This is a genomic window from Arthrobacter caoxuetaonis (assembly GCF_023921125.1).
Taxonomy (GTDB): Bacteria; Actinomycetota; Actinomycetes; order Actinomycetales; family Micrococcaceae; genus Arthrobacter_B; species Arthrobacter_B caoxuetaonis.
On the sequence record NZ_CP099466.1, the window covers coordinates 453,844 to 509,678 of the forward strand.

Annotated in this window: 61 protein-coding genes and 2 tRNA genes (2 of these 63 only partly in view); 45 read left to right on the forward strand and 18 right to left on the reverse strand. The window is 65.5% G+C overall.

Annotated elements, in window-relative coordinates; translation table 11 throughout:
- The 3 genes from NF551_RS02120 to NF551_RS02130 all read right to left on the reverse strand — a co-directional run.
- Positions 1-1,946 carry the start of an ExeM/NucH family extracellular endonuclease gene (locus NF551_RS02120; protein ID WP_227896173.1) on the reverse strand. It extends 2,539 nt beyond the left edge of the window, so only the first 1,946 of its 4,485 coding nucleotides appear in the window; the start codon lies at positions 1,944-1,946; the stop codon falls past the left edge of the window.
- Positions 1,947-2,165: 219 nt separating this feature from the next.
- Positions 2,166-2,738, reverse strand: a complete 573-nt coding sequence (locus tag NF551_RS02125) for a septum formation family protein (RefSeq protein WP_227896172.1) — start codon at positions 2,736-2,738, stop codon at positions 2,166-2,168.
- 230 nt (positions 2,739-2,968) lie between these two features.
- Positions 2,969-3,056, reverse strand: a tRNA-Ser gene (locus NF551_RS02130).
- Positions 3,057-3,122: 66 nt separating this feature from the next.
- Here NF551_RS02130 and NF551_RS02135 point away from each other — a divergent pair.
- From NF551_RS02135 to NF551_RS02160, 6 genes are all read left to right on the forward strand, one after another.
- Positions 3,123-4,100, forward strand: coding sequence for an NAD(P)H-quinone oxidoreductase (locus NF551_RS02135; RefSeq protein WP_227896171.1), 978 nt, complete (start codon positions 3,123-3,125; stop codon positions 4,098-4,100).
- Positions 4,101-4,223: 123 nt separating this feature from the next.
- Positions 4,224-6,527, forward strand: coding sequence for a carbon starvation CstA family protein (locus NF551_RS02140; protein ID WP_227896170.1), 2,304 nt, complete (start codon positions 4,224-4,226; stop codon positions 6,525-6,527).
- On the forward strand, positions 6,527-6,718 hold the full coding sequence (locus NF551_RS02145) for a YbdD/YjiX family protein (protein ID WP_227896169.1): 192 nt from the start codon (positions 6,527-6,529) through the stop codon (positions 6,716-6,718). The genes NF551_RS02140 and NF551_RS02145 overlap by 1 nt, the downstream gene beginning before the upstream one ends.
- 214 nt (positions 6,719-6,932) lie before the next feature.
- On the forward strand, positions 6,933-7,634 hold the full coding sequence (locus NF551_RS02150; RefSeq protein ID WP_269437265.1) for a bacterial proteasome activator family protein: 702 nt from the start codon (positions 6,933-6,935) through the stop codon (positions 7,632-7,634).
- A gap of 13 nt (positions 7,635-7,647) precedes the next feature.
- The gene (locus tag NF551_RS02155; protein ID WP_227896168.1) at positions 7,648-8,121 is read left to right on the forward strand and encodes a hypothetical protein; all 474 of its coding nucleotides are present in this window, start codon (positions 7,648-7,650) and stop codon (positions 8,119-8,121) included.
- A gap of 116 nt (positions 8,122-8,237) precedes the next feature.
- Positions 8,238-9,074, forward strand: a complete 837-nt coding sequence (locus tag NF551_RS02160; protein WP_227896167.1) for an aldo/keto reductase — start codon at positions 8,238-8,240, stop codon at positions 9,072-9,074.
- Between the two features lie 98 nt (positions 9,075-9,172).
- Here the strand turns inward: NF551_RS02160 and fliW are convergent, their stop codons facing one another.
- The 4 genes from fliW to flgN are packed head-to-tail and all read right to left on the reverse strand — an operon-like array spanning position 9,173 to position 12,386.
- Positions 9,173-9,571 (reverse strand): flagellar assembly protein FliW, encoded by a 399-nt coding sequence (gene fliW, locus NF551_RS02165; protein WP_227896166.1) that lies wholly within the window; start codon positions 9,569-9,571, stop codon positions 9,173-9,175.
- Complete coding sequence (gene flgL / locus NF551_RS02170; RefSeq protein WP_227896165.1) at positions 9,568-10,467, reverse strand: flagellar hook-associated protein FlgL; 900 nt, start codon at positions 10,465-10,467, stop codon at positions 9,568-9,570. Before flgL ends, fliW begins: the two co-directional genes overlap by 4 nt.
- Positions 10,468-10,470: 3 nt before the next feature.
- A complete protein-coding gene (flgK, locus tag NF551_RS02175; RefSeq protein ID WP_227896164.1) occupies positions 10,471-11,871 on the reverse strand; it encodes a flagellar hook-associated protein FlgK in 1,401 nt (466 codons plus the stop codon).
- A 29-nt stretch (positions 11,872-11,900) separates the two neighbouring features.
- A complete protein-coding gene (flgN, locus tag NF551_RS02180; protein WP_227896163.1) occupies positions 11,901-12,386 on the reverse strand; it encodes a flagellar export chaperone FlgN in 486 nt (161 codons plus the stop codon).
- Between the two features lie 263 nt (positions 12,387-12,649).
- Here flgN and NF551_RS02185 point away from each other — a divergent pair, with 263 nt between their 5' ends.
- From NF551_RS02185 to NF551_RS02205, 5 genes are all read left to right on the forward strand, one after another.
- On the forward strand, positions 12,650-13,498 hold the full coding sequence (locus tag NF551_RS02185) for a sigma-70 family RNA polymerase sigma factor (RefSeq protein ID WP_227896162.1): 849 nt from the start codon (positions 12,650-12,652) through the stop codon (positions 13,496-13,498).
- Positions 13,499-13,621: 123 nt separating this feature from the next.
- A complete protein-coding gene (locus NF551_RS02190; protein WP_227896161.1) occupies positions 13,622-14,452 on the forward strand; it encodes a flagellin N-terminal helical domain-containing protein in 831 nt (276 codons plus the stop codon).
- A 241-nt stretch (positions 14,453-14,693) separates the two neighbouring features.
- Positions 14,694-16,034: a flagellar filament capping protein FliD gene (gene fliD / locus NF551_RS02195; RefSeq protein WP_227896160.1), complete on the forward strand. Its 1,341-nt coding sequence runs from the start codon at positions 14,694-14,696 to the stop codon at positions 16,032-16,034.
- Positions 16,031-16,459 carry a flagellar export chaperone FliS gene (gene fliS, locus NF551_RS02200; protein WP_227896159.1) on the forward strand — a complete coding sequence of 143 codons (429 nt, stop codon included), beginning with the start codon at positions 16,031-16,033 and terminating at the stop codon, positions 16,457-16,459. Before fliD ends, fliS begins: the two co-directional genes overlap by 4 nt.
- The gene (locus NF551_RS02205; protein WP_227896158.1) at positions 16,449-16,793 is read left to right on the forward strand and encodes a hypothetical protein; all 345 of its coding nucleotides are present in this window, start codon (positions 16,449-16,451) and stop codon (positions 16,791-16,793) included. The genes fliS and NF551_RS02205 overlap by 11 nt, the downstream gene beginning before the upstream one ends.
- 21 nt (positions 16,794-16,814) lie before the next feature.
- Here NF551_RS02205 and NF551_RS02210 read toward each other — a convergent pair whose 3' ends face one another.
- Complete coding sequence (locus tag NF551_RS02210) at positions 16,815-19,205, reverse strand: ATP-binding cassette domain-containing protein (protein WP_227896157.1); 2,391 nt, start codon at positions 19,203-19,205, stop codon at positions 16,815-16,817.
- A 230-nt stretch (positions 19,206-19,435) separates the two neighbouring features.
- Here NF551_RS02210 and NF551_RS02215 point away from each other — a divergent pair, with 230 nt between their 5' ends.
- The 25 genes from NF551_RS02215 (at position 19,436) to csrA (ending at position 40,020) form a co-directional block, all read left to right on the forward strand.
- Complete coding sequence (locus NF551_RS02215) at positions 19,436-19,780, forward strand: flagellar basal body rod protein FlgB (RefSeq protein ID WP_227896156.1); 345 nt, start codon at positions 19,436-19,438, stop codon at positions 19,778-19,780.
- On the forward strand, positions 19,780-20,172 hold the full coding sequence (locus NF551_RS02220; protein WP_227896155.1) for a flagellar basal body rod protein FlgC: 393 nt from the start codon (positions 19,780-19,782) through the stop codon (positions 20,170-20,172). The genes NF551_RS02215 and NF551_RS02220 overlap by 1 nt, the downstream gene beginning before the upstream one ends.
- On the forward strand, positions 20,172-20,480 hold the full coding sequence (gene fliE / locus NF551_RS02225; RefSeq protein ID WP_227896154.1) for a flagellar hook-basal body complex protein FliE: 309 nt from the start codon (positions 20,172-20,174) through the stop codon (positions 20,478-20,480). Before NF551_RS02220 ends, fliE begins: the two co-directional genes overlap by 1 nt.
- Positions 20,480-22,087, forward strand: coding sequence for a flagellar basal-body MS-ring/collar protein FliF (fliF, locus tag NF551_RS02230; protein ID WP_227896153.1), 1,608 nt, complete (start codon positions 20,480-20,482; stop codon positions 22,085-22,087). Before fliE ends, fliF begins: the two co-directional genes overlap by 1 nt.
- Complete coding sequence (gene fliG, locus NF551_RS02235) at positions 22,084-23,208, forward strand: flagellar motor switch protein FliG (RefSeq protein ID WP_269439011.1); 1,125 nt, start codon at positions 22,084-22,086, stop codon at positions 23,206-23,208. The genes fliF and fliG overlap by 4 nt, the downstream gene beginning before the upstream one ends.
- Positions 23,198-23,815 carry a FliH/SctL family protein gene (locus tag NF551_RS02240; protein ID WP_227896152.1) on the forward strand — a complete coding sequence of 206 codons (618 nt, stop codon included), beginning with the start codon at positions 23,198-23,200 and terminating at the stop codon, positions 23,813-23,815. The genes fliG and NF551_RS02240 overlap by 11 nt, the downstream gene beginning before the upstream one ends.
- Positions 23,812-25,221, forward strand: a complete 1,410-nt coding sequence (locus tag NF551_RS02245; RefSeq protein ID WP_227896151.1) for a FliI/YscN family ATPase — start codon at positions 23,812-23,814, stop codon at positions 25,219-25,221. Before NF551_RS02240 ends, NF551_RS02245 begins: the two co-directional genes overlap by 4 nt.
- 2 nt (positions 25,222-25,223) lie before the next feature.
- Positions 25,224-25,655: a flagellar FliJ family protein gene (locus NF551_RS02250; protein WP_227896150.1), complete on the forward strand. Its 432-nt coding sequence runs from the start codon at positions 25,224-25,226 to the stop codon at positions 25,653-25,655.
- Positions 25,656-26,309 carry a C40 family peptidase gene (locus NF551_RS02255; protein WP_227896149.1) on the forward strand — a complete coding sequence of 218 codons (654 nt, stop codon included), beginning with the start codon at positions 25,656-25,658 and terminating at the stop codon, positions 26,307-26,309.
- Complete coding sequence (locus NF551_RS02260; protein ID WP_227896148.1) at positions 26,306-27,592, forward strand: flagellar hook-length control protein FliK; 1,287 nt, start codon at positions 26,306-26,308, stop codon at positions 27,590-27,592. Before NF551_RS02255 ends, NF551_RS02260 begins: the two co-directional genes overlap by 4 nt.
- 15 nt (positions 27,593-27,607) lie before the next feature.
- Positions 27,608-28,078: a flagellar hook assembly protein FlgD gene (locus NF551_RS02265; protein WP_227896147.1), complete on the forward strand. Its 471-nt coding sequence runs from the start codon at positions 27,608-27,610 to the stop codon at positions 28,076-28,078.
- Positions 28,079-28,156: 78 nt separating this feature from the next.
- Positions 28,157-29,362 (forward strand): flagellar hook protein FlgE, encoded by a 1,206-nt coding sequence (locus NF551_RS02270; RefSeq protein ID WP_227896146.1) that lies wholly within the window; start codon positions 28,157-28,159, stop codon positions 29,360-29,362.
- A 197-nt stretch (positions 29,363-29,559) separates the two neighbouring features.
- Positions 29,560-29,877, forward strand: a complete 318-nt coding sequence (locus NF551_RS02275; RefSeq protein WP_227896145.1) for a flagellar FlbD family protein — start codon at positions 29,560-29,562, stop codon at positions 29,875-29,877.
- Positions 29,877-30,662: a motility protein A gene (locus NF551_RS02280; RefSeq protein ID WP_227896144.1), complete on the forward strand. Its 786-nt coding sequence runs from the start codon at positions 29,877-29,879 to the stop codon at positions 30,660-30,662. Before NF551_RS02275 ends, NF551_RS02280 begins: the two co-directional genes overlap by 1 nt.
- Complete coding sequence (locus NF551_RS02285; RefSeq protein WP_227896143.1) at positions 30,659-31,543, forward strand: OmpA/MotB family protein; 885 nt, start codon at positions 30,659-30,661, stop codon at positions 31,541-31,543. The genes NF551_RS02280 and NF551_RS02285 overlap by 4 nt, the downstream gene beginning before the upstream one ends.
- Positions 31,544-31,629: 86 nt before the next feature.
- Positions 31,630-32,481: a flagellar motor switch protein FliM gene (locus tag NF551_RS02290; RefSeq protein ID WP_227896142.1), complete on the forward strand. Its 852-nt coding sequence runs from the start codon at positions 31,630-31,632 to the stop codon at positions 32,479-32,481.
- Positions 32,481-33,182 (forward strand): flagellar motor switch protein FliN, encoded by a 702-nt coding sequence (gene fliN, locus NF551_RS02295; protein WP_227896141.1) that lies wholly within the window; start codon positions 32,481-32,483, stop codon positions 33,180-33,182. The genes NF551_RS02290 and fliN overlap by 1 nt, the downstream gene beginning before the upstream one ends.
- Positions 33,183-33,656, forward strand: a complete 474-nt coding sequence (locus NF551_RS02300; RefSeq protein WP_227896140.1) for a FliO/MopB family protein — start codon at positions 33,183-33,185, stop codon at positions 33,654-33,656.
- A gap of 5 nt (positions 33,657-33,661) precedes the next feature.
- Positions 33,662-34,543, forward strand: a complete 882-nt coding sequence (fliP, locus tag NF551_RS02305) for a flagellar type III secretion system pore protein FliP (RefSeq protein WP_227896139.1) — start codon at positions 33,662-33,664, stop codon at positions 34,541-34,543.
- Positions 34,543-34,818, forward strand: a complete 276-nt coding sequence (fliQ, locus tag NF551_RS02310; protein WP_227896138.1) for a flagellar biosynthesis protein FliQ — start codon at positions 34,543-34,545, stop codon at positions 34,816-34,818. The genes fliP and fliQ overlap by 1 nt, the downstream gene beginning before the upstream one ends.
- Position 34,819: 1 nt before the next feature.
- Complete coding sequence (locus NF551_RS02315) at positions 34,820-35,578, forward strand: flagellar biosynthetic protein FliR (protein WP_227896137.1); 759 nt, start codon at positions 34,820-34,822, stop codon at positions 35,576-35,578.
- Positions 35,579-36,712 (forward strand): EscU/YscU/HrcU family type III secretion system export apparatus switch protein, encoded by a 1,134-nt coding sequence (locus tag NF551_RS02320; RefSeq protein ID WP_227896136.1) that lies wholly within the window; start codon positions 35,579-35,581, stop codon positions 36,710-36,712. It begins immediately after the preceding gene.
- Positions 36,709-38,760 carry a flagellar biosynthesis protein FlhA gene (locus NF551_RS02325; protein ID WP_227896135.1) on the forward strand — a complete coding sequence of 684 codons (2,052 nt, stop codon included), beginning with the start codon at positions 36,709-36,711 and terminating at the stop codon, positions 38,758-38,760. The genes NF551_RS02320 and NF551_RS02325 overlap by 4 nt, the downstream gene beginning before the upstream one ends.
- Positions 38,735-39,709 (forward strand): hypothetical protein, encoded by a 975-nt coding sequence (locus NF551_RS02330; protein WP_227896134.1) that lies wholly within the window; start codon positions 38,735-38,737, stop codon positions 39,707-39,709. The genes NF551_RS02325 and NF551_RS02330 overlap by 26 nt, the downstream gene beginning before the upstream one ends.
- Before the next feature lie 62 nt (positions 39,710-39,771).
- Entirely contained in the window at positions 39,772-40,020 is a 249-nt protein-coding gene (gene csrA, locus NF551_RS02335) for a carbon storage regulator CsrA (RefSeq protein ID WP_227896133.1), read from the forward strand.
- 227 nt (positions 40,021-40,247) lie between these two features.
- Here csrA and NF551_RS02340 read toward each other — a convergent pair whose 3' ends face one another.
- The 7 genes from NF551_RS02340 to tmk form a co-directional block, all read right to left on the reverse strand.
- On the reverse strand, positions 40,248-40,595 hold the full coding sequence (locus NF551_RS02340) for a hypothetical protein (protein WP_227896132.1): 348 nt from the start codon (positions 40,593-40,595) through the stop codon (positions 40,248-40,250).
- Between the two features lie 240 nt (positions 40,596-40,835).
- Positions 40,836-42,293, reverse strand: a complete 1,458-nt coding sequence (locus NF551_RS02345; RefSeq protein ID WP_227896131.1) for a benzaldehyde dehydrogenase — start codon at positions 42,291-42,293, stop codon at positions 40,836-40,838.
- 57 nt (positions 42,294-42,350) lie between these two features.
- On the reverse strand, positions 42,351-42,515 hold the full coding sequence (locus NF551_RS02350; RefSeq protein WP_227896130.1) for a hypothetical protein: 165 nt from the start codon (positions 42,513-42,515) through the stop codon (positions 42,351-42,353).
- A gap of 149 nt (positions 42,516-42,664) precedes the next feature.
- A tRNA-Thr gene (locus tag NF551_RS02355) sits at positions 42,665-42,737 on the reverse strand.
- 93 nt (positions 42,738-42,830) lie between these two features.
- A complete protein-coding gene (locus NF551_RS02360; protein ID WP_227896129.1) occupies positions 42,831-44,402 on the reverse strand; it encodes an alpha/beta hydrolase in 1,572 nt (523 codons plus the stop codon).
- A 45-nt stretch (positions 44,403-44,447) separates the two neighbouring features.
- Positions 44,448-45,590 (reverse strand): DNA polymerase III subunit delta', encoded by a 1,143-nt coding sequence (locus NF551_RS02365; protein ID WP_227896128.1) that lies wholly within the window; start codon positions 45,588-45,590, stop codon positions 44,448-44,450.
- A complete protein-coding gene (gene tmk, locus NF551_RS02370) occupies positions 45,587-46,228 on the reverse strand; it encodes a dTMP kinase (RefSeq protein WP_227896127.1) in 642 nt (213 codons plus the stop codon). Before tmk ends, NF551_RS02365 begins: the two co-directional genes overlap by 4 nt.
- Before the next feature lie 126 nt (positions 46,229-46,354).
- Here tmk and NF551_RS02375 point away from each other — a divergent pair, with 126 nt between their 5' ends.
- On the forward strand, positions 46,355-47,503 hold the full coding sequence (locus tag NF551_RS02375) for a trans-sulfuration enzyme family protein (RefSeq protein WP_227896126.1): 1,149 nt from the start codon (positions 46,355-46,357) through the stop codon (positions 47,501-47,503).
- A 9-nt stretch (positions 47,504-47,512) separates the two neighbouring features.
- Positions 47,513-47,836, forward strand: a complete 324-nt coding sequence (locus tag NF551_RS02380; protein WP_227896125.1) for a DUF2516 family protein — start codon at positions 47,513-47,515, stop codon at positions 47,834-47,836.
- On the opposite strand, the gene NF551_RS02385 is transcribed toward NF551_RS02380, so the two are convergent.
- Positions 47,821-48,609, reverse strand: coding sequence for a class I SAM-dependent methyltransferase (locus NF551_RS02385; RefSeq protein ID WP_227896353.1), 789 nt, complete (start codon positions 48,607-48,609; stop codon positions 47,821-47,823). The genes NF551_RS02380 and NF551_RS02385 overlap by 16 nt on opposite strands.
- A gap of 186 nt (positions 48,610-48,795) precedes the next feature.
- On the opposite strand from NF551_RS02385, the gene NF551_RS02390 reads away from it, so the two are divergent.
- Positions 48,796-49,551, forward strand: a complete 756-nt coding sequence (locus tag NF551_RS02390) for a phosphoglyceromutase (RefSeq protein ID WP_227896124.1) — start codon at positions 48,796-48,798, stop codon at positions 49,549-49,551.
- A gap of 80 nt (positions 49,552-49,631) precedes the next feature.
- Here NF551_RS02390 and phoU read toward each other — a convergent pair whose 3' ends face one another.
- Positions 49,632-50,294, reverse strand: coding sequence for a phosphate signaling complex protein PhoU (gene phoU / locus NF551_RS02395; protein ID WP_227896123.1), 663 nt, complete (start codon positions 50,292-50,294; stop codon positions 49,632-49,634).
- A gap of 176 nt (positions 50,295-50,470) precedes the next feature.
- Here phoU and NF551_RS02400 point away from each other — a divergent pair, with 176 nt between their 5' ends.
- The gene (locus NF551_RS02400) at positions 50,471-51,664 is read left to right on the forward strand and encodes a sensor histidine kinase (protein WP_227896122.1); all 1,194 of its coding nucleotides are present in this window, start codon (positions 50,471-50,473) and stop codon (positions 51,662-51,664) included.
- 1 nt (position 51,665) lies between these two features.
- Positions 51,666-52,346, forward strand: coding sequence for a response regulator transcription factor (locus tag NF551_RS02405; protein ID WP_227896121.1), 681 nt, complete (start codon positions 51,666-51,668; stop codon positions 52,344-52,346).
- A gap of 90 nt (positions 52,347-52,436) precedes the next feature.
- Here NF551_RS02405 and NF551_RS02410 read toward each other — a convergent pair whose 3' ends face one another.
- Positions 52,437-52,970 (reverse strand): hypothetical protein, encoded by a 534-nt coding sequence (locus tag NF551_RS02410; protein ID WP_227896120.1) that lies wholly within the window; start codon positions 52,968-52,970, stop codon positions 52,437-52,439.
- Positions 52,971-53,211: 241 nt separating this feature from the next.
- Here NF551_RS02410 and NF551_RS02415 point away from each other — a divergent pair, with 241 nt between their 5' ends.
- The 4 genes from NF551_RS02415 to cysS form a co-directional block, all read left to right on the forward strand.
- Positions 53,212-53,694: a CarD family transcriptional regulator gene (locus NF551_RS02415; protein ID WP_227896119.1), complete on the forward strand. Its 483-nt coding sequence runs from the start codon at positions 53,212-53,214 to the stop codon at positions 53,692-53,694.
- 129 nt (positions 53,695-53,823) lie between these two features.
- Positions 53,824-54,588, forward strand: coding sequence for a 2-C-methyl-D-erythritol 4-phosphate cytidylyltransferase (ispD, locus tag NF551_RS02420; protein ID WP_227896118.1), 765 nt, complete (start codon positions 53,824-53,826; stop codon positions 54,586-54,588).
- A 6-nt stretch (positions 54,589-54,594) separates the two neighbouring features.
- Positions 54,595-55,077, forward strand: coding sequence for a 2-C-methyl-D-erythritol 2,4-cyclodiphosphate synthase (gene ispF / locus NF551_RS02425; RefSeq protein WP_227896352.1), 483 nt, complete (start codon positions 54,595-54,597; stop codon positions 55,075-55,077).
- 50 nt (positions 55,078-55,127) lie between these two features.
- Positions 55,128-55,835 carry the 5' portion of a cysteine--tRNA ligase gene (cysS, locus tag NF551_RS02430; protein ID WP_227896117.1) on the forward strand. It continues 732 nt past the right edge of the window, so the window shows 708 of its 1,440 coding nt (coding positions 1-708); the start codon lies at positions 55,128-55,130; its stop codon lies off the right edge, out of view.

Sequence of the window (55,835 nt, forward strand, 5' to 3'; positions counted from 1 at the left end):
ATCACGGACTCGCCCACCGGTTCAGCGGTAGCGGTCCGGTAGATGAACGCAGTGCGGATCACGTCTTCGTCGTCGGGCAGCGCCGACGGGGAGCGGACGTAGTCCCAGGTGCCGGGCGCGTCTGCGTTCAGTGCCTCGGTGAGGTGGGCGAGGGCGGTGTCCCGGTCCTGTCCCAGCTCGGCGGAGTTCTCGATTTCCATGAGACCGACGACGTCGGCACCCAGGGCATTGATCGCCGCAACGATTTTCGCCTGCTGGCGTTCGAGGTTCGCCTCGTTGGCTGCGCCGCGGGCGTCGCAGCCGCCGCGGACGGTGACCGGAGCGCCGGAGCGGTCGTTGTAGTAGGTGCAGCCGGTGAGGTCGTCACCGGTGGTGCTGAAGTAGTTCAGCACGTTGAAGGCGGCGAGCTTGAGGTTGCCGCCCACGCTCTGCGGTGCCGGCGTGCGGGTGTTTTCGAACGACGCCGGCTGGACAGTGTCCGCGTTGGCCGGAGTCAGTTCGGTCAGCGGCTGGAAACGCCAGGCGCTGTTGCGGAAGTCGAGGATCACATTCGTGGTGAACTGCGCCGGGGCACCGATGCGCACCGGGTCGGTGGACGTCAGGTACGGCAGCGGCTTGGACTGGTTGGCTGCGGAGAGGAAGTTGGTCGTGGCGCCGTCGTCGAGCTTCACGGCCTTCGCCGCATTGGTGGCGACAACCGCCGCGTGCTCCGGGGTACCAACGGGCGCGACGGCGGTGGGCTGCACCAGCGTCTCGGTGCCGGCGGCGAGACCGATTTCCGCGTACTGGTTCAGCGTGTAGTTGTCCGTGACGGTGAAGTCGCCCTGGGGTGCCAGCAGCATGGCCTCGAGGGTTTCCCGCTCGGCGTCCGTGGCGGGCCAGGTGACCGTGGCGGGCTTGACCTCTTCAGCGGGTTCGCTGAGCTTGGTCAGTGCACCTGCGGGAACGGTCAGCTGGGTCAGGCCGAAGTACTCGCCGACGGTGCCGGTGACCTCGACGTAATCGCCGATCGCTACCTGGCCGACGGTGGCCGAGGAGAAGACGAAGATGCCGTGGGATGCCGTGTGGGTTGCGGGGTCCAGGTCGCCGCCGGTACCGGGGGTCTGGAGGTAGTAGCCGCTGAAGCCGCCGGTGGGGTAGGCCGCGGTGACTTTTCCGCGGGTGGTGACGTTCTGGCCGACCAGGGCGCTGGTGTCCCCGGGGCCCTGGATCTCGGCGATCGTAACCGCGCCGGCCGGAGGATCAGTGGGCTCCGGGTCCGTCGGCTCGGGATCTGTGGGCTCGGGGTCCGGAATGGTTCCCCCGCCCGCGGTGTTCGTCGGAGTGACGGAAGCACTGAGAGTGAAGTCTGAGGCGTTGTTGTTCGTGTCCGCGAACCCGGTCCGGTTCAGCGACTTCGGATCAGAATTTCCGGCGGGAGCCGCGGCAGGCGCGGTTTCGAAAGTGTTGGAGGTGCCGTAGCCGAGCAGGTCGACGACGCCCGCCTGGCCGGTCACGGAGCCGGTGGGAAGCGGGTTCACCGCAGCGGCCTGGTTGGAGAGCACCAGGGTTCCGGCGGAACCGGAGAAGCTTGCCCCGATGGTGGCGTCCGCAGCAGGCAGCGCCGTGCCGTTGGTGCCGTTGCTGGCGCCCTGGATCAGGTAGTACCCGCCGGCGGCGATCGTGCCGGAGAGCCGCCCGACGCCGGTGGGCGGCGCCGTCGTACCTGCGGCGCGGTACTGGAGCGACCACCCGTCCAGGCTGACCGGGGCGCTGGTGGGGTTGTACAGCTCAACGAACTTGTTGGTGAACGGAGCGTTGGCGCTTCCTCCGCTGAGGTAGGCCTCGTTGATGATGACGCCGGGGAGCGCTTCCTCGGCGTGGGCGGGCAGCGCCGCCAGCGGGCCGGCCAAAAGGCCGGCAGACAGGGCTGTTCCCAGCGCTGCCTTCCATCGGGTAAATCTCATGCCTCATTGCTCCTTGGGGAACGGGTGCCGGTTGCTGGGCAGGCGGTAGCGGCCCGGAAAAGCGGCAGTGGGTGCGGTGAACCCCTTCTGGATACCATCCCGGAGTGACAGGCATATTAATTCCCTCCCTTTGAGGGCCTAACGGGAGGTAACTATTGACAAATAGAAGAAAGGGGACCTAACCGCTTTGGTTAGGCCCCCTTTTCAGCGCAAGAACTACTAGACGTTCGAGTTCTTCACCGTGGTGCTCAGTTTCTCGCCGTCCACCCGGTAGGCGCTGCAGAGGATTTCGCGGTCATTCCCCAGCGTCCAGGATGTCGGGGTTGGTGTCAGGTAGCCGATATCCAGAGCGGATACGGAGTAGTCCGTGCCGATGTAGGGCTGGAACTCAGCGAGGCAGAAATCCTGGGCCATGGCGTCCACGGCCTCGTCGCCGGGGTAGGGGCCCGCTTCCATGTCCATGGCTGCGTAGACCTCGGAATCGTGCGGCTGGGTGCAGGGAAGCACGTCAACGGCGTCGACCTCCTCAGCATCCGGGTCTTCGGCCATGCAGTCCCCGACCTTCAAGTCGACGGCGTCGACGGTTGCGGCAGAGACCTCTTCCTCTGCCTCCTCGCGGGCTACGGTCTCGGCTTCCGGCGGGGCCGATGCCGCGGCGGGTGACTCGCCGGCCTTCGGTTCGTCGTTGTCTGCGGAGACTGAGGCTCCGCAGCCGGCGAGCAAGAGTGCAAAGGCGGCAGCCGTGATGGCTTTTCCGGCGCGGGCCAGAGGTACCTGGCGGGCGGGATTCATGCGAGTAACTCCTTCTGCGGTAATTGGTTTTGGTTCTCCATCCCCCAATGGGCCGGAAACCACCAGAAGAGCCTATGTGCGCCGCAAGCACGCTTATAAATTGGCAAAGTAACATCCGTGAGCAGTATGCATTGGCATCGAAGATGGCAAACAAAAACACCCCGGTCCGCAGACCGGGGTGTTTTGCTGAGCCGTTACATCCCTTGAGGATGTGCAGGCTTCCGCAGGAGCGGAAGGTAAGGGATTCGAACCCTTGGTACGGGGTTACCGCACACTGGTTTTCAAGACCAGCTCCATCGGCCGCTCGGACAACCTTCCTCCGCTTAGTAGTCTGGCAGATGAGCGCAGTTCACCAAAATTTTCGCCACGTCCGCAGGAGGCATCATGAAGGCGATTGTCATTACCGAACCAGGCGACGCGGACGTGCTGGCCCTCCGCGACGTGCCCGCTCCCGTCCCCGGTCCCGGAGAAGTCCTCATCGATGTTGCTGCAGCGGGACTCAACCGCGCCGACGTGCTGCAGCGGCAGGGCAAGTACCCGGTGCCCCCGGGTGCCCCGGAGTATCCGGGCCTGGAGGTTTCGGGCCGGGTCGCTGCCGTCGGCACCGGGGTGGAGGGCCTGGAAGTGGGGGCCGACGTCGTGGCCCTCCTGTCGGGCGGCGGTTACGCGGAGCAGGTGGCGGTGCCGGCCGGACAGGTGCTTCCGGTCCCGCCGGAACTGGACCTGGTCACGGCCGCGGCCCTGCCGGAGGTCGCGGCCACTGTGTTCTCCAACCTCTTCATGGCTGCCGGGGTCCGCGAAGGCGAGTATGTCCTGATCCACGGAGGGGCCGGCGGAATCGGGACCATGGCCATCCAGCTGGTGGCGGCGTTCGGGGCGGTTCCCATGGTGACGGCCTCGAGCCCGAAAAAGCTGGCGCTCGCCGAGAGCCTCGGCGCCAAAGTGCTGATCAACTACAAAGAGCAGGACTTCGTGGAAGAGGTCCGCCGGGCCACGGACGGCAGGGGAGCGGACGTCATCCTGGACGTCATGGGAGCCAAGTACCTGCAGCGCAACCTGGATGCGCTCGCCGTTGAAGGCCGCCTGGTGATCATCGGCCTGCAGGGCGGCACCCGGGCAGAGCTGGACCTGAACGCACTGATGACCAAGCGCTGCGCTGTCATGGGCACCACCCTGCGCGCACGGCCGGAAGCCGAGAAGAGTGCCATCATGGCAGCCGTCGGCGAGTACGTCTGGCCGCTGCTGCGCGACGGGACTGTGAAGCCTTTGGTGGACCGCACCTTCCCCCTCGCCGAGGCTGCCGCGGCACATGAGTACTTTGATTCCGGTCGGCACACCGGGAAGATCCTCCTCACGGTCTAGCGGCGCGCCCCCGGCGGGTCCGGCGTGTATGTGAGCTGCACCGCACCGGCACTGCTAACCTCTTGCGCATCACCTGCACCCTATCGGGGTGCGGACCCGCACTGCTGACAAGGGGTACGCATCATGAGTGAGAACAACCGGCGCCGAAGGGACCCGGACCGCCGGGACCCGGGAGCGTCCGACGCAGACGTCCTGGTCCAGGACCCGGACCTGCCGCCCGTTGCCGTTGACGACGACGCAGCGCAGGCGGAGGAACGCCGCTGGACGCCGTTGAAGATTGCCGTCTGGGTGGGCATCGCCCTGCTTGGCGGCATCAGCTGGACCATGCTGGCGATCGTCCGCGGCGAGACGGTCAACGCCATCTGGTTCGTCTTTGCTGCGGTCTGCACGTACCTGATTGGTTACCGGTTCTACTCCAAGTACATCGAGCGGCATCTGCTCAAGCCCAATGACCGCAGGGCAACGCCCGCGGAGTACAAGGCGGACGGCAAGGACTACGCCGCCACCGACCGGCGGGTGCTCTACGGCCACCACTTCGCTGCGATCGCCGGTGCCGGCCCGCTGGTCGGTCCGGTCCTGGCCGCCCAGATGGGTTACCTGCCCGGCACGGTCTGGATCATCGTGGGTGTCATCCTGGCCGGCGCCGTCCAGGACTACCTGGTCATGTTCTTCTCCATGCGCCGCGGCGGCCGGTCCCTGGGCCAGATGGCCCGCGAGGAACTCGGCCTGATCGGCGGCACGGCTGCCCTGATCGCCACCCTGACCATCATGATCATCATTGTGGCCATCCTGGCACTGGTGGTCGTGAACGCGCTCGGGGAAAGCCCGTGGGGCGTCTTCTCCGTGGCCATGACCATCCCGATCGCGCTGTTCATGGGCGTGTACCTGCGCTACCTGCGCCCCGGCAAGGTCAGCGAAGTCTCCATCATTGGGTTCGTGCTGCTCATGCTCGCGATCGTTGGCGGCGGCTGGATCGCTGACACCGAGTGGGGCGTGGCGATCTTCTCCCTGGACCGCGTCACCATCGCCTGGGGCATCATCATCTACGGCTTCATCGCCGCCGTCCTGCCCGTCTGGCTGCTCCTGGCCCCGCGCGACTACCTCTCCACCTTCATGAAGATCGGCACGATCGTCATGCTGGCCGTGGCAATCATTGTTGTGCGGCCGGAGATCAGCGTTCCGGCTTTCAGCGAGTTCGCTTCCCGGGACGACGGCCCGGTGGTCGCCGGCCCGCTGTTCCCGTTCCTGTTCGTCACGATTGCCTGCGGTGCACTGTCCGGATTCCACGCCCTGATCTCCTCCGGAACCACTCCGAAGATGATCATGAAGGAACGCCAGACCCGGTTCATCGGCTACGGCGGCATGCTGATGGAATCCTTCGTGGCCATCATGGCCCTGGTCGCGGCAATCTCCCTGGACCGCGGCATCTACTTCGCCATGAACTCCTCCGCCGCTGCCACCGGCGGAACCGTGGAGGGCGCCGTCGCGTTCGTGAACTCCCTGGGCCTGGTGGGCGTGAACCTCACGCCGGACATGCTCACCTCCCTGGCGTCCGACGTCGGCGAGGAGTCCATTGTGTCGCGCACCGGCGGTGCGCCAACGCTGGCAGTCGGCCTGGCGATGATCATGCAGAGCTTCATCGGCGGCCCGGCAATGATGGCGTTCTGGTATCACTTCGCGATCATGTTCGAGGCGCTGTTCATCCTCACCGCCGTTGACGCCGGCACCCGCGTGGCCCGCTTTATGCTGCAGGACTCGATCGGGAACTTCATTCCGAAGTTCCGGGATACGGGGTGGCGCACCGGCGCCTGGATCTGTACGGCGATCATGGTCGCCGGCTGGGGATCGATCCTGATCATGGGCGTCACCGATCCGCTGGGCGGCATCAACACGCTCTTCCCCCTGTTCGGCATAGCCAACCAGCTCCTGGCAGCCATTGCGCTGGCCATCTGCCTGGCGATCCTGGCCAAGAAGAATGTCTTCAAATACATCTGGGTAGTGGTGCTTCCGCTGGCGTTCGCATCGGTCGTGACCATCACCGCGTCGATGTACAAGATCTTCTCCCCCGTCCCGGCCGTGGGCTACTGGGCGCAGCACAACGCGTTCCGGAACGCCCTGGAGGCAGGGGAGACCAGCTTCGGCACTGCAAAGACGGTGGAGGCAATGGAAGCCGTTGTGCGGAACACGTTCGTGCAGGGTGTGCTCTCGATCCTGTTCGTGACGCTGGCGATCATCGTGATCATCACCGCAGTGATCGCTTCGATCCGGTCCTACCGCTCCGGCGGGGCTCCGAGCGCCGAGGATCCCGCCGTGCCGTCGCGGACCTTCGCACCGGCCGGCTTCTTCGCCACTGAGGAGGAGAAGAAGATCCAGGCAGAGTGGGATGCACTGCCGGAGGACAAGAAACCGGCGGTGGCGGGGCACTGATGACAGCCGTAGTTGGACACCTGCGCGGATTTGTCCGCTTCTTCCGCGACGTGATGGGGGAGGACGCGTACCGCAAGTACCAGGCCCACCATGCGGCGTCGGGCTGTTCCGGGCCGATGCTGAGCGAGCGGGAGTTCTGGCGGGACAAGATGGACCGGCAGGACGCCAATCCCGGCGGGCGCTGCTGCTGACCCCGTAAATCCGCATCCTGTCCGTGCCCCCTCCGGTGCATTACCCATCGAGAGGCCAGTTACGGCTCCTTTCAGCCCTGAAAAGAGCCGCAACTGGCCTCTCGGTGTGAGGGGCAGCGCGCGGCCGCCACTACTTCGCAGAAAAGCGCGGGGAAGAACCCGAAAGCGGGCAGGACCCCGGAACATCCCGGGGCAGGCGTGAGAGCATTAATCCATGACTGAACAGAACGGACCTGGCGCCGGTCCCGGTGTCGAACACGCTGCGGGTCCCGGTGCGGGCCCAGCGGCGGACCCGGCTGCTGAGTCCCGGGACGCGGCCGGCCCGGACGCCCGGACGGGCGGATCAGCCGGGCAGCCCGGAGACCAGTCCGACGAAGCGGCAGAGACTCCGAGCAAGTCGGGCCCGCCCAAACTGAATGAGCTGGTGGATGAACCGGCCAAGGTCATGCGCATCGGAACCATGATCAAGCAGCTTCTCGAAGAGGTGCGCAACGCCCCACTGGACGACGCCGCCCGCAACCGTCTGGCGGAGATCCACGACCGGTCGCTGAAGGAACTCTGTGACGGGCTGGCCCCGGAACTGGTCAGCGAACTGGAACGCATCAACCTGCCCTTCCTGGACAACGCCACCCCTACGGACGCCGAGCTGCGGATCGCCCAAGCTCAGCTGGTGGGGTGGCTTGAAGGACTCTTCCGGGGGATCCAGACTGCGATTGCCGCCCAGCAGACCGCCAACCAGCAGCTCCAAAGCCGGCTGCAGCTGCGGCAGCTCCCACCTGGGACAGTCCTCGCCCCCGGCGTGGTGATCGGGGAGAACGGTGAACCGCGCCGCATGGCCGGCAGTACGGGCCAGTCCGGCCAGGGCGGAATGGGTTCCCAGGCCGAGCCCCAGGCCGGCCCCGGACAATATCTGTAGAATCTCGGGCAGGATGGCACTTTTCGCAGCAGCCCGGCAGGGGCGCAAGGACGACGTTGAACTCGGCAAGGGTGTGTGGCGCCGCGCCCACGACCGTTTCACCCGCGGGCTGGACCGCTACCACCAGATGCTCGAAGGCGTAGCTGACGACGCGCTCTACAACGAGCTGGCCCTGGTAGCGAACGAGCTCTCGGGACTTTTGCCGCGCGTCCGCGCCGTCTGTGCAGCCGCCCAGAAACACCTGCCCAGCACCGGGCAGGACATTCCGGGCGGACTGATCGCCGTGCACCGTGCCCTGTCCCGGTCCGGCAACTCGTTGGCTGCCACAGCCGAAGCCGCAGCCATGTCCCGGTTGGAAGGCGAACGCTGGGGGATTGCCTCCGCAGGCCTGGAGAACGTCCGGCGCAGGGCCCAGCTCGTGGAAGAGGACATCGCCGAAGCTGAGCGGGCACTGGGAACGTACCGGGCGGGCAGCACCCCCGCGTAGGAGCGGCAGTAACCGGGCGTCACATTGCCCAAACCCTTCCCGCACCGATTTCGCGTCCAGCAAACAGCGGCCGGTTTGGTCCTGGAGCCGGGGGTACTGGGTGGAGGATGGTGACCATGACTACATCCCCACTCGTGACTTTCAACGACGGCAACACCATCCCCCAGCTCGGCTACGGCGTCTGGCGCGTTGCGGACGACCTCGCGGAGAAGACCGTGGGCATGGCCTTCGAGGCCGGCTACCGCCACATCGACACCGCCAAGATCTACGGCAATGAAGCAGGCGTCGGCCGCGCCATTGCCGCTTCCGGCCTGCCGCGCGAAGACCTGTTCATCACCACCAAGGTCTGGAACGCCGACCAGGGCTTCGAAGAGACGCTGGCGGCCTTCGACGCGTCCATGGAGCGCCTGGGCCTGGAATACCTTGACCTGTACCTGATCCACTGGCTGCAGCCGAAGCAGGGCAAGTACGTGGAGACCTGGAAGGCGCTGATCGAGCTCCAGAAGTCCGGCCGGGTGAAGTCGATCGGCGTCTGCAACTTCACGGTTGAGGCACTGCAGGAAATCATTGATGCCACCGGCGTCGTGCCGGTCCTGAACCAGGTGGAAACCCATCCGTACCTGGCCCAGTCCGAGCTGCGCGAGTTCGAAGCGAAGCACAACATCAAGCACGAGTCCTACTCGCCGCTCGGCTCCGGCCAGGGCCTGCTGGATGACGCAGTGCTGCAGGAAATCGCCGCAAAGTACGACGGCGCCACCCCGGCCCAGGTGGTCATCGCCTGGCATCTGGCACTGGGCAACATCGTGATCCCGAAGTCAGTGACAGAGTCCCGCATCCAGGAGAACTGGGCCGCATTGGACCTCAAGCTCTCCGACGAGGACATCCAGGCAATCAACGCCCTGGATAACGGCACCCGCTTCGGCGCAGACCCGGCGACGTCCGACTTCGCCTAGCCTCACCCAAAAAACGAGATAGCAGAAAGTGCACGTCCCAGCTTTGGGACGTGCACTTTCTGCTATCTCGATGGGGGGAGGGGCGGGGAGGAAGCCGGTTACGCCGCAGCGACCGTTTCCAGCGACGCACGCAGCGGCAGGTCGCGTCCCTCCAGGATGACCTGGGCGCACTGCCAGGTGCGGGTGTTGATGATGACCGGTGCCAGCAGGTTCACCGTGGTTCCGGAGTCCGCCGGGTTGGCGACCACCAGGACGCGGGCGTCCGCGGGGTCGGTCAGGCCCAGCTGGCCGGCCTGCTCATCAGAGATCTCCGGGTGGTACTCCGGCAGGTACACCGAGGCGTCAATGGCGTAGAAACGCCGGACTCCCGCGGAGGTATCCGTTCCGGTGAGCGAGTACAGGCCGCTGGCGCCGTCGACGTCCACGAGCGCGAACTCGGTGAGGGGCTCCAGCCCGGGAGGCGGGGCCAGGAAGGAAACCGGCGTTACGGTGCTCATCGCAGGAAGTCCATCAGCGTGGGCTGCAGGACCTTGGCCGTGACCGCCAGGGATGACTGGTAGGCCAGCTCCTGCAGCTTCAGGTCCAGGATGACCTGCGCGGTATCCAGGTCTTCGATGCCAGAGCGCCGGGTTTCCAGGCTGACGGACTGCTCCACGTTGGTTTCCTCTGCTTTCAGCACGCGGGCGTGGCGGATGCCAACATCGGTCTGCGCGGTGAGCACGGTGTTGATGCTCTCGTCGATGGCGGCCAGGTGGCTGCTGATGCTGGCGTTGGCCCGCAGGTCGGTGACCAGGGAGTCGATCTTGGTGAAGACGTCGCCGAAGACCTCCGCGGCACTGGCATCCACCCGTACCGTGGTGCTGGCGTCAATCCTGCGGCTAACCGGGCCGTCACCGGCGCCGGTGAAGGTGTAGGTCGACGCCGTGGCGGGCGGCACCGGCGGATTCTCGACGACGGCGGCACCGGCATCGGAGTTACCGGCAAAGATGGTCCGGCCCAGGTAAGAGGTGTTGGCCTGGGTGATCAGGTCCGATTTCAGGCCCTCGATCTCGGTGGCGATGGAAGCTTTGCTGGCCGCCGTCGTCGTCGCGGTGGCTGCGGTGATCGACAGGTCCTTGATCCGGGTCAGGATGTCGTTGGTGCGGGTCAGCGCGTTGTCCAGGGTGGCCAGCCAGCTGTTCGCGTCTGAGATATTGCCCTTGTACGCAGTGTTGGCGCGGATTTCGCCGCGGACTTTCAGCGCGTCCGCAGTGCCTGCGGGATCGTCCGACGGGCGGGTGATGGCTGCCGAAGTGTGGGCCTGCTCCTGGAGCTTGGCGAGCCGGGACATGTTCGCCTGAAGATTCTGCTGCGCGTTGCGCGCCATCATCAGGTTGGAGGTGCGGGTGATCACGGGTTACCTTCCCACAATGCCGGTGCGGTTGATGAGTGTGTCGAGCATTTCGTCGATGGCGGTCATGACCCGGGCTGAGCCCTGGTAGGCGTGCTGGTAGGCCAGCAGGTTGAGGTTTTCCTCATCCAGGTCCACGGAGGAGTTGGAGAGCTGCATGCCGACGGCGGCGGAAGCGGCTACACCGGCGAGGTCTGCCTGCTGCATCTCTACCCGGGTACTGGCGCCGATGCCGCTGACGAAGTTGGCCCAGATGGAATCGGGCGATCCTGCTCCGGCACCCAGCTGGGCGATCGCGTCCGCAATCGAGTTGTCCAGGTTGCCGTTGCCAACAGCGCCGGTGGCGATGCCCGAGGCATTCGCCGGGACAACCTTCAGTGACAGTGCAGCGGGATCCGTGGTGTGGCTGAAGAAGTCGCCGACGACGGTGCCTGCGGTATTGGTGCCGCCGTTGTGCACGGCGTTCACCGCGGTGGCCAGTGACCTGGCGAAGTTGTTGTAGCCCTCGGCAGCGGAGGCGAGGATACCGCCGTCGGCTGCCGGAGCCAGGACGCTGAGCACACCTGCGATCTCGCCGCTGGCGGCCATGTTAATGCCCGGGCGGTGGCTCCATTCGAGCCGGGGCGCGTCGGCGCCCATGGCGATGCCGCCGGCAACCTGTACCGGACGGACGATGTCCCCGGAGACGATTGCGTTGCCGTCGATCAGCACGTCCACCATGCCGTGCTCCGACTCGCGGACGGTGCCGCCGGCCAGGGCAGCGATGGTGGTGGTCAGTGCGTTGCGCTGGTCGATGAGCTCATTGGCGGTGCCGCCTGAAGCCTGGACTGTCCGGATCTGCGCGTTGATGGCAGCGATCTGGGACGCTGTGCCGTTGAGCTCCGCTTCCATGTCCTTGAGCTGCTTGTAGGCGCCGGTCCACTGTTCCTCTACAGCCTGGTAGCCGGTGGCGACCTGGGTGGCGAGCATGGTGGCCTGCCCGATCAGTGCGGTGGCGGCAGCTTCGTTGCCCGGCTTGTTGGACACTCCCTGCCACGCCGCCCAGAACTCGGTGAGGGAGGCGGAGATGCCGTTCTTGCCCGGCTCGTTGAGGCTGGCCTCGAGGCCGGCCAGCGCATTGGCGCGGACAGCGGAGAAGCCGGAGGCCGCGGCCGTGGCACGGACCCGGGTGTCCAGCTGCATGCTGCCGAGCCGTGCGATGCCGTCGACGGAGACGCCCTGGCCCACCCGGGCACCGGTGGCGAACTTGCCGGTGATGGCTGCGCCGCCCATTGCGGAGGTGGTGACCCGCTGGCGGGTGTAGCCGGGAGTGTTGACGTTGGCGATGTTCTGCCCGACGACGTCGAGACCCTTTCGGGCTGCACTCAGACCGGTGTAGGCGGTGTTCAAGCCGCTGAAGGTGCTCATGGCGTGATGATTCCTTTGTTCACAGGTCTCTAGAGTTGCTTATCCACGATCCGGGCGCCGCTTCCGGACCCGGCCGAAGTTCCACTGGAGTTATACGTTTTGCTTTCGGTTCCCAGGCCCGCGAGGGTTTCCTGGGCGGACCGCGCCGCTGTGCGGAGGAACTGCTCGTTAGTGTCCCGCAGGTCGCGGATCTTCACGGTCAGTTCGGTCATAGCCTGCAGGTGCGACATGAATATCTCAGTCCACGGCCCCGGAGGTGCGGCGGCGATAATCTGCCGAAGAGTTGCATCTTCGGCTATGCCCCACTCCTGCGCGAGTTCGGAAACGGCCACCGTCCTGGCCAGATTCGCTACACGCAGGCGTTCCAGGACCTGTTCCACTTCCCGGGTTGCGTGCTGCAGCCAGCGGGTTTTGCCGGAGGTAAGAAGCAGTTGTTCTTCTTCGAGCTTGAAGGTCAGGAGCTCCAGGAGTTCCCGTTCTTCCCAGAGTAATGCGGACAATTTCTGGGTACCCATGCCTAGCTCACCTCCCGCGATGCACGCGAATGTCTTATCTCCGATGGGTGTGGACGCACACCCAGCAACGGGTTCAAAGACACCCGCTGACGCAGGCCCTCAAAACTTTTAATCCGTCGGAAACACCTATCGGCGCTTCTACCCACAATGTTAGTGGTATGTTGCAGCTATTACGCCAAAGTAAGGGATGAACCGGGAGTCTCAGCTCCTGTCCAAGCGGTCAGCGTGTTTTGTTGGGGAACAAGGACTTGGGGGTCCACTAGTTGAATCGCGAAGAACGCAACCTTTTGGTTGTCGAAAACTTACCTTTGGTTGGTTATCTGGTCTCAGAGGTGTGTGCCAAAGCCACGCATCTTTCCCGGGATGACCTGGCATCGGTTGGGGCAATTGCCCTGATTACGTCCGCCGACTCCTTTAATGCGGAGCTGGGTGTGCCTTTTGGGGCCTACGCCCGACGGCGGATCGTTGGCGCTTTTGCCGACGAGATGCGCTCGAACGACTGGGCAACCAGGACCGCACGCAAGCGCATCAAGGAAACCCTCGCAGTCAAGGAAGCGCTGACTGCTGCCCTGGGTCGCTCACCGAAGGTGGACGAGATCGCTTCCGCCATGGGCGTGGACCGGGCTGCGGCCGAGGACGCGCTGGCGGATGCATCACGCACTGTCTCCCATTTGGACGACGCAGCTTCGGACTCCCTGGTCAGCGCGCTGCCCTCGCCCGAAGGCTCTGCCCTGTCCTCCGAGCGGATGCAGTACCTGCGTGCCGCCGTCGAGGCCCTGCCGGAGAAAATGCGCTACATCGTTGAACAGGTCTACTTCCATGACCGCTCGGTCAAGGACCTTGCCGCTGAACTGGGTGCTACCCACTCCGCGGTGTCCCAGCAGCGTGCCGAAGCTGTCCGTCTGCTGCGGGACGGGCTGGGCACCCACTACTCCGATGCCGATACTCCGGCGCCGATCGAGTCGCGGATTTCGCCGGCCAGGCGCAACGCCTACCTCGCATCAGTGGCGGAGTGGACCGCCGGCGGACTCACCCGCCAGGATCCGCATTTCAACCCCGCTGCCTTCCGTGCGCCGGGTGGACACGGGCCGCTGAACGCCGCCGTGTCCTAGCTCTCAAAAAACTGCAAAATTCTTTTCCGAATTCCTAACACGCCCGTGATGGGGGCCGATAACTAGGGGTACAGGCCCACGGACGGGCCTGGTAGTTATCGCCCAATCACGGAGGAATTCATCATGGGTTTCACAATTGCAACTAACGTCTCTTCGCTCAATGCGATGCGTAACCTGACCCTGAACCAGACGGCTCAGTCCAAGTCGGTGGAGCGCCTCTCCAGCGGCCTGCGCATCAACCGTGCAGCTGACGACGCTGCCGGCCTGGCCATCTCCGAAGGTCTGAAGAACCAGATCTCCGGTCTGCAGGTTGCCGGCCGCAACGCACAGGACGGCATCAGCCTGGTCCAGACCGCTGAAGGCGCCCTGACCGAGGTCCACAACATCCTGAACCGTGTCCGTGACCTGGCCATCCAGGCCGCGAACGATACGAACAACGATGACTCCCGGGCAGCAATCCAGAAGGAAGTAACCGCTCAGGCTGCTGAACTGACCCGTATCGCTGCAAGCACCAACTTCAACGGCATCGACCTGCTCGCCGGCGGTGACCTGCAGATTCAGGTTGGCGCCAACGGTGGATCGGGCAACGTTGCCCTGAACGAGATCACGGTCAGCCTGACGGATATCGGAGCCGTTGCAACCAATGTTGCCGCGCTGGACCTGACCTCGCAGGCTACTTCATCCGCGGCAATCGAAAGCCTGGATGCCGAGATCATCGCGGTTTCCGGCGCTCGCGCCGACCTGGGTGCACAGCAGAACCGCCTCGAGTCCACCGCACGCTCCATCGCGGTCTCCGTCGAGAACCTCTCTGCTGCCAACTCCCGTATCCGCGACACCGATATGGCCACGGAAATGGGTAACTTCACCAAGTCCCAGATCCTGTCCAGTGCTGCCACGGCCATGCTGGCCCAGGCTAACCAGATGAACTCCGGCGTTATGCAGCTCCTGCAGTAATAACGGAATCATCCGCGGCGCGGCTTCGGCCGCAACGCAACCAGCAGTAACCGCTTGACCGGCAGGTGAATGGCCGCTGGCGGGAAAAGAATGACTTGGACCTCACACTTTTCCCGCCAGCCCATTCCCTGCCTGCGGCGTTTTATCCGGCCGCAGGACCTCACCTTTCAGCATGACCAACGGCATCTTCCCTCCGCAGCAGCGGGTCAGAACCTGAGGGAAACGTACAAGGAGCATTCGCATGGCGCTAGGCATCGACGGACTGATCAGCGGTATCGATACGACCTCCATGATCAAGCAGCTCATGGATATTGAAGCGCGGCCGCAGGTCCTGCTGAAAAACAGGGTAAGCAGCACGCAGACGTTTGCCACCGCCCTGCAGAACCTCAACACCAAGATTGCCTCACTTGCTGAAACTGCTGGAAAGACGGCGGAGCCGGCCGGCACGGACCTGTTCAAGGCCAGCACCACTTCAGACAAGGTGACCACTGCAATCACCTCGGGCGCCGCTGCAGGTTCCCTGGACATTTCCGTTTCCCAGACCGCTACAGCACAGGTTTCGCTGTCTGCAGCCATGGCGGCGTGGCCCTCGAACAGTGTCCTGGCCATCTCGGCCAATGGGACAGTGACGTCCTTTGACACCACGGACAAGTCCCTGGACCAGGTCATCAGCGAAGTCAACAAAGCCAACCTCGGCGTCACCGGCGTGAAGATTGCCACCGGAAGCGTGGACGGCGTCCAGCAGTACCGGGTACAGTTCACTGCTGCCAAAACCGGCTCCGAAGGCGCGTTCACGGCCAGCCTCGGCGGCACGGACATGGACGTCCTCAAGACGGCACAGGATGCCAAGCTCACCCTGTGGGCCGGCACACCCGCAGCGCAGGAGATCACGTCCTCCACCAATACCTTCAAAGCCCTGATGCCGGGTGTGGACATCACGCTGGCAGCGGACACCCCGGCCAACACCGCGCTGACCATCAACGTGGCCCGAGACGACGAAGCGATCTCCAAGGTCGCTTCGGACCTGGTGGCCGGACTGGCCGATGTGTTCGCGTACATCAACCGCAACAGTGCCGTCACGGTCTCCACGTCTTCCGGCAGCACCAGCGCCTCCGGTGGTGTGTTCACCAGCGACGCCGGGATCCGTGACATCAAGCGGCAGATCATGGAAGCTGCGACGTCGCCTCTTGACGGCCGTTCACCATCGGAAATCGGCATCGTTATTACCAAGGACGGCACGGTTGAGTTCGACGCGGAGAAGTTTGCTGCTGCCATGGCTGCTGATCCCACGAAGACACAGGCAGCGATTCAAACGATCGCCGGACGAGTCGAAGCGGCCGGCAAGGTGGCCTCGGACAAGTACGACGGTCTGATCACCCAGCGCATCACCGGCCAGGAATCGACTATCCGGTCGCTGAACACCCAGATCGAAGACTGGGACAGGCGCCTGGCTAGCCGCGAGTCGACGCTGAAGATGGTGTGGAGCAACCTCGAAGTCAAGCTCAGCCAGCTGCAGAGCCAGCAGGACTGGCTCACCGGCCAGCTCGCCTCGCTGAGCTCGTCCAGCTCAGGAAAGAAGTGACCGTGAGCTACGGGCTGCAGGCCAAGCGGGCCGAATTCATCCGTGATGCGGTGATGTCGGCGTCTCCCGTCCGGCTGCTCACCATGCTGTACGACCGGATGCTGCTGGACCTCAACCGGGCCGAAGCAGCCCAGCAGGCAGGCAATTGGAAGGCTGCCAGCGAGCAGCTGATCCACGCCCAGAGCATCGTGGCTGAACTCAGCGGCACGCTGAAGGTGGACGAATGGGAGGGCGGGGAGAACCTCCAGGCCATCTACGGTTACGTGATGAAGGCCATGGTGGAAGCCAACCTGCAGCACAGTGCAGCCATGACCCGCGAGTGCATCAACCTGCTGGAACCGCTCCGCGCCGCCTGGCATGAAGCCGCAGCCCAGCTGCCCGCCGCTGCGCCGGCAGCAACCGGAGGTACCCTCGGTGTCGGCTGAACCAGTGGAAGAGTACCTGACTCCGCACCAGGAGAACCTTGAACGCTGGGATGAGGTACTGACCCAGCTCGAGGACAATCTTGAAGCTTTCATGGACGGCACAACCGTCTTGGACCAGGCGCGCACCGTCGCCAGCGCGTGGCATCCGCCGCATGCGCTGGGACCGCTGCCCGCCGAATACGCCACCCGGGCCCGGCTGCTGTCGATGGCCCAGCAGCGTGCGTATGCGCAGCTGCGCAGCGAATCCAGGATGATCCGGCAGCAGGCCGAACTGATCCGCAGCGTTCCGACTGCCTCCTCCGGCGGCGCGGTCTACCTCGACGTCTCGGGCTAGGCCCGTTCCTGCAGGGCGGCGCTAGCCTCCCACATAGGCGGCCAGGTGCTCCCCGGAGAGGGTTGATCTTCCGGCCACCAGGTCCGCCGGTGTCCCCTCGAACACCACCCGGCCGCCGTCGTGCCCTGCTCCCGGACCCATGTCGATGATCCAGTCCGCGTGGGCCATGACCGCCTGGTGATGCTCGATCAGGATCACTGACTTTCCAGAGTCGACCAGCCGGTCCAGCAGGCCCAGCAGCTGCTGCACATCTGCCAGGTGCAGTCCCGTGGTGGGTTCATCGAGGACGTAGATATCGCCCTTGTCCGCCATTTGGGCGGCGAGCTTCAACCGCTGGCGTTCACCGCCGGACAGCGTGGTGAGCGGCTGCCCCAGACTGAGGTACCCGAGCCCCACGTCCGCCAGGCGCTCCAGGATTTTCTGGGCTGCAGGGGTCTTCGCGTCGCCCGCGGCAAAAAACGCTGCAGCTTCCGTCACGGACATGGCCAGCACCTCAGCGATGTTCCGGCCGCCCAGGGTGTACTCCAGCACGGCAGCCTGGAAACGCCTGCCTTCGCACTCCTCGCAGGTGGACTCCACCGTGGCCATGACTCCCAGGTCTGTGTAGATGACCCCGGCACCGTTGCAGACCGGGCAGGCGCCCTCGGAATTAGAGGAGAACAAGGCCGGCTTGACCCCGTTGGCTTTCGCGAACGCCTTGCGGATGGGCTCCAGCAGGCCGGTGTAGGTCGCGGGGTTGCTGCGACGTGAGCCCTTGATCCCGCCCTGGTCAATCACCACGACGCCGTCGCGCTTGGCCACCGAGCCGCGGATCAGGGAACTCTTCCCGGATCCCGCCACCCCGGTAAAGGCACAAAGGACACCGAGGGGAATGTCGACGTCGACGTCCTGCAGGTTGTTCAGCGCAGCGCCGCGAACCTCCAGCACCCCCGAAGCGGTCCGCACAGTGTCCTTCAGCCGGGCCCGGTCATCCAGATGGCGGCCGGTCACCGTCTCCGAGGCGCGAAGACCGTTCAGTGTGCCCTCAAAGCAGATTTCGCCGCCTCCGGAACCGGCACCGGGGCCCAGGTCCACCACATGGTCGGCGATCGCGATCATTTCCGGCTTGTGCTCCACCACCAGTACGGTGTTGCCCTTGTCCCTGAGCTGGATCAGCAGCTGGTTCATTCGCTCGATGTCATGCGGGTGCAGCCCGATGCTTGGTTCGTCGAACACGTACGTCACATCCGTCAGGGAGGATCCCAGATGCCGGATCATCTTGGTCCGCTGGGATTCACCGCCGGACAGGGTGCCTGACGGGCGGTCCAGGGACAGATAGCCCAGCCCGATGTCCGTGAAGGAATCCAGCAGGTGCTGCAGTCCGGCCAGCAGGGGAGCCACCGACGGTTCGTCCAGCTCCCGCACCCACTCGGCGAGGTCGCTGATCTGGAGGGAGCACAGGTCGGCGATGTTCTTTCCCCTGATCCTGGAGGCAAGGGCCTCCTGCGCCAGCCGGGTGCCGCCGCACTCGGGACAGGTGGAAAAGGCAATGGCCCGATCCACGAACGCCCGGATGTGCGGCTGCATGGCTTCGCGGTCCTTGGACAGCATGGACTTCTGGATCTTGGGGATCAGCCCTTCGAAGGTGACGTTGATACCCTCGACCTTCAGCTTGGTGGGTTCCGCGTACAGCAGGGCGTGGAGTTCCTTCTTGGTGAACTTCGCGATGGGCTTGTTCGGATCGAAGAGGCCGGTGTTGCTGAAGATCCGCCCGTACCAGCCGTCCATGCTGTAGCCGGGGATGGTGAGCGCCCCTTCCAGGATGGACTTGGAATCATCAAAGAGCACGGTGAGGTCGAAGTCGCTGACGTTCCCCATGCCCTCGCAGCGCGGGCACATGCCGCCCAGCCGGTTGAACGTGGCTTTCTCCGCCTTGGTCTTTCCGCCGCGTTCCACGGTGATGGCCCCGCTGGCCCTCACGGAGGGAACGTTGAAGGAGTAGGCGTTGGGGGAGCCGATGTGCGGGTCGCCGAGCCTGCTGAAGAGGATGCGCAGCATGGCGTTTGCGTCGGTGGCGGTCCCCACCGTGGAACGGGGATTGGCACCCATCCGCTCCTGGTCCACGATGATCGCCGTGGTGAGTCCTTCCAGCCGGTCGACGTCGGGCCGGGCGAGGCTGGGCATAAACCCCTGGACGAAGGCACTGTAGGTCTCGTTGATCATGCGCTGGGAATCCGCGGCAATCGTGGCGAAGACCAGTGAGCTCTTGCCTGATCCCGAGACCCCGGTGAAGACCGTGAGCCGCCTCTTGGGAATGTCGAGGCTGATGTCCTTGAGGTTGTTTTCCCGGGCGCCCAGCACCCGGATCATCTCGTGGCGGTCGGCGGGATGAGCCGAGGGGGACTGCGTTGAAGGATCCGTGGCTGTGCTCATGGTTGCTCCCTGGGATGTCCAGCATCTGTGGTGTGCCACGTTACCCGCGCTGCGGGAAGGCATGCTTCTTTAATTCCGACCACCCTTCTACTTGCTTTATCCCCGCGCGATACCTCGAAAAATACTTACGCTTGCCGCCAAACCGCCGATAGCAAGCAGTGAGCATGGATAGCTCACGCAACAGGCCACGGATCGGCCGCTCTGTTCCCCCATAAGAAGCGGGTTTTCCTGTGTTCGACTCCGTGTCCTCGGTGGCGCTGCAAAGCGCTCTCAATGGCCTGGCCCTGCGCCAGCGGACCATTGCCAACAACATCGCCAACGTGAACACCCCCGGCTACCACGCCCAGCGGGTGAGCTTTGAAGATGCCCTGGCAAAGTCGGTCAGGGCCGGAAACAAGTCCTTCACGGAGTCAGCTACCGCCCGTTCGCTGGAACCGACCCGCCTCGACGGCTCCAACGTCAACCTGGACACCGAGACGCTCTCCAACATCGATACGGTGCTGCGCTTCCAGTTCGCCTCCCAAGCAGTTGGCGGAGAAGCCAACTCTCTCCGCACCGCGATGAGGACACAGTAATGACCTTCGACGCCATCGGCATTGCCGGTACCTCCCTGACCGTCCACCGCAAGTGGCTGGACGCCGTCTCGGACAACCTCGCCAACATGAACAACGCCTCGGCTACCGACGGCACCGCCTTCCAGGCCCGCTACGTGATCGCCCGCGAAGGAGCGGAGAACACCGGAGTCTTTGTTTCAGGCGTTGAATACGGCGACGGCGAGGGCCGGATGGTCCACGAACCGAACCATGCCCTCGCAGACGAAAACGGATATGTCCGCTACCCGGACATCGACATGGCCGAACAAATGAGCGCCCTGATCATGGCGCAGCGAGGCTACGAAGCCAACGCCGCCGTCGTTGACCGCGCCAAGGCCACCTACGAAGCCGCTCTCCAGATTGGACGCTCCTAATGCCCGTTCCCGCCGTCGGCGCCGTTGTCAGTACCCTGCCCACCGGCTACCTCGAGAACACCGCACCCGCGGCGCCGGCCACGGACGGGTCCGGGTTCGCGACACAGCTCGCAGGCGCCGTTGATAACGCACAGCAGCTCTCCTCCACCTCCAAGGAACTGGCCGTCAAGGCCGTCACCGGGGACCTGGATGACATCCACGCCGCCACGATCGCTTCCACCCGTGCCTCCGTCACGCTGGAACTGGTGGCCGCCGTGCGCAACAAGAGCGTTGACGCGTTCAACGAGATCATGCGGATGCAGGCCTAATGACACAGGTGAACGCGGCATTTGGCCGTTTGGGAAAGACCATCAGCCAGTTCACTCTGGCGCAGAAGACCCTTGCGCTGATTGGCATCGCTGTGCTGGCCCTGGGCATCTTCGCCCTGGCCAGCTGGGCCGCCAAGCCCTCCTACTCACCGCTGTTCTCAGGCCTCCAGCCCTCCGATGCGAACACCATCGTGGAGCAGCTGCAGGCCGACGGCGTCCCGTATGAGATCGCCAACGGCGGCGGCACCATCATGGTGCCGGAGCAGAACGTGTATGACCAGCGGCTTAAGGCCGCCGGCGCCGGGCTGCCCGCTTCTTCCACGGGCGGCTACTCGCTGCTCGATGACATGGGCGTGACCTCCTCCGAGTTCCAGCAGTCAGTGACCTACAAGCGGGCGCTGGAAGGCGAACTCGCCAAGACCATCGGCGCGCTCAAAGGCGTGAAGACTGCTTCGGTCCAGCTGGCGCTTCCGGAAGAGACGGTCTTCGTTTCCGAAAAAGTGGATCCCACCGCGTCGGTCTTCATCGACACCGAAACCGGCGTGAACCTCAGCGGCGACCAGGTCCAGGCGATTGTGCATCTGGCCTCGGCTGCGATCGACGGCATGAAGGCCACCAACGTGGCCGTGATCGATTCCGCCGGAACCGTGCTCTCTGCTGTTGGCGTGGGCGCCACCGGCTCGGCCAACAAGCAGGCCACCGACTACGAAGAGCGCGTGGCCGCGTCCGTGCAGACCATGCTGGACCAGGTTGTGGGGCCGGGCAATGCCACGGTCGCCGTGGCCGCTGACATGAGCTACGAGTCCGCGAACCGGGTGGAGGAAACCTTCACCAATCCCGACGGCACGCCCGCCCTGAACGAAGCGACCACCACCGAGGAATACGCCGGCGGCAACGGCAACACCGCCGCCGGAATCCTGGGCCCGGACAACATCGCTGTTCCCAACGGAGGCGACGACGACGGCAACTACACCTCTGAGTCCACCACGAAGAACAACGCGGTCAACAAGGTCACCGAAACCCGCGAGATCCCCGCCGGTGCCCTGAACCGCCAGACCGTCTCGGTAGCCTTGAACTCCGCGACGGCCGCCGGGATGAACGTTGCCGATATCCGGGCGCTGGTCTCCAACGCTGCCGGCATCAGCGAAGCCCGCGGCGACGAACTCACCGTGGAAATGGTTGCCTTCAACGCCACCGGAGCCGAAGCTGCCCAGGAAGCATTGGCAGCGGCCGAAGCCGCCGAAGAAGCTGAGCGCCGGGCCGAGCTGCTGAGGACCGGCATCCTTGCCGCCGGAATTGTCCTGGCAGTCATCCTGGCCCTGATCGCCTACGCCATGCGCTCACGCCGCCAAAACCGCGAAGCCGTGGACATCGGCGTCCTGCCCGAGCTTGATCCGCTTGCCCCGCCTGCAAGCCTCGCCCTGATTGGACAGGATTCCGGCCGCAGCGCGCTGGAACCGCCGGTGGACACCGCTTCCCTGCGGATAGTGGCCAACGCCGCGAGCTCCGAGCGCAAGCTCGAAGAACTGGATCACCTCGCCCTGCAGGACCCCAGCCGCACCGCTGACTACCTGCGCAACTTCATGGATGAGGGGCAGCGCGTATGAGCGAGCAGAGTTCCGGAACAGCACTGGCCACCAAGCCGAATCCCGGGGAATCCCAGTCCGACACCCCGACAGCGGCCGTCCCGGCCATCCGTCCGACGGTCCCCAAGCCTGTCCTGCCCAAGCTGACCGGCATGCAGAAGGCAGCAGTCATCCTGATGCAGCTTGAAACCTCCCGGGCCGCCACCGTGCTGCAGCAGTTCACCGAGGCGGAAGCCCAGGAACTGGCAGCCGAGATCGTGAACCTCCGCCGCGTTGACGTGGCGCTGGTGGAAGCGGTCATTAACGAGTTCTACGACATGACCGTGGACGGCAGGCGCCGTGCCCACGGCGGCCGTGACGTCGCCATGGGCCTGCTGGAAGCATCCTTCGGCACCGAACGCGCCTCCGGCGTGATGGACCGGCTGGCCTCCTCCATGGCAGGAAAGTCCTTCGAGTTCCTGGAACGCGCCGAAGCCGTCCAGATTGTCAGCCTGCTGGAAAACGAACTGCCGCAGACCATCGCCCTGGTCCTGGCACACATGCGGCCGCAGCGTGCCTCTGCCGTGATCGGCGGCTTCCCGGAGAAGCTGGGCACCGACGTCGCACAGTGCATTGCCAACATGTCCCGCGCGACTCCCGAAGCGATTCGGATTGTCGCGGAGACGCTCAAGGCCCGTGCCACCGCCGTGGGTGCAGCCCGCGAGGCCGCGGACCAGATTGGCGGCATCCAGCCGCTGGTGGACATCATCAACCGGGCCGACGCCGCCACCGAGCGTGCGCTGCTCGAAGCCCTCGACGCCCGCGACCCGGAACTGGCTGAAGAAGTGCGTTCGCGCATGCTCACCTTCGCCGACCTCACCAAGCTCGAACGCCGCGATGTGCAGCTGGTACTGCGCGGAATCGACGTGGCAGTCCTGGCACTGGCCATGAAGGGCGCCAACGAGACCGTGCTGGAAACCGTTCGGGGCAACGTGTCCGAGCGCAACCGGGAGATCCTCGACGACGAAATTGCCGCATCCGGACCGGCCCGCCTGTCCCAGGTCGAGGAAGCACGGGCGACGATCGTCCGTGCCATCCGCGACCTCGAGGCCCAGGGCGCGATCACCATCCACCATGCGGACGAGGAAGAGTATGTCTACTGAGTCTGCGGAGCGCACGTTCGCGCGCATGGCCTACCCCACCCTGGGCGGCCATGACGTTGAGCGTGCCGCGGAACGCGGCCGGGCCGCAGGGCATGCCGCGGGATACGCCGCGGGCCTGCATGCAGCCGCGGCTGAGACTGCCCGGGTCCGCCAAGAACTCAAAGCGCGGTTCGACGCCGAGCGGGCCGCCCTGCGTGCCCGCGCGGACCACGCCCTGGCACTGCTGAATGCCGCCGAACAGAGCGTGGCGCAGCTGACCGTTCCCGTGGTTGCCCAGGTCCAGGACTCGCTGGCCGCCGCAGCACTCGAACTGGCAGAGGCACTGCTGGGCCGGGAACTGGCCAACGGCGAATCCTCGGCACGCGCAGCACTGGACCGGGCCCTCAACGGCGTCGACGTCCGGCTGGTCCAAACCGTGCGCATGCACCCGGACGATCTGCAGCTCCTGGACAACGACACCCTGAATAACGCCGGCGTGGTCTTCACCCCGGACCCCGGCCTGAAGCGCGGAGACGCTGTCACGGAGTTCCCCGACGGCTTCCTGGACGCCGCCCTTTCCAGCGCCCTGTCCCGCGCCCGGGCGGCCCTGCTGGGAGACGGCGCATGACGCTTACTGCCGAACCCCAGGCCCAGACCCCGGCCCTGACCAGCCGCCGCGACCGGCGCCGCGCCGAGGCACGCGAAACGCAGCCCGTCACCTGGCGGCCGAAGCCCGATGCCTTCGCCCTGGCGCTTGCCGCTGCGCGCCCGCAGCGGGTTGGCAAAGTCTCTTCCGTCCTCGGACTGAGCGTTGAAGTAACCGGCCTGGACTGCGCCGTCGGAGACCTGGTGAGCCTGGGCGCGCCTGAAGCCTCCGTGGATGCGGAAGTGGTCGCCGCGACGCGCGACGGCATCCGCTGCATGCCGTTCGGCCGCCTGGCAGGTTTGACCTCCGGCAGCCCGGCCCGCTCAAAGGGGGCACCGATGCGTGTTCCTACCGGAAACGGGCTGTTTGGCCGGGTCCTGGACGGGCTGGGACGTCCGATCGACGGCAAGGGACCGCTGGACGTGGAAGCGTTCGTGTCCCTGGACCATGAAACTCCATCCGCCATGCAGCGCTCCCGGATCACCGAACCCCTGCAGCTGGGCGTGCGGGTGCTGGACACCCTCACCACCGTGGGCAAGGGACAGCGCATGGGCCTGTTCGCCGGCTCCGGCGTCGGAAAGTCCTCCCTGCTGTCCATGATTGCCCGCGGCACCAATGCTGAAGTTTCAGTCATTGCCCTGGTGGGGGAGCGTGGCCGCGAGGTCCGGGAATTCCTCGAAGACGATTTGGGTGAGGAGGGCCTGGCCCGGTCCATCGTCATCGTCTCCACCTCTGACGAGCCCGCCCTGATGCGCCTGCGCGCCGCGTTCGTCGCGACCCGCATTGCTGAGTCCTTCCGCGACCGCGGCGCAGACGTCATGCTGATGATGGATTCGCTGACCCGCGTGGCCATGGCCCAGCGCGAGATCGGCCTGTCCGTTGGGGAACCCCCGGCGACCCGCGGTTATCCACCCTCGACCTTCTCCCTGCTGGCCCAGCTGCTCGAACGTGCCGGCACGGACAAGACCGGCTCGGTGACCGGCATGTATACCGTGCTGGTGGACGGCGATGACCACAACGAACCGATCGCGGACTCGGCCCGCTCGATCCTGGACGGCCACGTGGTCCTGGACCGCAAGCTCGCCGTCGCCGGCCATTTTCCCTCCGTGGACGCCCTCGGTTCCATCTCCCGTGTCGCCTCCCGCGTCAATCCGCGCGAACGCAGCCAGGCGGCGTCCGGGCTGCGCCGCGTGCTTGCCGCGCGGCGGTCGGCCCAGGACCTGATCGACGTCGGCGCCTACCAGCGCGGAACCAATCCGTTGGTCGACGCGGCCGTGGACCATGAGGGCGCCATCAACGCTTTCCTGCAGCAGCGCATGGATGAACAGACTCCGGCGGATGCTGCGTGGGATCAACTGCACCAACTCACACGGAACCTGGGGGTCTAAGTATGGGACGTGACTTTCCGCTGGCCGGGCTGCTGAGGCTGCGCCGGCTGCAGCAGGACAGTGCTGCCGGGGAGCTGGCGGCTGCCAACGCCAAGCTGCGGCGGACCTCCGCCGCCCGGAGCGAAGCCTACGACTCGCTCGCGGCAACCCCGCTCGAGGCCGCTGACCCGGCAACCCTGAATGCCATTGCCGCGGCCCGTGCTTCATCCCGCAGCATGCTCGCTGACCTGCTCTCCGCAGAAGCCCTGGACAGTGCTGCAGCCAGCAGTGCCCAGACCGAGTTCCACGCCGCCCGGGCACGGTCGGTGGGCTTGGAAAAGCTCGAAGACAAACATACCGAAGCCCTCGCCGTCGAGGATCTTCGTGCCGAACAGACTGTCCTGGATGAACTTGCCGGCACCACGTGGCACCGCCGGCAGAAAGAAGCCCTGTAAATGAGCATGACCGACGCGATCGGCCGGATCCAGGAGATCCGTTCCACGATCGACGCACTTGCGGGGACGTCCGCAACTTCTGCGGCCTCCGCTCCTGCGGCCAGTTCCGCGTCCCTCGGGGGCGATACCGGCTTTGCAGCCGCGCTCTCAGCAGTAAGCGGCAGCACTGCGGCTCCCGGGGGCGCCTCCAACGAGGCGCTGATGGCCTCCGTGGAGAAATATGTTGGCCTGCCCTATGTCTGGGGCGGGAACGATCCGGCCGTTGGACTGGACTGTTCCTCCTTTGTCCAGAACGTCTTCAAGGACCTGGGCCATAGCCTCCCGCGCGTCACCTGGGACCAGATGAACAGCGGCACCAAGGTCGATTCCCTGGCGCAGGCACAGGCAGGCGACCTGCTGTTTACCCACGACGGCGGCCACGTGTCCATCTACCTTGGCGACGGCAAGGTGGTGGATGCCCCGCAGCCGGGGAAGACCATCCAGGTCCGCGACGCCTGGGAAACCGATGCCAACATCACCACTATCCGGCGCATCCTGCCCACCGAAACTGCTGCCGTCCAGGGCGCGTCCGCGCCTTCCACGGCTGCAGCGATCACTGACATGGTTGCCTCCGCGCGGGCCATGCAGGCATCCCTGATGGGAGCGGCCCAGTGAGTATTCCAGCAGCTTTCCTGGCACCCCGGCCGGCCGCCCCGGCCGGCGGACGGCCTGAATCAGCTACCGCTGACGGCGGTGCCGGGTTTGGTTCCGCCCTGGAGGCGGCCTCCTCCGGCACGCTCCCCGTTCAGCAGCACGGTTCCGGGTCCGGTGCCTCCGCGGGTGATTCGGACCAGGCAGCCGCGGGTACCGACGCCGAAGCAGCCCTGGCAGCCGCCGGCTTCGGATTCGCCGAAACACTGCCTGCGGGAACCGTTCCCAGCCCAGGCGCTGTCCCGGATGCGGAGTCGGCTGCTGCGGCAGCGGCCCGCAGCGGCATCCTATCCGTGGAGCCGGGGGCGGCAGCTGCGCTGCTGTCGGGAAGCGGCGTGCCTGCGATCCAGCCCGACGGCGGCAACGTGGTGCAGAACGCCGGGCAGCACACCGCTGAGGCGGCACGGCTCCACGCAGCAGCAGCACCGGCAACCACAGCCGCTGCCGCTGCAGCTGCCGCGACACCTTCGGGGACTTCCGCGACAGCCGCGGAACCGGCCCTCGGAACTGTTCTCCCCACTCCTGTCCAGCCAACCCCCGGAAACCCGCTTTCCGCCGGTACGCCGCAGGGCGCTGGGGGAGCGGAAGCTGTTGCGGCTGCCCGGGCGGCTGCCGTACCGGCAGCCGGAGCGCATCCGGAAGGCACCCCGGTCACCCCGGTGGCCGCGGCTCCCGTGGCAGACGGCGCCGAACCCGCGGGCGCGGCACCGGCCGCCGCCCCAGGGACCGTCGCTGCGGCCCCCGCACTGCCGCTTCAGGCACCGGCCGTCCCGGTGACGGTCCAGGCACCGGCCACTGCTGCCGCGCAGGCACCGGCGCAGCCGGCGCCGCTGCTCACGCAGGTCGCCCAGCCGCTGTTCAGCCTGAACTCCGCAGCTGCCGGCGAACACGTCATGACCCTGAGCGTCACTCCGGAGAACCTCGGTCCGGTCACGGTCCGCGCCCATGTCAGCGCCGACGGGATCCGGGTGGAACTCTTCGCCCCGAACGACGCCGGCCGCGAGGCTTTGCGGACCATCCTCACCGACCTGCGGCGGGACCTTTCGGGGGCGGGCCTGAACACCTCGCTCTCCCTCTCTTCCCAGGACCAGCCTGGTGCAGAAACCGACGGGCACGGGGAAGCCGCTGAACCCGGCACCGGCACTGGCCGACACCGCGCAGAAGCAGATGCCGCTCCGATTCCCGTACAGCAGATTTTCCGACCCGTGGCCCACGGTGCGGTAACTACCCTCGACATCCTGGCCTGAGAAGGAGAATCACCCATGCCGGTAGAAGCAGTAGCACCAACCAGCGGGGCCACCGCCACGGAGGCCGTCCGTGCGCCCAAGCAGGTCATGGACAGCGAACTTTTCCTGACCCTGCTGGTCACCCAGCTGCGCAACCAGGACCCCAGTTCGCCCATGGACACCAATGAGATGATCGGCCAGACCACCCAGCTGGCCACCATGGAACAGCTCACCAACATGGCGAACATGAGCGAAGAGAACTTCTCCCTGCAGATGCGGATGGCCGCAGCGGGACTCATTGGCCAGACGGTGACGTACACCAATGCTGCCGGGGAAGCCGTAACCGGAACTGCCGGATCGGTTTCCTATCTCCAGGGCGTGCCGACAGTAAACGTTGACGGCGTGGACGTCCTCCTCGATGCCGTTTCCGGCGTAGTAGCTGCAGGCACGGCGGCTCCCGCCCCCGGCGGCAGCGCCGGTTCCGGAACCCCGGGCACGACGGCGTAGCCCGGCTTCCGCGGCACTTCACCAAACCCTCCAGATTTTTTGAGACTTTCCGAACCCACCAGCTGAAAGGCGTATCCCATGCTCCGCTCCCTGTACTCCGGAATCTCCGGACTCCGCTCGCACCAGACCATGCTCGATGTCACCGGCAATAACATCGCCAACGTGAACACCACGGGTTACAAGGCAACCGCCGTCCAGTTCCAGGACACCCTCTCCCAGCTGACGCAGGGTGCAACGGCACCCGGCGCCAACAACGGCGGCGGCAACCCCGCACAGGTCGGCCTGGGCGTGCTGGTCTCCGGCATCACCACCAACTTCACGCAGGGCTCCGCACAGTCCACCGGCCGCGCCACGGACATGATGATCTCCGGCGACGGCTACTTCGTCACCCGGCAGGGAACCCAGACCACCTACACCCGCGCCGGCGCCTTCGACCTCGATGCAGACGGCCGTCTGGTCACCACCGACGGCAAGATCGTCCAGGGCTGGACCGGCGTCAACGGGGTCATCAATACCGGCGGTGCCGTGGGCAACGTGCAGCTGCCCGACGGCGCGATCGCTCCGGCCGTCGCGACGAGCGCCGCCACTGTTGGCGGAAACCTGCCCTCTGAAACGACTGCCGGTGATCAGAACGCCGCTCCACCCGTGCCTGCCGGCACCATCGTCCGCGACATGGATGTCTACGACGCCAACGGCAACGCAACTGTCGTCTCCTTGACCTTCACGCGCACCACGACCGGATGGAACGTGTCTGAGCCCGGTGGAGCTTTCGTCAACCTTGCGTTCGCCAACGGCATCCAGCAAGGTGCCCCGGGTCCCCTGACCTTCGCCGGTCCTTCCGGGAACATCGCTGTGGATCTCTCCGGGCTGACCAGCTACGCCGGTGTCAGCACCGCCTCGGTGACCGGCCAGGACGGCCGCGCGGCCGGCACGCTGGAGTCCTTCTCCATCGCCAAGGACGGCACCATCATCGGTTCCTTCACCAACGGTGCCAAGCAGTCCCTGGCCCGCATCGCCGTCGCCACCTTCACCAACCCTGCGGGCCTGGAGAAGGCCGGCAACTCCGGCTACACCGCCACGGTGAACTCAGGCAACCCCGTCCTGGGCGGTCCGGGCGATCCCGGAATGGGCAACGCCATTGCCGGTTCGCTGGAAATGTCCAACGTTGACCTTTCCCAGGAATTCACCAACCTGATCGTCGCGCAGCGCGGCTTCCAGGCCAATGCCCGCATCATCACCACCTCGGACGAAGTGCTGCAGGAACTGACCAACCTCAAGCGCTAGCACTCCACACAGCAGGGCCCCCGCACGAAACCGTGCGGGGGCCCTGCTGCGTCCCTGCGGGAAGATGAGTGCCGGACCAAGCGTCTTCGGGAGGACGGGGCGGGGCCGCGGGCCCCATTTCCTTACGGATAGCGGCAACCGGCCGAAAGTAGGGGTGACGGCTTACTCAAGCCGGACGCTGCAACCGGGACGGGCCAATGATTGTTCTTACGCGACTGAACGATGCTCAGTTTGCGATCAACCCTGACCTGATTGAACGCATCCACTCCAATCCGGATACCACGCTGGTCATGGTTGACGGAGCCAAATTCATCGTCACTGAATCCATGGATGAGGTGATCGCCCTGATAGCCCAGTTCCGTGCCCGGGTGATCTCCATGGCCCGGGACGTGCCTGCGGTTCCGTTTCGCCACGGCGCCGGGCTGGGACTGGTTCCAGCTGCAGGCTCCGGGGGGAAGCCGGCAGAGAATGACAGCAGTACCAAGACCGTGCCCCTTCGTCCGAGGAACAAATAATGGATCCGGCAACAATAATCGGCCTAGTACTCGCCTTCGGCTCGCTTTACGCGATGATCACCCTCGAAGGCGCGCACCTCAGCGCACTCCTGCTGCCTGCCCCCATGATTCTGGTCTTCGGCGCCACCATTGCGGTAGGCCTGGCCGGAGGCACCCTGAAGGACTTCATCTACTCCTTCAAGGCCCTGCCCCGTGCCTTCATGGGCAAGAAGCCCAACCCGGAGGAGACCATCGACAACGTCGTGGCCCTGGCGGAAAAGGCCCGTTCTGAAGGTTTGCTCTCGCTCGAGCGCGACGCCGCCGAAGTGGACGATCCCTTCCTCCAGGTTGCGCTGCAGAACATTGCCGACGGAACCGACGGGGACGAGCTGAGGGTGCTCCTCGAAGACGAGATCCACACCAAGGCCTCCAGCGACAAGATCGCCATCAAGTTCTTCAACAGCCTGGGCGGTTACGCACCGACCATCGGCATCATCGGCACCGTGGTCTCCCTGACCCACGTGCTCGAGAACCTCTCCACCCCCGACACCCTGGGCCCGATGATTGCGACCGCCTTCGTGGCGACGCTGTGGGGCCTGCTGTCGGCAAACTTCATCTGGCTCCCCATCAGTGCCCGGCTTCGGCGCCTCAGCGATCTCGAAGTCGAGCAGATGACCCTGCTCATGGAGGGCGTCCTGGCCCTCCAGGCAGGCAGCCAGCCCCGCCTTCTGGGCGAGCGGCTGCGCGCTATGGTTCCCGCCCATGAACTCACCTCCCGGGCCCGCGAGACCAGCGAAGCGGCATGAGCAGCCCAAACCGCCGCCGGCCGCGCAGGGACGAGGAAGACGAGCACCCGGACGAGCGCTGGATGGCTTCCTACATGGACATGGTCACCGTGCTGATGTGCATGTTCATCGTCCTCTTCGCGATGTCCACCGTTGACCAGGCAAAGTTCGAGCAGCTAAAAGCATCCCTCGCCACTGGGTTCGGCCAGGTGGAAACCAACACGGTGGACACCGCCAAAGGGGTAGTGGTGCCTCCGGCCATGGTGGAGGCGGAGGAAATCCTTGATCCTGACGCCGATCTGGCGATGCTGGCAGCCATGGAGGTAGAGGATCTTACGGCGCTTCGCGACCGTCTCCAGGACGGTCTTGAGGAAAAAGGAATGCAGGACGACGTCCGCTTCGAGATCGACGAACGTGGGCTGACCATCCGCCTGGTCAGCTCCGAGATGTTCTTCGAGCCGGACCTCGCAGCACTGACCGGTGAGGCACTCGATGTGCTGGACGTGATCGGTCCGGTCCTGCAGCCCACCAAATATGAACTTTCCGTGGAAGGCCACACCGCCCAGGTCCGCCAGTACACGGACTCCGCACTGGACTGGGAACTGTCGACAGCACGTTCAGTAAACGTGCTGCGTTACCTGATGGAGCCCGGCGGGATCGACTACAGCCGCATCAAGGCCGTCGGTTTCGGCGAATCGCGGCCCCTGACAGCGGGGACCAGCGCAGCCGAACTGGCGCAGAACCGGCGCGTGGACATTGTGGTTCTTTCGGGCCAGTCCGAGGCGGTCCGGCAGCTGATGCCCGCCGTCGTCGCGGGAGAGATTGTCTTCCCCGAACCGGATACTGATGCAGCCCCCGAAGATAAGGGCGACGAGGAAGTATTACCGGCCTCCAACCACTAACCGCACCACCGGAGCGGCCGATAGTTTCTCCTGTGACGGTCCAGCAAGATATACCCCTTGGCATACTCCCAAAAGCCTCCCGGCAGGTGGAAATCTATGATTTCCGCCGTCCGACGACGCTTGCCCGCGAGCACGCGCGTGTCCTGGAAATGGCGTTCGATACCTTCGGCCGCCAGTGGGGCACCCAGCTGACCGCCAAGGTCCGGGTCCTCTCCCAGGTCACCTCGGAGCAGGTGCAGACCATGACGTACGACGAGTACGTTGCCTCCCTGCCTGAGAACACCGGCATGGTGCTGTTTTCCATGCCGAACATCTCTGCCAAGGCGGTCATCCAGTTCCCGATGGCAGCGGCGCTGTCCTGGGTCCGCCACATGCTCGGCGGCACCGGCAACGAACCCGTTCCGGAACGCAAGCTGACCCACATTGAGCAGGCCCTGCTGAGCCGGATCATGGACGAGGCCCTCGAAGACCTCCACTACGCGCTGGGCAGCCTGCTTGCAGCCCCGCTCTCGCCGTCGTCCATCCAGTACAACTCGCAGTTTGCGCAGGCCGCCGGTTCCACCGTGCCCATGATCGTGGCACGTTTCGAAATGGTGGTCGGGGACGCCTCGGCGCCTGCCACCGTAGCCCTTCCGGCCGAAGCGATCCTGCCCCAGCTCGGCCCGGTCCGGCCGAACATGTCCGACGCCACGCCCGCAGAACTGATCACCGAACAGCTGGCGAACCTGCCTGTCGACGTCTCGCTGCAGCTGAACCCCATCTGGGTTAAGCCGGGCATGGTGCTGAACCTGGCCGTTGGCGACGTCCTAAATCTTGACCATCCGCAGCACCGACCCCTCAACGTCGCAGTCGACGGCCAGACGCTGGCCCAGGCTGCCGTGGGAGCCAGCGGCAACCGGCTGGCCGGAGTCATCGTACGCACCGAGGAGAACAACTGATGAGCACCACCCTGGCCCAGCACACCGAAGCCGCCAACGCCCTAGTCCGCCTGCTGCCCACCCCCACGCCGCTCCAGCCGGCGCCGCACTCCTCCCTGGGCCTGCCCCTGGAGCAGATGGGGCAGGCAGTGACAGCGTCCTTCGTCGGTGCTGTCTCGGCTGACCTCGCCGTCGTGCTGCTGTCCGCAGGCCCGGGTGTTTCAGCGGTGGCGGGAACCGACTCACCGGTCATTTCCAATGCCGATGTCCTGCGCCCGGCCCTCGAAGCGGCCAGCGCATGCCTGGGCGCCGGCGTCCTTGGCGAAGCACGCACCGAAGATGCTTCGGCGCTGTTTGGCCACATGGACAGCTCGGTTTTCGAACTGCGCGGCCCGGAAGGCACAGCCGGCTGGTTCGCCGTACGGCTGCGTTCGGGCAGTGGTGCAGGGGCCGGGGCCGAACAGTCAGTTGTCGGCAAGCTCGGCCGCATCAACAACGTTGAAATGGCGCTGACGGTCGAGATCGGCCGCACCCGCATGGCAGTCCGCGATGTGCTGAACCTCGAACCCGGCCGCGTCGTCGAACTGGACCGTTCAGCAGGTGCGCCGGCTGACATCCTGCTCAACGGGCGCCTGATCGCCAACGGCGAGATCGTCGTTGTGGACCAGGACTATGCCGTGCGCATCACCAAGATTATGGACGTAGCTGAGGGCCTGGGCTAAATGGATGAATCCGCAGTCCTGGCGCTGCGGGTCCTGGTATCGCTCGGTGTGGTCCTGGGGCTCCTGTGGTGGCTCCAGCGCCGGCTTGTGCGGGGCCGCAGCTCTACCGGTGCCGAGGCCCCCATCCGGGTCATCAGCCGGCAGGCCATCAGCCCGAAAGCATCCGTGGTGGTCGTCGAAACCGGCGGCCAGCGCTTCCTCCTCGGCGTGACCGAAGCCTCCGTCAACGTACTCAACACCACGGACGCCGATCCGGAGCCCGCTGCGGACTCGGCCTTCGCCGACTCCCTGCAGGGCGCACGGGAATCCGCGGGCGCAGCGGAGGGCACCATGGCCGAAGGTGACTTGCCGCGCCGCCGCGATACCCGGCGCGCCGCCCCGGCGCAAGGTACTTCCGTGCTCAACGGTTCGATCCTTTCACCGGATACCTGGCGCCAGAGCGCGGCCTTCCTACGCCGCGGGAGGAACAGTTGAAGACCATGACGACGGCGCTGCCCGCCGCCCCTGCGCCCGGCTCCGCGCCGTGGGCCCCCCAGCTGCGCAGGGTCATCCTGGGCACTGTGCTGATCCTGGCGGCTGCCTTCGCGCTCCTGCTGGCCGGTGCCACCGCCGGACACGCCACTACTTTTGACCCCGCTCCGCCGGCGGCACCCACCGCCCCCGGCGCGCCGTCGGACCCTGAAGAGACCGGCGGATTCTCGGTGGACATCAACGGTGTAGACGGAACGCCGTCCACGGCCGTCGTCACCCTGATCGGCATCACGCTGCTCTCCGTGGCACCTGCCCTGCTGCTGATGATGACGTCCTTCACCAAGATCTTCGTGGTCCTGGCGATGACCCGGAACGCTCTCTCCCTGCCGTCCATCCCGCCCAACCAGGTGCTGGCCGGGCTGGCACTGTTCCTCTCGCTCTTCATCATGGCGCCGGTCCTGACCGAGATAAACTCCCTGGCCGTACAGCCCTACCTCAACGGTGACTTCACGTTCAACGATGCCTTGTCCGCCGGATCCGGCCCGCTGCAGCAGTTCATGCTGGCCCACACCCGCGAAGAGGATATTGCACTCATGACCCGGGCAGCTGACCAGCCGAACCCGGAGAACCCGGAAAGCGTCCCGCTGACCACCCTCATCCCGGCGTTCATGATTTCCGAACTCCGGGCTGCCTTCATCATCGGCTTCGTCATCTTCATTCCGTTCCTCATCATCGACCTGGTGGTCGCCGCAGCACTGATGTCCATGGGCATGATGATGCTTCCCCCGGTCATGATCTCCCTGCCGTTCAAGATCCTGCTCTTTGTGCTCGTGGACGGCTGGGGACTGATCATCACCTCGCTGGTCAACAGCTACCAGGGCGGCGGCTGATGGATACCAGTGCCGTCCTGGACATAGGCCTCCAGGGACTGTGGGTTGCGGCCAAGCTCGCGGCACCGGTGCTGCTGACCGCGCTGGTGGTTGGTTTCTCGGTGTCCCTGGTCCAGTCGATCACCCAGATCCAGGAAGTGACGCTGTCCTTCGTGCCGAAGGCTCTGGCCGTCTGCATTGCGCTGCTGGTCTGCGGACACTGGATGATCACCGAAATGATTACCTTCACGCAGCAGCTGTTCGAGAAGATCCCGTCACTGCTCGGCGGGGGATGATATGAACATCACCATCGACCAGGCATGGCTGGAAGCGGTGATGCTTGCCGGTGTGCGGATGGTGGCGTTCCTGATCATCGCTCCGCCGTTTTCCTACAACGCCTTCCCGGGACGGGTAAAGGCAATGCTGGCCATCGGCCTTGCCCTCGCGGTCGCACCTCAGGTGTCCGAAGGGTACGCAAACCTTGGCACCGCCGCCTACATCACCAGCCTGGTGCTGGAGTTCGTGGTTGGTGCCGTCCTGGGCTTCCTGGTCCTGCTGGTTTTCTCCGCAGTACAGTCCGCCGGCCAACTGATCGACCTCTTTGGCGGCTTTTCCCTGGCCCAGGGCTTCGATCCGCAGTCCATGGTCAACGGCGCCCAGTTCACCCGGATGTTCCAGATCACGGCACTGGCCCTGCTGTTTGCCTCGGACGGCTATCAGCTGATCATCATGGGACTTTCGCGCAGTTTCACGGCCCTGCCGCTGGCGGGCGGGATCGACCTGGCGGACCCCGCGCAGGCAATGATCTCCGGCGTGAGCAATATGTTCGTTGCTGCCGTCCAGATCGCCGGACCGCTGCTGGTGGTCCTCTTCCTGGCTGACGCCGGACTGGGCCTGCTCACGCGTGTGGCCCCGGCACTGAACGCCTTCGCGCTGGGCTTCCCACTGAAGATCTTGCTCACGCTGAGCCTCATTTCCATTGTTTTCCTGGCCCTGCCCCGCGTTGTTTCGGTGCTGGTCCAGGAAATCGTGCGCACGCTGGCGGGGGTGGGATAAATGCCGGAACAGGACTCCGGAGAGCGGTCAGAAGCCGCCACGCCGAAACGGATGAAAGAGGTCCGGGACAAGGGCCAGCTGTCCCGCTCGGATGACCTCACCGCCTGGGTAGGCGTGGGCGCAGCCGCGGTCATGATGCCCACAACCATCAGCCGGGGCGCTGACAAAGGCGCAGAAACGCTGATGCGGGTGGATTCAATTACCGGGAATCCCGATCCGCTGGCAGCGCTGCGGATGTTCCAGGACTCGCTGGGTGGACTGGTCTACATCATGGGGCCGCTGCTGTCAGTGGTCGTTGCCGCAGTCCTGGCCACGGCAGCGCTGCAGGGCGGTATCCACTTCAAGAAGTTCAAGGGCAAGTACGAACAGTTCGACATGGTCAAGGGCATGAAACGGGTCTTCGGCGGCCAGGCGATCTGGAACGGCGTCAAGGCGCTCCTGAAGACCGCCGTCGTCGGCCTTGTCCTGTACTTCGTGATCCAGAACCTGATGCCCGTCCTGATGACCGCCGGCGGCATGTCGATTACCGCCTTGCTGGCTGAAGCCGGCGGGGGAGTTGCCACGCTGCTGCAGTTCGCTGTTGCGGCCGGGCTCGCGCTGGCGGGAGCGGACATCCTCATGGTGATGCGGCGTAACCGGAAACGGACCCGCATGACCAAAAAAGAGGTCAAGGACGAAAACAAGAACACCGACGGCGACCCCCTGGTGAAGTCCCAGCGCCGTTCACGCCAGCTGGCCATGAGCCGGAACCGCATGATGGCCGCTGTAGGCGACTCCGACGTCGTACTGCTGAACCCCACCCACGTTGCCGTGGCCCTGAAATACGAACCGGGCAAGTCCGCGCCCCGGGTCGTGGCCAAGGGTGCCGGAAATATTGCCGCCCGCATCCGTGAGGAAGCCGAAGCCAAGGGCGTACCCATGGTGCGCGATATTCCCCTGGCCCGTGCCCTGCACTCGGCCTGCGAACTGGGCCAGGAAATCCCGGTGGAACTGTACAACGCCGTGGCCCGCGTCCTGGCCTTCGTCATGGCACTGAAGAACCGCGGCGCCGCCGCCGGGGTGCACACCATGGCCCCCGACCCCTCTGCTACCGCCCCCGCTCCCGCCCCACAACACCGTAAGGCAGCACCGTGAACCGCAACCTCCTGAAGCTCACCATCCCTGTGGGCGTGATCGGAATTATCCTGCTGCTGGTGGTCCCCGTGCCCGCCGGCCTGCTGGACGTGCTGATCATCATCAACATCCTGCTGGCACTGGTGATCCTGCTGACCACCATGTTCGTGAAGAAGCCGCTGGACTTCTCCGTGTTCCCCTCCATGCTGCTGGTCGCAACCCTGTTCCGGCTGGGCCTGAACGTTGCGTCCACCCGCCTGGTGCTGGGCGACGGGTATGCCGGGCAGGTCATTGAAGCCTTCGGGCATGTGGCCGTCGGCGGATCCCTGATCATCGGCGCGGTGATCTTCCTGATCCTGGTCGTGATCCAGTTCGTAGTGGTCACCAAGGGTGCGGAGCGCGTGGCCGAAGTCGGCGCCCGCTTCACCCTGGACGCGATGCCGGGCAAGCAGATGGCAATCGACGCCGACCTCAACGCCGGTCTCATCACGGATATCCAGGCCCGTGAACGCCGTGCCGAGGTTTCCGCGGAAGCCGACTTCTACGGCGCCATGGACGGTGCTTCCAAGTTCGTGAAGGGCGACGCAATTGCCGGCCTGATCATCATCATTATCAACATCGTGGGCGGCATCGCGATCGGCATGCTGCAGCGCGGCATGTCCGCCGGCGAGGCGATCGACACCTACACGCTGCTGACCATCGGCGACGGCCTGGTCACCCAGATTCCGGCCCTGCTGATGGCTGTCTCCACGGGCATGATCGTGACCCGGTCCAACGCCGAATCGGATATGGCCTCCACCGCCTCGGCGGAACTGAGCCAGTCCCGTAATGCGCTGATGATCGCCGGAGCGGCGGCGATCGTCATGGCCCTGATTCCCGGCATGCCCAAGATTCCCTTCATTGTGATTGGCGCCCTCCTGATCTTTGCCAGCCAGCGGGTCAAGGCACGGGAGGCTGCAGAAGAAGCGGCCGCGGCGGATCCGGTTGCACAGCTCACCGGTGCACCAGCCTCGGACACCACCGAGGACCTTATCGAGCAGATGCGCGTCCACGCCCTGGAAGTGATGCTCTCGCCGGACCTTGTCGGCATCGTCACCGGAGGCTCGGATGACCTGCTGGCCCGAGTGCGGGCGCTGCGGCGCAAGATTGCGCTGGAACTCGGCGTCGTGGTTCCCCCGGTGCGCACCCGCGACAGTGTGGACCTTCCGGCCTCCACCTATGTGATCAGGATTGCCGGCGTCGAAGCCGGCCGGGGAGAGGCGCCCGCAGGCAAGGTGCTGGCCCTGGGCGACTTCCTGGACGGGCTGCCGGGCGTTGCCACCGTGGAACCGGTGTTCGGCCTGGCCGGCAAATGGGTGCCGGCGGAGATGCGGCATGCCGCGGAGATGGCCGGCGCCACCGTGATCGACCGCGTCTCGGTGCTGGTCACGCACCTCTCGGCGATCATCACCGCGAACGCTGCGCGCCTGCTCACCCGTGAAGACGTCCGTGTGCTCACCGAAGGGGTCAAGCAGGTCAACCCGTCGGCCGTGGATGAACTGGTGCCGAACGTGCTCTCGCTGGCCGAGGTCCAGCGGGTGCTGCAGGGCCTGCTGGCCGAACAGATTCCGATCAACGACCTGCCCCGCATCTATGAGTCGCTGCTGCTGAAAGCGAAGTCCTCGCCGGAACCCGAAGGGCTGATCGAAGCGGCGCGGCAGGCTCTCGGACCGGCCCTGGCCGCCCAGTACATCAACTCAGGCGTGCTGCGCGTGATCATGATCGATCCGTCGCTGGAGCAGTCGATGCTGGAGAACCTGCGCCCTTCCGACCAGGGGACGCAGATCCTCCTCGATCCCACTCGCATCGAGAATATAATTGCGTCACTTAAGACTACTGTTGCCACTGTGGAGAACGCTGGGCACAGTGCCGTGCTGGTCTGCGCCCCGGCGCTCCGTCCGGCTATCCGGCGCCTGGTATCGGCGCAGGCCAACGGGCTGCCCGTGCTGTCCTACCAGGAAGCCACGGCAGCCAACGTCAATATTGAAACAGTAGGAGTGCTCCGTGGAACCGAGACGATTTCAGCTTGAGGGCCCTTCCCTTGATGCGCTGAAGGCGAAGATCCTTGCGGAACACGGTCCGCGGGCCCGGATCGTTGCCGCCGAAAAGGTCACGGTAGGCGGTATCGGCGGGTTCCTGGCCCGGCAGCACTACGAGGTCACCGTGGAGCTGCCGCCGCGGGGGCGCCGGGCTGCTCCTGTGGACGCCGACCTGCCCAGCCGGGCAGGCATCGGAGCGCTGCTGGCGAGCGCCGAAGAGGCGGAGAGCGACTTCCGCCCCCAGTCTCCGCCGCTGCCCGGTCTCTCAACAGAAACCAACGCCTTTGCGGAACTGATCGCGGATCTCTCGCAGAATACCGGCGCGCCGGCCCAGGCCCCTCAGACGCCGCGTACCCCTGAACCGCTGCCGGCACCGGTTTCGTTTCCGCAGCTGTTCCCTGAGGCTCCGGAACCGGGTCAGCCAGCCCGCGCCGGCACCCAGGACGTGCCGGCGCCACTGGAAGGGGCAGGCGACCTCATCATCGTGGTGGGGCTGGGACAGGACGCCATGCTGGTGTGCGAGTCGATGGCCGCGGCCGCCGGCTTCAGTGCCCAGGCGCTGCGGGCAGCCGGCACCGTTGACGGCCCGGGTGTGGGCCGCGCCGGTGACCGGAGGGCCGTCGCGACAGCGAGGGCGGCCGGAGTCCTGGCAGGCCATCCCATTTTCCTGGCTTACGGGGCAGGCCGCGGCGTCAGCGAGATCGCGCGCCACACCACGCTCATCGCAGCTCTGGCGCCGGACCAGCTCTGGGTCGCCGTAGATGCCGGACGCAAACCCGAAGACACTGCTGCCTGGGTGAATGCCGTCCGGACCGCCTGCGCGGTGGACGCAGTTGCCGTCGAAGGACTTGAAGGGACCGCCACGCCGCAGAGCGTTAATGTCCTGGGACTGCCCGTCGGCTGGGTCGACGGGGCCCCCGCACAGGCATCCGTGTTGTAACTATTTCCTTGCGGAAGGCCGGACAAGGTTAATGCCCGGCGTGCTTGGGATAGAGTGAACAAATGCTCGTGCTAACGCGGAAATCAGGAGAACAGATCCTGATTGGTGATGACATTGTCATTACTGTGCTCGATTCCCGCGGCGACGGAGTCCGCATTGGCATTGACGCCCCGCGCGGCGTGAAAATCCAGCGCCACGAAGTGGTGCGTGCCGTTGAAGAAGCGAATGTCGCGGCCACCGCCGAAATCCCCGACGCCGAAGAGCGCATCAAGGCGCTGCTCAGCAGCCGACGGCCCGACGCCGATAAATAGTCCTTTTCCAGGGTGCTTCCCAGAGTGCAATGCTCCGGCGTGCAGGCGAATGCTTCCATCCTTTAAATCTTTAAATGCCAAACCCCGGCACTCATTGGGGTAAGTGCCGGGGTGGCGAGCCAGTACCGTCCGCGGACGGGCGGCCGGTACAGCACATGCAACTGTGCGGCTCGTCTTTGCAGTATTTACGAGGGGATACTGCAGTTCCTTCCAGGGGAAAGTCTGTTTTAGCTGCCTGCGCGCACCTTGGTGGCGAAGAGGCGCAGGGTCCGGCGCGCGGGGGCTTCCATCTTGCGGCGGGAGCCGGCTACGTGACGCTGTGCCTGGCCCTTGTCAACGCGGGTGCCGTAGTAGTCCTGCAGCACGCGGCGCTCATGGGTGGAGCAGCGGACTCCCGGGTAGCGGTAGCCGCGGATGACCCAGTAGCCGGTCTTATCGGTGGGACGGGTATCGCTGGCCCATTCGGGGACGAGGCGGCGGTTGCACTCACCGCAGAGCGCGGCGACGTGGGAATCCCGCTGAACATCTGTGTACCGCTTTACCAAAACCTCGGTGCCGGCGTTCCATGCGTTCACGTTGTCCCCCCAATGTCTTCGCGGTCCCTGCGGACCATGTGCCGAATTGCTGATGGGTATGACGATATAGAGCCACACCCCGGTAAACGCTCAAGTTCGGCGCGCACCAGGCGCAATGTTTCCTGAAGATTCCCTTGAGCAAATCTTGAGCCAACAGTGAGCTTTGCTCCAGGCAGCAGAAAGGGGCGGCCGCCAGTGGAGGCCGCCCCTTTCTGATTCCCGGCAGGGAGGGGATTTGTCCTAGAAGGGGTAGGACGCGATTTCCGGGCGCATGGTGAGCCACTGGATTTCCGTGAAGGACTCCATGTTGGCTGCGGCGCCGCCAACGCGTCCGCCGTTGCCGGAGTCCTTCACGCCGCCGAACGGTGCGTTGGATTCGTCACTGACGGTTTGTTCATTGATGTGGACCTTGCCGGATTCCACGCGGTCAGCGATCTTCACGGCCATGCCGACGTCGCCGAGGATGGACAGGGACAGCCCGTACTCGCTGCCGTTCGCCAGTTCGACGGCTTCATCCACGGTGCTGAACTTCATGACCGGCGCCACGGGACCGAAGATTTCCTGCGCCCAGGCCGGGTTGTCCGGGGTCACGTCCGCCAGCACGGTGGGCCGGTAGAACAGGTTCTCGCTGGTGCCGCCGGCCATGAGCCGGGCACCTGCCGCCACGGAGTCCTGGACAATGCCGTCAATCTTCTTCAGCTGGTTCTCGTCGATGATCGGCCCCAGGGCCACCTGTCCGTTGGCCGGATCTCCGACCGGCAGGTTGGACGCCTTCTCGGCAAGGGCCGCAACGTACGCGTCGTAGATGTCCTCGTGGACAATGTGGCGCCCTGTGGTCATGCAGATCTGGCCCTGGTGCAGGAAGGAACCGAACGCGGCCGCGGAGGCAGCCTTGGCCACATCCGCGCCGGGCAGCACGATCATGGCGTTGTTCCCGCCCAGTTCAAGATGCGCGCGCTTGAGCAGGCGTCCGGCCGATTCCGCGATCTTGCGTCCGGCAGCCGTGGATCCGGTGAAGGCGATGACCCGGACTTCGGGAGCCTGGACTACGGCAGCGCCGATCTCCGCCCCGCCCGGAAGCAGGGAGAGCAGGCCCGCCGGGAGCCCGGCCTCTTCAAAGATGCGTATCAGCGCCACGCCCCCGCACACGGCAGTGCGGGGGTCCGGCTTCAGCAGGACGGCGTTGCCCAGAGCCAGAGCCGGGGCCACGGCCCGGATGGAGAGGATCAGCGGGAAATTGAAGGGGGCAATCACGGAGACGACGCCGGCGGGCCGCCGGCGGGCCATCGACCAGCGCCGTTCGTTGGACGTCAGCACCTCGCCCGCGGGGAGTGCGGGGAGCGCCGAAGCGTCATAGCACTCGTTCGCGGCGCTGTGCGTTTCCAGCCCGGCCTTGGTGGGAATGCTGCCCGATTCGCGGGTAATCCAGGTGCCGATTTCTTCGGCATGCTCCTCCCAGAGCAGGCCTGCCCGGCGAAGGACTGCGGCGCGCTCTTCAGGCTTGCGCGCTGCCCATTCCCGCTGCGCCGCGGCGGCAATGCGTGCGGCTTCCTGAACGTCTTCGACCGAGGCCACGCCGTAGCTGCCCAGCGTGTTGCCAGTCGCGGGTTCGACGGCATCGGCTGAACCGGCGCCGCCCTTTCGCCAGCCGTTTACGTAAAGGTTGTCTGTCCAGATCGACGGGTCGAGCAATGCCATGGGATTCCTAGCTGTCGGTTGGTGCCTAGGCAAGGAATTATCCCAGAAGCATCCGGGTCAGGGCACGCCGTCCGCCGGGCTGGGATCCCTGTGCCGCCGCAGCCGGGCGGCCTGCCGAAGCAGGCGGGCCAGGCCGGCAAGCCCAAAAACCAGGGGCATCAGCGCGATGATGCCGGCTACGGGATCACTGACGAACAACAGGATGCTGATGCCGAAAAACACATGGAGTCCGTACCCCGCGGCCTGCACGGGCCCGGAACGTTTCTTGAATGCCGCGGCGACGGTCCTGATGGTGGCTCCCCGGAAAATACAGCAGATGGTGGTGCAGCGAAGCCCCCGGAGACCGTGGTTTCCGGGGGCTTCGAATCGTGAGCCTCCTGCCAGAATCGAACTGGCGACCTTCTCATTACGAGTGAGACGCTCTACCAACTGAGCTAAGGAGGCAAGCTTCATCTGTCCGTCAACGGCCAGAATCCACAAGGAACAACTTTATACGGCGGGAGCACCCGGGTCAAAACGCCGGGGTCTGCCTCCTGACTAGGAGCAGACCAGCCCGTCCTGGGGGACCGTGCCGTCGATGAAGTAATCATCCACGGCATCGGCAATGCACTGGTTGCCCCGTCCGTACGCGGTGTGTCCTTCGGCCTCCCACGTCACCAGCACTGCTGAGTCCAGCTGGCCGGCCAGGGCCTGGGACCACTCGTACGGAGTCGCCGGGTCGCCGGTGGTGCCGAGGACCAGGATCGGAGCTGCTCCTTCGGCAGCGATCCGGTGCGGTTCGCCGGTGGGCTCATGCGGCCAGGCTTCACAGGTCAACCCGCCGTAGGCGAGGAAACGTCCGAGCGTGGGGGAGGCAGCTTCCAGTTCGGCGGCGTCGAGGTCCATCTGGGTCCGGTCGGTTTCCATGGGATAGTCCAGGCAGTTCACGGCGCTGAAGACTTCGAAGGAATTGGACGCGTAGGAGCCGTCTTCCTCCCGCTCGGCGCCCAGGTCGGCCAGCATCAGGATGGTCGTCGGGTCGCCCCGCAGCGCGGAAGAGAGAGCCTGCGTCAGTGCCGGCCAGTTGGCGTCGTTATAGAGCGGAAGGATGAACCCGCTGACAAAGGTGGAGGCCGTGACCGTCCGGCCGTCCGCGGCAGTCATCGGGCTCACCTCGACCGAAGCGATCAGGTCGCGGATCGTTTCCACGGCGTCGTCGACAGTGCCGCTGAGCGGGCAGTTCGAGGAAGTCAGGCAGTCTTCGACATAGGCGCGGATGGCCTTTTCGAAGGCACGGGCCTGTCCCAGGGTGATCTCCTCATTGCTGGCTGAGGGGTCGATTCCGCCGTCGAGCACCATCCGTCCCACCGTCTTCGGGAACAGTTCGGCGTAGGTGGCGCCCAGGAAGGTGCCGTAGGAGAACCCGAGGTAATTCAGTTTCGAGTCCCCGGCGACGGCCCGCAGGATGTCCATGTCCCGTGCGGCGCTGGCCGTGTCGACGAAGCCCAGCAGGTCCCCGGACTCCTCGGCACACTGTGCCGCGTAGTCCGCCGCATTCGCCCGCGCCTCCTCGAACCCGGCATCAGTCGAGGGATCAAACGTCTCGTTGCGGGAGGCATCCAATTCTTCATCGGTGAGGCAGTCCACCGGCGTGGAACGTCCGACGCCGCGCGGATCGAAGCCGAGGATGTTGAAGTCATCGCGCAGCCGGCTGGTTGTCACGCCTTCGAGCGATTCGAGCACCGTGTCATATCCTGAGCCGCCGGGCCCGCCGGGGTTTACCAGGATGGTTCCCTCCGCGGTTCCGCCTGCCTCGGAGAGGATCACTTCGAGTTCGATGCTGTTGTCCCGGGGATTCGAATAGTCCAGGGGAACCTCGATGGAGGCGCAGAGGTAGGAGTCTTCGCAGGAATCCCAGACCACCTCCTGCATGTAGTAGGACTCAAGCTCCGCGGGAACGTCCCCGATGACTTCCGGCGCCGCGGACTGGGTGCCCCGCTCCGGCCCTGCGGACTCACCGGGAACACAAGCCACCAGGGAAGCGAGCACGACGGCGGCGGATCCGGCTGCCGCGGCGCGGCGCAGGCTGCGGGCAGACAGAGCCCTGGGACGGCGTCGTGCTGGGGTCATGGGTGCGGCTCCTGGGTCCTGGGCGGGTCTGGTGCGAAACAAGTGTTACAGCAGGCTGACGGCCATCGCTTCGATGGCCAGCAGCGGGGCGACGTTGGTGGTGACCAGCCGGCGCCGGACGTCGTTGATCTCCTCCATGCGGGCCAGGATCACTTCTGCAGTGTTCCGTGAGGCAAAGTCCTCCAGCTCCGGGCGAAGGGACTCGTTCACCAGGTCCGTGCCCGAGTCCAGGGACAGGACCAGGGCATCGCGGTAAAAGGAGAGCAGGTCTGTGAGCGCCCGGTCGAAATAGTCGTTCTTGGAACGCTTGGCCCGCCGGATTTGGTCCTCTTCGAGGCGTTTGACCTGGCTGCGCATGGACGGAGGCAGGGTCCCGGTCTCCGGTGCGCCGAGGGAGGCGAGCAAGGCGGCCTTCTCTGCGGCGTCGCGCTGCTCAAAGGAACTGGAGGCCTCTGCCTCCGCGAGGGCCACCAGGTCCGCAGCAGCTTTCATCGCTCCGGAGACGCTGCGCAGGGACAGCGGCAGCCGCACGATCTTCTCGCGCCGGGCCCGGGCGCCCTCATCGGTGGCCAGGCGCTTGGCAATGCCAATGTGGCTCTGCGCTGCCCTGGCAGCTCCCATGGCGACCTCCGGATCGATGCCGTCACGGCGCACCAGCAGTTCGGCGACGTCGTCCACCGGAGGCAGCCGCAGGCCTACCGGGCGGCAGCGGGAGCGGATGGTCACCAGCACGTCACCGGGACTCGGTGCACAGAGCAGCCAGATGGTCCGCGGCGGCGGCTCTTCAATCGCCTTGAGCAGGACGTTCGTGCTGCGTTCCTGCATACGGTCCGCATCTTCGACGATCATCACGCGCCACCGGCCGGTGGAAGGCTTGTCCTGCGCCTTCTTCACCAGCTCGCGGGCCTCCTCGATGCTGATGGTGACTTTTTCGGTGGTCACGGATGAGACGTCAGCATGTGAGCCGGCCAGGGCGGTGCGGCAGGCCCGGCATTCACCGCAGCCACGCTCGGCGGGGTCGGCCTGTTCGCACAACAGTGCTGCGGCGAAGGCGCGGGCAGCATTGGACCGTCCGGAACCGGGCGGCCCGGTGAAAAGCCATGCATGGGTCGGCTGGCCCTCGGCGGCGGCGCGGCGCAGCTGCTCGACAACCGGTGCCTGGCCCTGGAGGTCATCCCATACCGTCATGGCAGCAGGGCGCCGATCCGGGCGAGGATCTGGTCCGCCAGTTCGGCAACGGGGGCCCTGGCATCAAGCACCAGATAGCGTTCCGGCGACGCTTCGGCCAGGGCAAGGAAGGCGGCGCGGATGCTGCCGTGGAATTCATCCGGCTCGGACTCCAGCCGGTCCTCGGCGCCGGCGGAGGCTGTCCGGCGGGTCCGGCCCGATTCGGGGTCAACATCCAGGAGCACCGTGACGTCCGGGACCAGGCCTTCGGTTGCCCATTCGTTGACGTGGCGGACCGGGTCCGTGCCCAGGGCGCGGCCTGCACCCTGGTAGGCCACGGAGGAATCGATGTAGCGGTCGCAGACCACGACGTCGCCGCGTTCCAGGGCGGGCCGGATTACCTGCTGAACGTGTGCGGCCCGGGATGCGGCAAAGATGAGGGCTTCGGTGCGCGGATCGATCTCGCCGTGGCCGTGTTCAAGGACGAGCGCGCGCAGCTTTTCCCCGACGGGTGTCCCTCCGGGTTCACGGGTGCGGACCACGGTGCGGCCGGCATCCTGCAGTGCCTGGGTGAGCAAAGTTGCCTGCGTTGACTTGCCGGCGCCGTCGCCGCCTTCGAACGCGATGAAGAGTCCAGCGGAAGGTTCAGAATTACTCACCCGCCTAGCCTACCCAGTCAGGCTGGGAACCGGCTGCGGGGTGCCATGCGCCCTCTGTGTCCGAACGTGACAGGCCGCGGCGAAACACTCGGCGTCCGCGCTCCGCTCCGGTCTAGGCTAAGTGCCATGAGCACAACCACGGGTCCCCAGCACGCCGGACTGTCCCCCGAAACAACTGTCGTGTCCGCCGGCCGCCCCGAGCGGACAGCAGATTCGGCAGTCAACCCGCCCATTGTCCTGACGTCCACCTTCCTGGGCACCAGGGCAACCCGCGAGGGGGACAGGGTGTACGGCAGGTACTCAAATCCCACCTGGGATCCGTTCGAAGAAGCACTTGGCACCCTGGAGAACTCCGAGCTGCCCGCTTTGGTCTACTCCTCCGGGCTCGCAGCCGTGATCGCAGCGATGTCCCTGCTGCCAACCGGCGGGACCCTGGTGATGCCCCGGCATACCTATCAGGGTTCGCTCGTGCTCGCGGCGGGTGAGGCACAGAACGGGCGGATCAACATCCGGACCGTGGACATTGCGAATACGGAAGAAGTGGTCGCCGCCCTCGACGGTGCAGGCATGCTCTGGATTGAGAGCCCCACCAACCCCATGCTCGAGGTAGCGGACATTCGTGCGCTGGCGGATGCCGCCCATGCCGCCGGCGCGCTGGTGGTAGCGGACAACACCTTCTCGACGCCGCTGGTGACCCGGCCCCTGGACCTGGGGGCCGACGTCGTCGTCCATTCCGTCACGAAGTACCTTTCCGGCCATTCCGACGTGGTGCTCGGCGCTGCCGTCACCTCGGATCCCGAACTGCGCGCACAGCTGTTGACGTACCGGTCCCTGCACGGCGCGGTGGGTGGACCCTTTGAAGTGTGGCTGGCACTGCGCGGGCTGCGCACACTGGCACTGCGGGTTGAGCGTTCCATGGCTACCGCCATGGAACTCGCCCTTCGGCTGCAGGACCATCCGGGCGTTGAAGCAGTCCGCTATCCCGGGCTTCCCGGCGATCCCGGGCATCTCCGGGCCGCGGAACAGATGGACGGCTTCGGTTCCATCGTGTGCATTGAGGTGGCGGGAGGCGCCGATGCAGCCGACGCCGTCACGGAGAAAGTCGGGATCTGGCTGCCGGCCACCTCGCTGGGCGGGGTGGAGTCACTGATCGAACGCCGGCGCCGCCAGCCCGCCGAACCCGTCTCCGTTCCGGAGAACCTGCTGCGGCTTTCGGTCGGAATCGAGAACGTCGAGGACCTGTGGAGGGACCTCGATGAGGCGCTTCCGCGGTAGGCTGTGCCAGTGATACTTGTCTTCGAGCTGCAGAACCTGCTCTACCTCGCCCTGGGGATTGTGGCGCTGGGAATTGAACTGTGGGCGTTTGCCGACTGTGTACGGCGCAAGCCCGCAGACTTCGAGCGCGCCTACAAGCGGACCAAGGGTTTCTGGATGGGCCTCACCGGCGGTGCCGCCGCGGTCGGCCTGCTCTCGGTGCTGCTGTTCGGGCCGCTGGCGCTTCTGCTCTTCGAACTGGCTGCCGTCGTGGCCGCTTCGGTCTACCTTGCCGACGTGCGCCCGGCCCTCAACGAGTCCAAGGGACGCGGCGGGGCCTACGGTTCCTGGTAGTCCCGGGAAGGCTCGACGGCGTCCCACGCCACCGTGACCTCGCCCAGTCGCCAGCGTCCCGGGCCGGTCAGCAGCGGCCAGTCCTGGTCCTTGAGCGACCGGCACATGGCAATCCAGCGCTGCCGGTTGCCGTAGGACGCCATCGGAGCGGCGTCCAGCCAGGCTTTGTCCATCGCCTGCAGGAAGGCGTGCACCTTTTCGCCGGGAACGTTGCGGTGGATCAGCGCCTTGGGGAGCCGTTCGGCCACATCAGAGGGCAGTTCGAAGGATCCGAAGCGCAGGGAGATGCTCAGGGACAGCGGCCCCTGCCTGTCCAGGACAACCCAGGTGGACCGCCTCCCGATCTCGTCGCAGGTGCCGTCAATGAACACGCCGCCCTCAGCCAGCCGGCTGCGGACCATGTCCCAGTGGGCGGTGTATTCGTGCTCCGCATACTGGCGCAGGACGTTGAAGGCCCGGACCATGATGGGGCGCCGGCCGTCCAGGGGCAGTTCGAAGCCTCCCTGCCGAAACGTCAGGCCCTCCCGTTCCAGCGGCTTCGCAGCCCGGACCCGGTTCGGATCGATTTCAATTCCGATGACCGAGACATCGGCACGCACGCTTCCCATGCGGGCATGAAGTTCCACGGCCGTGGTGGGCGCGGCCCCGTACCCGAGGTCGATGACCAGGGGATCCGCCGCCTGCCTCAAACGCCATGCTTCAGGACCAGCAAGCCAACGGTCCACACGCCGGAGACGGTTGGGATTTGTAGTGCCCCGCGTCACATTTCCCACGGGTTTGAGGGGGATTTTCACCAAACAATGTTACCGTCCGGCGAACGGTGGTCCTGACCGCTTCCATCCCCCTCAGCCTCCCTGCCGGCATCCCGCGTCCTCCCGGCGCAGCGCAAAAACCTGCCTCAAGTGCAATGGTTACGTCCGGCCCTGCCCCGCTCCGCGCACTGACGATACGATGCTTTTATGACCTACAAAGTGATCCTTCTGCGCCACGGGCAGAGTGAATGGAATGAAAAGAACCTCTTCACCGGCTGGGTGGACGTGGACCTCACGGACCTGGGCCGGCAAGAGGCCCTCCGCGGCGGTGAACTGCTCGTCGAGAACGGCATCCTCCCGGACATCCTCTACACGTCCAGGCTGCAGCGGGCCATCAACACGGCCAACATTGCGCTTGGCGCAGCCGACCGCATCTGGATCGATGTCAAGCGCAGCTGGCGCCTGAACGAGCGGCATTACGGTGCCCTCCAGGGCAAGGACAAGGCGCAGACACTGGCCGAGTACGGCGAGGAGCAGTTCATGCTCTGGCGCCGGTCCTACGACACCCCGCCGCCGCCCCTGCCGGACGACAGCGACTTTTCCCAGGCCAACGACGCACGCTATGCCGACCTCAGCAAGGATGAGCTGCCGCGCACCGAGTGCCTCAAGGACGTCCTGGAGCGCTTCCTGCCGTACTGGGAGGAGGAGATCTCCAAGGACATCCGGTCCGGCAAGACCGTCATGATCGCAGCGCACGGCAACTCCCTGCGTGCCCTGGTCAAGCACCTGGACGGCATCTCCGACGCCGACATTGCCGCGGTCAACATCCCCACCGGCATTCCGCTGGTCTACGAGCTCGACGAGAACTTGAAGCCGGTCAAGGCCGGCGGCACCTACCTGGATCCGGAGGCGGCGGCGGCGTCGATCAAGGCGGTTGCAAACCAGGGCAAGCAGAAAAAGTAGCCCCGTATTACGCGAGATAACAGAAACTGCCCGTATGAGCTCTCATACGGGCAGTTTCTGTATCTCGATGAAGATGAGGGCTAGACGGATCCCTCAGAGATGGGCTGCCACTCGCCCGTGACAAGGTAGTTGACCTTGCGGGTCACCGAGACGCCGTGGTCGGCGAAGCGCTCGAAATACCGGCTGGCCAGCGTGAGGTCCACCGTCGTGACGGGGGAGTTGTCCCAGTCGGGAGAAGCCACGGCCTTGAACACACCGGCGTGCAGTTCGTTGATCCGGGTGTTGTGCGCGTAAATGTCCTTGCTCAGTTCGAGGTTGCGGGTCTCGAGCAGTTCGGTGAGCAGCTCGGAGATGGCAATGTCCAGGCGTGCCATCTCCATGAACGTCTCGACCATGTTGGCGGGAACCACGTTCGCGGGGTAGCGCAGCCTCGCGAGCTGGGCGATGTGACGGGCGAGATCACCCATGCGTTCAAGGGAAGCGCTCATCCGCAGGGAACCGACGATCATGCGGAGATCGCTGGCTACCGGACCCTGCAGGGCCAGGACATCGATGGCCCGCTCGTCCAGATCATTCTGCAGGAAATCGATGCGGGCATCGGCGGCGATAACATCCTGTGCCAGCTCAGTGTCTGCCGTCTCGAACGCCTGCGTGGCTTTCTTCATTGCCTCCGTGACGAGCTGTGAGATCTGGGTCAGCTCCTCGCCAATCTGGTGAAGCTCGGCCTGGAAAACCTTGCGCACTTAATGCGTCCTTTCGATGAACTCTTACAGGGCCGCCACACCTGCCGGTACGGCTCCATTCATGGTGCCTGCCTCTGGTTAACGGTCGGCCCTCTTGAAGTGAACGTTAGTTTAACGCTTGGTTGAATGCCACTGGAGCATCTGCCGGTCCGGCGGCGTCCGCCTAAGCTAGGACTGTGAACCCTGTACTGCTGGGCCTGCTCTCAGGCATCCTCGGCCTGGCCGTTGGCGTCTTCGGCGTCGTCGCATACTTCTCCAGCCAGCGCCACCGCCGCGAACTCGCTGAGGTGGACGAACCTGCGCTGTCCGAAGGTGCTGCCGAAATCCTCGGCGTCCTCGGCCGTGCGTACATCGTCGTGGACGGGATCGACGGCGTTGTGCGGGCCAGCCCGGGCGCCTACGCCTTTGGACTGGTCCGCGGACACACCCTGGTGCAGGACGACGTCCTGGCACTGACCGGCAGGGTGCGCCGCGACGGCGTCATCGAGGAACGCAACGTGGAACTCCAACGCGGTCCCCTGGGCCAGGGCAGCCTGATCCTGCAGCTGCGCGTGGCGCCGATCGCCGAGGAATACATCCTGATCCTCGCCGACGACCGGACCGAGGCCACCCGGACCGAAGAGATGCGCAACGACTTCGTGGCTAACGTCTCCCACGAGCTCAAGACACCTGTCGGCGCCATCTCCCTGCTCTCGGAAGCGATCGACGAGGCGGCAGCAGACGAAGAAGCTGTCCGCCGCTTCGCCAAGCGCATGCAGAAGGAAACCGTCCGGCTGTCCGCCCTGGTCCAGGACATCATCGAACTGTCACGGCTTCAGGGCACCGACGTCGTGGACCACGCCGAGCCGGCGGATATCAATGAGCTCGTCAACGATGCGGTGGAGGCGAACCGGCTTGCCGCCGAAGAACGCAACATCACGGTGGTTGTGGGCGGCGCCGCGGAGAATCCTGTCTACGCGGACGGGCCCATGCTTACCACTGCCTTCCGGAACCTCATCGACAACGCCATCCGGTACTCGCCCGAGGGCAGCCAAATCGGCGTCGGAATCCGTTCCCGGGACGGGCTGGCGCAGGTCACGGTGACGGACCGCGGACCGGGCATCGCCGCTGAGGACCAGGAGCGGGTTTTCGAACGCTTCTACCGCATCGACGACGCACGCTCCCGCAATACCGGCGGCAACGGGCTCGGACTGAGCATCGTCAAGCACGTCGTAGCGAACCATGGCGGGGAGGTCGACCTCTGGTCGCAGCCGGGCCAGGGATCGACTTTCACCGTGAAGCTTCCGGAATTGGATGCAGCAGACAGCGAAGATAGTCCGGAGGTTCTGCCCCGGACCGAGGCCGAGCCCGCACGGGCAGGCAAGGAGTAAGTTGGCCAGGATCCTGATTGTGGAGGACGAGGAGTCCTTCAGCGACCCGTTGTCCTACCTGCTCGAACGCGAAGGGTTCGAGGTCGCGGTGGTGGATAACGGGCTCGACGCCGTAGCCGAGTTTGACCGGAAAGGGGCGGACCTGGTGCTCCTGGACCTGATGCTGCCCGGCCAGTCCGGGACAGAGGTCTGCCGGCAGCTGCGCCAGCGCTCCGACGTGCCGGTGATCATGCTGACCGCACGCGATGCCGAGATCGACAAGGTGGTGGGGCTGGAGCTGGGTGCCGATGACTACGTGACCAAGCCCTACTCCTCGCGAGAGCTTCTGGCGCGGGTGCGTGCGGTCCTGCGCCGCCGCAGCGACGCCGGGGACTTCGCCTCAGCTGCCGTCCAGGCCGGCCATGTACGCCTCGATGTGGACAGGCACGTGGTGAGCGTCGACGGGGTCAACGTGCCCATGCCGCTCAAGGAGTTCGAGCTGCTGGAAATGCTGCTGCGGAACTCGGGCCGCGTCCTGACCCGCGGCCAGCTGATCGAGCGCGTCTGGGGCGCCGATTATGTGGGGGACACCAAAACCCTGGACGTGCACGTGAAGCGGCTGCGCGCCAAGATCGAGCCGGACCCTTCCGTTCCCCGGCACCTGGTCACCGTCCGCGGGCTGGGCTACAAGTTCGAGGCGTGACCGCTCCGGCCGGAGCGCAAGTGGGAGAACATGGAAAGGGCCCCGTCCGGCAGTGGACGGGGCCCTTTCCAAATGCAAACTGTGTACTGGCTACGGAGCAGCAGTCTCGGTCGGTTCGCCGGCCGGGGTCTCCGCAGGAGTCGGTTCAGGAGTCGGCAGGTAGTCCTGGTAGTACTGGATCTGGCCGTCAACCACGGGAACGTTCAGGGTGGCAGTTTCCGTGCCGGCCGTGGCTTCGGCGCGGATGCCGGTGCCGGGCAGGACGGCAACGGTTTCGACGAGAACCTCGGACTGCGGGGCGTCGTCATAAACGACCTTGCCGCCGGCGGGGATATTCCACGTCAGGGTCGAGCCGCCGACCTCAAGTTCGAAGTTCATCGGGTCAGAGGAATCGTTGACGACGGTGCCAAGCAGCCGCCCGGGCTCACCGTCTCCGTCGCTGACAACCAGGATGTTGCGCAGCTGGATGTCTCCGAGGTCCTGGACGATTCCGTCGGACGGGGAGTACTCCATGGTGGTTGCCTGATCGTTCACGACGCTGCAGCCGGTGGCGCCCAGCAGCGACAGCGCGATAACACCGGCGGCGGCAGCACTGCGCGTCCGGTTCCTGGATGTGAATCTCACAGCACAAACTCCTGATGTGTGGCGGTCGGAGGACCTGGGGAACGTTTGCTCATAGCCTATCGGCAATCAGCTAAAAACATGGATTTCGCGACGTCAGGGGCCTTTACGGAACTACTCAGTAGGCTACGTGCGGGAGGCCGAATACTACTCAGTTTTTGGGCTCGTGCCCCTGACCTGCGAAAACTCTTCTCGGCGTGTCGCTTGCATGCTAAAGTAGGGTTCGGGAAAGGGGAAAGTCCACATGGTTTTTGAGGTTGGCGAAACAGTTGTTTACCCTCACCACGGTGCCGCAAAGATCGAAGAGATCAAGATGCGGACCATCAGGGGCGAAGAGAAAATGTATCTCAAGCTCAAGGTGGCACAGGGTGATCTGACCATTGAAGTACCGGCAGAGAACGTTGACCTCGTTGGAGTGCGCGACGTCGTGGGCAAGGAAGGCCTCGAGCATGTTTTCGATGTCCTGCGTGCCGAACTGACAGAAGAGCCCACCAACTGGTCCCGCCGTTACAAGGCGAATTTGGAGAAGCTGGCTTCGGGCGACGTAGTCAAGGTTGCAGAGGTCGTTCGCGACCTGTGGCGCCGCGACCACGACCGCGGGCTGTCCGCAGGTGAAAAGCGGATGCTCGCGAAAGCCCGGCAGATTCTCATTTCAGAACTCGCCTTGGCGGAAAAGACGGACGAAGACCAGGCGGCCGCTGTTCTGGACGAAGTCCTGGCAAGCTAGACCCTGGCGATCAGTTGCCGGCCCCAAAGGGCCGGCTTCTGCCGTTTAAGGACACGTGTTTGCGCTGCCCGGGCCGGTCAACGGGTCCGGTCCCGCTGGACTGACGCCGCGGGGCACTAGGCTTGGTACGTGTCAGACTCCAATCCCGTCCCGCAGCGAGTGGGCGTCATCCTGGTGGCCGGCGGTTCCGGCCAGCGCCTGGGCTACGGCATGCCGAAGGCCCAGGTTCCCCTGGCAGGTGAAATGCTGCTGGCGCACGCCCTGCGGGGCGTGGATGCCTCCGGCGTCGCCTCCTTCATCAGCGTTGCCGTACCGGCTGCCGACACGGTCCTCCGTGCTCTCTGCGCAGCGTCACAGCTGAGCTGCCCTGTGGCGGTGGTCGACGGCGGCGCCACCCGGTCCGACTCGGTCCGCGCTGCCCTGAACTCGCTGCCCGCCGACATCGACTTCGTCCTGGTGCACGACGCGGCTCGTGCGATGGCACCCGCCCAGGTGTTCCATCGCGTGGCGTCGGCACTGACAGCCGGCGCACGGGCGGTCATTCCAGCTGTTCCCGTAACGGACACAGTGAAAACCGTGGAAGCCACATCCTCCGAGGAGGCCGCACTGGCACCGGCCCGCGTGACGGCTACGCCGGACCGGGCTTCGCTTCGGGCGGTGCAGACGCCTCAGGGGTTTGACGCAGACCTGCTGCGCCGCGCGCACGCGGCAGCCACGGAGTTCACCGAAGAACGGGCAGCAGCCATCACGGACGATGCCATGCTGGCCGAAAGCCTGGGCGTTCGGGTGCACGTGGTGGAAGGTTCCGCCATGTCCATGAAAATCACTACCCCCCTGGACCTGCTGCTTGCCGAAGCGGTACTTGCAGGCGGATCCAGCATGCAGGAGGACTAGACCGTGATTGCCTTGCCCCGCACCGGAATCGGGACCGACGTGCATGCGTTCGCCCCTGAGGATTCGCCCCGCCCGCTGTGGGTAGCGGGCCTGGAATGGAAGGGCGAACGCGGACTTGCCGGACATTCCGACGGCGATGTGGTGGCCCACGCCGCAGCCGACGCGTTGTTTTCCGCCGCCGGGATCGGCGACCTGGGACTGCACTTCGGAACGGACCGGCCGGAATATGCCGGAGCTTCCGGAACGGTTCTCCTGGCTGAGGCGGCCCGGCTGGTCCGGGAAGCCGGCTTCCGGATCGGGAACGTTTCGGTGCAGCTGATCGGCAACAGGCCCAAGTTCAGCCCGCGCCGGGCCGAGGCTGAGGCAGTGCTCAGCGAAGCGGCGGGAGCTCCGGTAAGCGTCTCGGCGACCACGACGGACGGCCTGGGCTTCACCGGCCGCGGCGAGGGAATCGCCGCCGTGGCTACCGCCGTCGTCGTTCAGGCCTGACGCCTTAACACTGGGGAGGGGCGGAACACGGCACGCGGTAGCCTAGAGCAGTGAGCCTGAGATTCTATGACACAGCAACTGCCCGCCTCCGGGACTTCGAGCCCCTGGTTCCCGGGCAGGTCAGCCTGTACTACTGCGGGGCCACGGTGCAGGGCCTGCCGCACGTTGGGCACATCCGCTCCGCTATTGCCTTCGACCAGCTGACCCGCTGGCTGCAGGCCCGCGGTTACCGTGTCACTGCCGTCCGCAACGTCACTGACATCGATGACAAGATCCTGGCCAAGGCCGCGGCTTCCGTTGGTGCCGAACCCGCAGACGGCGTCATACCGGATGAACCCTGGTGGGCACTGGCCTACCGGTTCGAGCAGGAGTTCTCCCGGGCCTACGATGTCCTGGGCGTCCAGCGGCCCACCTACGAACCCCGGGCAACAGGCCACATCCCCGAAATGCACGCCCTGATCCAGCGGCTCATTGACGCGGGGCACGCCTACCCGGCCTTGGATGACTCAGGTGATGTCTACTTCGACGTACGCTCCTGGCCGGCGTACGGTTCGCTGACCCGCCAGGACATCGATGACATGCAGGCAGCGCCCGACGCCGATCCCCGCGGCAAACGGGATCCGCGCGATTTCGCGCTGTGGAAGGGTCACAAGGACACCGATCCCGAGACGGCCGCCTGGGACAGCCCCTGGGGCCGAGGCCGCCCGGGCTGGCATCTGGAGTGCTCGGCCATGGTCACGAAGTACCTTGGCCCGCGC

Excerpts from the sequence above, each read along its gene's own strand:
- NF551_RS02125 (WP_227896172.1), bottom strand. The coding sequence starts at position 2,738 with ATGAATCCCGCCCGCCAGGTACCTCTGGCCCGCGCCGGAAAAGCCATC.
- NF551_RS02135 (WP_227896171.1), top strand. The coding sequence starts at position 3,123 with ATGAAGGCGATTGTCATTACCGAACCAGGCGACGCGGACGTGCTGGCC.
- NF551_RS02140 (WP_227896170.1), top strand. The coding sequence starts at position 4,224 with ATGAGTGAGAACAACCGGCGCCGAAGGGACCCGGACCGCCGGGACCCG.
- NF551_RS02145 (WP_227896169.1), top strand. The coding sequence starts at position 6,527 with ATGACAGCCGTAGTTGGACACCTGCGCGGATTTGTCCGCTTCTTCCGC.
- NF551_RS02150 (WP_269437265.1), top strand. The coding sequence starts at position 6,933 with ATGACTGAACAGAACGGACCTGGCGCCGGTCCCGGTGTCGAACACGCT.
- NF551_RS02155 (WP_227896168.1), top strand. The coding sequence starts at position 7,648 with ATGGCACTTTTCGCAGCAGCCCGGCAGGGGCGCAAGGACGACGTTGAA.
- NF551_RS02160 (WP_227896167.1), top strand. The coding sequence starts at position 8,238 with ATGACTACATCCCCACTCGTGACTTTCAACGACGGCAACACCATCCCC.
- fliW (WP_227896166.1), bottom strand. The coding sequence starts at position 9,571 with ATGAGCACCGTAACGCCGGTTTCCTTCCTGGCCCCGCCTCCCGGGCTG.
- flgK (WP_227896164.1), bottom strand. The coding sequence starts at position 11,871 with ATGAGCACCTTCAGCGGCTTGAACACCGCCTACACCGGTCTGAGTGCA.
- flgN (WP_227896163.1), bottom strand. The coding sequence starts at position 12,386 with ATGGGTACCCAGAAATTGTCCGCATTACTCTGGGAAGAACGGGAACTC.
- NF551_RS02190 (WP_227896161.1), top strand. The coding sequence starts at position 13,622 with ATGGGTTTCACAATTGCAACTAACGTCTCTTCGCTCAATGCGATGCGT.
- fliD (WP_227896160.1), top strand. The coding sequence starts at position 14,694 with ATGGCGCTAGGCATCGACGGACTGATCAGCGGTATCGATACGACCTCC.
- NF551_RS02210 (WP_227896157.1), bottom strand. The coding sequence starts at position 19,205 with ATGAGCACAGCCACGGATCCTTCAACGCAGTCCCCCTCGGCTCATCCC.
- NF551_RS02220 (WP_227896155.1), top strand. The coding sequence starts at position 19,780 with ATGACCTTCGACGCCATCGGCATTGCCGGTACCTCCCTGACCGTCCAC.
- fliE (WP_227896154.1), top strand. The coding sequence starts at position 20,172 with ATGCCCGTTCCCGCCGTCGGCGCCGTTGTCAGTACCCTGCCCACCGGC.
- fliF (WP_227896153.1), top strand. The coding sequence starts at position 20,480 with ATGACACAGGTGAACGCGGCATTTGGCCGTTTGGGAAAGACCATCAGC.
- fliG (WP_269439011.1), top strand. The coding sequence starts at position 22,084 with ATGAGCGAGCAGAGTTCCGGAACAGCACTGGCCACCAAGCCGAATCCC.
- NF551_RS02240 (WP_227896152.1), top strand. The coding sequence starts at position 23,198 with ATGTCTACTGAGTCTGCGGAGCGCACGTTCGCGCGCATGGCCTACCCC.
- NF551_RS02245 (WP_227896151.1), top strand. The coding sequence starts at position 23,812 with ATGACGCTTACTGCCGAACCCCAGGCCCAGACCCCGGCCCTGACCAGC.
- NF551_RS02250 (WP_227896150.1), top strand. The coding sequence starts at position 25,224 with ATGGGACGTGACTTTCCGCTGGCCGGGCTGCTGAGGCTGCGCCGGCTG.
- NF551_RS02255 (WP_227896149.1), top strand. The coding sequence starts at position 25,656 with ATGAGCATGACCGACGCGATCGGCCGGATCCAGGAGATCCGTTCCACG.
- NF551_RS02265 (WP_227896147.1), top strand. The coding sequence starts at position 27,608 with ATGCCGGTAGAAGCAGTAGCACCAACCAGCGGGGCCACCGCCACGGAG.
- NF551_RS02270 (WP_227896146.1), top strand. The coding sequence starts at position 28,157 with ATGCTCCGCTCCCTGTACTCCGGAATCTCCGGACTCCGCTCGCACCAG.
- NF551_RS02275 (WP_227896145.1), top strand. The coding sequence starts at position 29,560 with ATGATTGTTCTTACGCGACTGAACGATGCTCAGTTTGCGATCAACCCT.
- NF551_RS02280 (WP_227896144.1), top strand. The coding sequence starts at position 29,877 with ATGGATCCGGCAACAATAATCGGCCTAGTACTCGCCTTCGGCTCGCTT.
- NF551_RS02285 (WP_227896143.1), top strand. The coding sequence starts at position 30,659 with ATGAGCAGCCCAAACCGCCGCCGGCCGCGCAGGGACGAGGAAGACGAG.
- fliN (WP_227896141.1), top strand. The coding sequence starts at position 32,481 with ATGAGCACCACCCTGGCCCAGCACACCGAAGCCGCCAACGCCCTAGTC.
- NF551_RS02300 (WP_227896140.1), top strand. The coding sequence starts at position 33,183 with ATGGATGAATCCGCAGTCCTGGCGCTGCGGGTCCTGGTATCGCTCGGT.
- fliP (WP_227896139.1), top strand. The coding sequence starts at position 33,662 with ATGACGACGGCGCTGCCCGCCGCCCCTGCGCCCGGCTCCGCGCCGTGG.
- fliQ (WP_227896138.1), top strand. The coding sequence starts at position 34,543 with ATGGATACCAGTGCCGTCCTGGACATAGGCCTCCAGGGACTGTGGGTT.
- NF551_RS02315 (WP_227896137.1), top strand. The coding sequence starts at position 34,820 with ATGAACATCACCATCGACCAGGCATGGCTGGAAGCGGTGATGCTTGCC.
- NF551_RS02320 (WP_227896136.1), top strand. The coding sequence starts at position 35,579 with ATGCCGGAACAGGACTCCGGAGAGCGGTCAGAAGCCGCCACGCCGAAA.
- csrA (WP_227896133.1), top strand. The coding sequence starts at position 39,772 with ATGCTCGTGCTAACGCGGAAATCAGGAGAACAGATCCTGATTGGTGAT.
- NF551_RS02345 (WP_227896131.1), bottom strand. The coding sequence starts at position 42,293 with ATGGCATTGCTCGACCCGTCGATCTGGACAGACAACCTTTACGTAAAC.
- NF551_RS02360 (WP_227896129.1), bottom strand. The coding sequence starts at position 44,402 with ATGACCCCAGCACGACGCCGTCCCAGGGCTCTGTCTGCCCGCAGCCTG.
- NF551_RS02365 (WP_227896128.1), bottom strand. The coding sequence starts at position 45,590 with ATGACGGTATGGGATGACCTCCAGGGCCAGGCACCGGTTGTCGAGCAG.
- NF551_RS02375 (WP_227896126.1), top strand. The coding sequence starts at position 46,355 with ATGAGCACAACCACGGGTCCCCAGCACGCCGGACTGTCCCCCGAAACA.
- NF551_RS02390 (WP_227896124.1), top strand. The coding sequence starts at position 48,796 with ATGACCTACAAAGTGATCCTTCTGCGCCACGGGCAGAGTGAATGGAAT.
- NF551_RS02415 (WP_227896119.1), top strand. The coding sequence starts at position 53,212 with ATGGTTTTTGAGGTTGGCGAAACAGTTGTTTACCCTCACCACGGTGCC.